Genomic DNA, 57,671 nt, shown 5'->3' with positions numbered 1-57,671 from the left:
GACCTCGTGCCGGGTGCGCAGCCGCGCCAGGGCGCGCTCGTCGTCGGCGCCGGGCCGCGCCTCGTCCGTCACGACGACGACGAGCGAGCGGCGTGCCGTGCGGCGCAGCACCCGGTCGAGCAGGCGCGCGAGGTCACCCTCGGGGGCATCGGCGTCGAACGTGCGCTGCAGGCGGCGCAGCAGCACCTCGAGGTGCGTCGTGCCCGCGCCGGGCGGCAGCTCGACGACGCGGCCCGCGTCGCCCGCGACCAGCGACACGCGGTCACCCCGCTGGTGCGCGAGGTGCGCGATCACGTCGGCCACGAGCTGCGCCACCTCGTGCTTCGGCTCCCCGCCCGCGGACGTCGCGCACATGTGCCGCCCGGTGTCGACGACCAGCACCAGCGCGACGTTCGACGTCGCCTCGTAGCGCTTGACGACCGGCTGCGCCGAGCGTGCCGACGCCCGCCAGTCGATGTCGCCGACGTCGTCACCGGGCGTGTAGACGTGCAGGTCGTCGACCTCGTCGCCGTGCCCCTTCCACACCGCGCGGTGCCGTCCGTCGAGCAGGCCCGTGGCGCGCCGCAGCGTGGGCAGCTGCAGGCGCGCGCGCACCAGCGCGAGACGGGACCGGGCGGGCACGGGTCAGGGCACCGGGACCGCGTCGAAGACGGACGTGATGATCGACTCCGTCGAGACGTCGTCGGCGATCGCGTCGAACGACCGCACGATCCGGTGCCGCAGCACGGCGTTGCGCATGGCGTGCACGTCCTCCGGGACGACGTGCCCGCGTCCGGCCCGCAGCGCGACCGCCTGCGCGACGCGCATGAGGGAGATCGACCCGCGAGGGCTGGCACCCATCCGGACCAGCCGGTCCAGCCCCGGCACCTGGACGGGGCCGCGGCCGCGCGTGGTGGCGACCAGGTCGACCACGTACCGGCGGATGGCGCGGTCCACGTACACCTGGTCGACCGTGCGCTGCAGCCACGCGACCTCGTCGAGGCCCAGGCGGTCGCTGCGCAGCGCGCGCGTCATGCGACCGTCGGAGATGCGCTCGAGGATCTCGACCTCCTCGTCGGCGTCCGGGTAGTCGAGGACCTCCTTGAGCAGGAACCGGTCCATCTGGGCCTCGGGCAGCACGTGCGTGCCCTCCTCCTCGATGGGGTTCTGCGTCGCGAGGACCATGAACGGCGACGGCACCGGGTGGACCTCTCCGGCGATCGTCGTCTGCCGCTCCTGCATGGCCTCGAGCATCGCGGACTGGGTCTTGGCGGAGGACCGGTTGATCTCGTCGAGCAGCACGACGTTCGCGTGCACCGGGCCGAGCTGCGTCGTGAACTGCGACGTCCCGTAGTTGAAGACCTGGGTCCCGACGATGTCCGACGGCATGAGGTCCGGCGTGCACTGGATGCGGTGGAACGAGCCCGACACCGCCTGCGCGAGCGTCTGCGCGGCCGTCGTCTTCGCCAGCCCCGGGACGGACTCCAGCAGGACGTGGCCACCGCACATCAGCGCGACGACGAGCGACTGCCGCAGCTGTGCCTGCCCGACGACACGCTGCTCGAACACCGCGTCGATGCGTTCGCACAGCGCACCGGCCTTGGTGCGGTCGGACGGGGGGACGGTGTCGCGGCTCACGGCGGGCACGCTACCTGGGGCGCGCCGGTGATCCGCACCGCCCACAGGGTGATGTCCACGGAGCAGCGGTGACCGGCGCCCACCCCCGTGGTGGTGAGAGTGCGATCCAGTCACCTCACCGGGTGACTGGATTGCACTCTCGCGCCCTGGAACGCCACCCCCGTGGTGGTGAGGGTGCGATCCAGTCACCTCGCCGGGTGACTGGATTGCACTCTCGCGCCCTGGAACGCCACCCCCGTGGTGGTGAGGGTGCGATCCAGTCACCTCGCCGGGTGACTGGATTGCACTCTCGCGAACCTGGGGGTGGGCGGAGGATGGGGGGATGGTGGACGTGCGGGTGCTGCGGGCGGGGTCCGGGCCGGTCGACGTCGCGGGGGTGCTGCTGACCCCCGGGGCGGGTGCGACGCGGGACAACCGCACCCTCGTCGCGCTCGACACCGCGCTGACGGCCGCCGGGCTGGCGGTGCGGCGCGTCGACCTGCCGCGAGGGGCGAAGGTCGCACCGGCGCGCGTCCGCGAGGAGGCCGACGCCTTCGCCGCCGAGCTGGGCGTGGCGACCGACCGGCTCGTGGTCGGCGGACGGTCGTTCGGCGGGCGCATGAGCTCGATGGCCGTCGCGGACGGGCTCGCGGTCGCCGGACTGCTGCTGCTGTCCTACCCCCTGCACCCGCCTGGCAGGCCGCAGACGCTGCGCATCGAGCACCTGCCACGCGTCGACGTGCCCGTGCTCGCCGTCAGCGGCGCGGCCGACCCGTTCGGCACCCCCGACGAGCTGACCGCGCACCTCGCCGCGGTGACCGGCCCGGTGACGCTCGTCGTCGTCCCCGGCACGCACGGCCCGGCCGACGCACCCGTCGTCGCCGCGGTCCGCGACTGGCTCACCTGACCGCGCCCGCAGGTCGTCAGCCCAGCAGCCCGGCGGCGCGGAACATCCGGTCGTAGATCTCGCGCACGACCGGCTCCTTGACCTGGTTGTAGCGCATCTGGAACCCGACAGCGCCGTTGTCGTGACCCGTGGCCGTCGTCCGCGCGGCGGCGCTGCGCTTCGCCTCGGCGTACCTCTCGCGGTCCTCCTGGTGGGCCCGCAGCCAGTCGCGGAACATCCCGTGGCGGACCACCTCGGGGCAGTCCGGCCCGAAGACGTGCAGGTGCACCCGGGGCTCGTCCAGGTGCTTGAGCAGGCGGTGCTGGTGCCAGGCGGGCTCGGTGAACCAGTGCACGTAGCCCAGGGCCTCGAGGTCGGGGACGTAGGCCGCCTCGTCGGTGGGGTCGGCCACGGTGAGGTCGATGTCGACGACGGGCTTGGCCGGCAGTCCCGGCACGGACGTGGAGCCGACGTGCTGGAGGTGCAGGAGGCGCTCACCGAGGGCGGCCGCGATCGCCGCCGCCTGCTCGTCGTAGCGCTGCGTCCATGCGGGGTCCGGCTCCTCGATCCGCAGCGTCCAGCCCGTCGGGTGGGCGTCGACCCAGATCACCTCGGTCGCGTCGTGGTGACGGGTGATCTCGTCGGGCGTCGGCACGTTGACGTTCCTACCACGGTGGCCCCGGGCAGGACCCCGTCGTCCGGTTCAGCGGGACGCGACCAGGTCCGCGACCAGCGCGGGCAGCACCTCGTCGATCGGGTCGCGCAGGACCTCGTCGGCCAGGTGGTCGTACGGCGTCGGCTCGGCGTTGACGACGACGAGCCGCGCGCCCGACTCCACGGCCAGCGGCACGAGGCCGGCGACGGGGTGGACCGTGAGCGTCGTGCCGACCGCGACCAGCGTGTGCGCGTCCGTGGCCGCCGCGACAGCACGCTGCAGCGCGTCGTCGGGCAGGAGCTCACCGAAGTACACGACGTCCGGCTTGAGGACCCCGCCGCACACGACGCAGCGTGGGTCCGGCTCGGCAGGCAGGCGCGCGAGCACGTCCCGGGTCGGGGTCGTCTCCCCGCAGCGCAGGCACGACGTGGTCGTCAGCGTCCCGTGCAGCTCCACGACCCGCTCGGGCGAGCTGCCCGCGCGCTGGTGCAGGCCGTCGAAGTTCTGCGTCAGCACCGCGATCAGCGCACCGGCGCGCTCCAGGTCCACGAGCGCACGGTGCGCGGCCGTGGGCCGGGCGTCCCACACGGCGTGCTCCGCCCACGCGCGCCAGCCCCGCTCCCGCACGGTCACGTCCCGCACGTAGGGGCCGATGTCGAGCAGGTTCACCGACGCGGGGTCGCGCGTCCAGACGCCCTGCGGCCCCCGGAAGTCGGGGATGCCCGCCGCGGTCGAGATGCCGGCGCCCGTGAGGACGGTGACGGTCGGGGGGTCGGCGTGATGCGGCACGGTGCCATTCTCGTCTCCGGGAGCGACCCGCGCCCACGTAACGTGAGGGCATGGACGAGACGACCGGCCTCACCCTGACACCCCGGCCGCCCCACCACGGCCGCGGTCGCGTCGTCATGCAGGTGCGCTGGTCCGACGTCGACCTGTTCGGCCACGTTAACAACGCGGCGTTCCTGCGGTACCTCGACGACGCGCGGTTCGCGCTCTTCCCCCGCATGGGGGTCGACGAGGTCGGCGCGATGACGGCCTCGCTGCTGGTCGTCGTCAAGCATGAGATCGACTACCTCGCGCCCATCCGGTTCCGGCCCGCGCCCGTCGTGGTGGAGGTGTGGGTGCCGCGGCTGGGCCGCTCGTCCGTGGACTTCGCGTACGAGGTCCTCGACGGTGAGCAGCCCGGGGCCGCCGTCGCGCTGCGGGCGCGCTCGCGGATGGTGCAGCTCGACCGTGCGACGTACACGCCGCGGTCGTTCACGGACGAGGAGCGCGCGGTGTTCGCGGCGTTCCCCGGGGAGTCGCCCGAGCTGCGCGGCTGGTGAGGCGCCCACGTCGTGGGACGAGCGCGCCGCGAGACCGGGCTCGGGCGGCTCACGACGGGTGAGGCGCGACCGGAGCCCGGTCTCGCGGCCGGGGCGCCGAAGGACTCAGTGCGGGACCGCCGCCAGCGCGGCGGGTGAGGTGATCGCGAACCCGCCGAGCAGCCCGGGCACCGGCTTGGGCGGCGGGGGTGCGTACTCCGAGCGCGTCGACGTGCGCAGGCCCGCCCGGACGAGCCCGGCGACGAACGTCGTCGCCGCCGCGACCCCGTCGACGACGGGCACGCCGACCGCGTCGGACAGCCGTTGCGTGTACGCCGCCATGCCCGCGCAGCCGAGCACCACCGCGTCCACGTCGTCGGCCTCGACCGCGGCGCGGCACGCCGCCGTGACCCGGGCCAGCGCGCCGGGCGCCTCGATCGCCAGCACCGGGATCTCGCACGCGTGCACCCCGGCGCACGCGCCCGCGTACCCGTACCGGTCGAGCAGCTCGTACGCGCGGCCCACGGTCCGGCCCAGCGTCGTCACCACGCTGAACCGCCGCGCGACCATCGCCGCCGCGTGGAACGCCGCCTCCGCGATGCCGAGCACCGGGCCGCAGGCGACCTCGCGCGCCGCGTCGAGCCCCGGGTCCCCGAAGCACGCGACGACGTACGCGTCGACCCCCTCGGCTTCGCCGCGGCGCACCTGCTCGAGCACCCCGACGGCGGCCAGCGCCTCCTCGTAGTGGCTCTCGATCGACGCGGGCCCCGTGGTGGGCTGCACCGCGTCGACGTGCACGCCGGGCCCGGCCACCACCCGGGCGGACCGACCGACGAGGTCGGTCATCGCCCGGGTGGTGTTCGGGTTGACGACCCGGATCCGGATGTCGTCGGGCACGACGCGCCTCAGGAGCCCGTGGGCTCGGCGTGGTGGCTGACGACCACCGGCGCGTCCTGCGTGCCGTCGGACACGTGCGGGTCGGACGCGTCGAGCGTCGGGATCTGCGGGTTGCGCCGCTCGAGGAAGACGAACATCGCGAACCCGAGGCCGCAGCCGATGAACCACGAGTACGACGCGATCCACGTGACGTCGAACAGTCCGAGCGAGGCCGCGAGCTTGGGCAGGACCGCCGTGGCGACGGCGACCAGGCCCGACCCGATGACGGTCGCCAGCGCGTTGCGGTTGTACCCGCGGGTGTACCAGTACCGGCCGGTGGGGGCCATGGTGAACATGTCGTCGACGTGCACGCGCTGCTTGCCGATGACGTAGTACCCGGCGATGAGGATGCCGAACAACGGGCCGATGAGCGCGCCCAGCACCCCGAGCGTGTAGTGGATCGCCTCGTCGTTGGCGTACCAGTTCCACGGCGTGAGGAGCACGGAGCCGACGGCCGCGATCATGCCGCCCGTGCGCCACGAGATGCGCTGCGGGGAGACGTTGGAGAAGTCGAACGCGGGGGAGATGAAGTTGGCGACGATGTTGATGCCGACGGTCGCGGTGACGAAGGTCAGCCCGCCGAGCAGGATCGCGAACGGGGTGTCGATCGCCTCGACGGTCTTGATGGGGTCGGTCATCAGCTCGCCGAAGACGGGCACGGTCGCCGACGCGCAGACCACGGTGAGCAGCGAGAAGAACAGGAAGTTGATCGGCAGGCCGAGGAAGTTGCCCTTCTTGACTGCCGCGAACGACCGTCCGTACCGCGCGAAGTCGCCGAAGTTCAGCATCGGGCCGGAGAAGTACGACACGACCAGCGCGATGGCGGAGAACATCACGGGGATCGACGCGGCGAACGTCATCGGCGGGCCGGACGACAGGTTGAGCGAGATGTTCTGCCAGCCGGCCTCGGACACGAGGTAGGCCGCCAGCGCGATCATGACGACGTACACCGCGGGCCCGGCCCAGTCGATGAAGTGCCGGATCGTCTCCATGCCGTTCCAGAACAGCGCCGCCTGCGCGACCCAGAGGATCGCGTACGAGATCCACCCGAGCGCCGCGAGCCCGAGGAACGAGGGCTCGAGCAGCCCTTCGGCACCGGGGACGAACTTGAGGAAGATGATGTTGAGGGCCTCGGCCGCGAGGAACGTCTGCACGCCGTACCAGGCCACGGCGATGAGGCCGCGGATGACGGCGGGGATGTTGGCGCCGAGCACGCCGAACACGGCGCGGTTGATGACGGGGTACGGCACTCCCGTCTTCTGGCTGGGCTTGGCGACGAGGTTGCAGAACACCTGGACGATGACGATGCCGACGACGAGCGCGACGAGCACCTGCCAGGACGCGATGCCGAGCGCGAACAGCGACCCGGCGGTGACGTAGCCGCCGACGCTGTGCACGTCGGACATCCAGAACGCGAAGATGTTGTACGACGACCAGGTCTGCTTCCTCAGTGGCGCGAGGTCCTCGTTGGTCAGGCGCGGGTCGTACGTCGCCTTGATCTCGCCCGCGCCGACGGGCATGCCAGCGGCCTGGACGAGGTCGTGCGGCGTGGTGCCGGGCAGCGGGGCGACGGCGGCGGGCGGGTCCGGGGGAGCGGCGGTCGTGCCCGTGGGGACGGCCGGGAGGTCGTGCGGAGCGGTCATGGTGGTCCTCGCACTCGGGACGTCGGGGAGGGAGCGGCGAGCGGGCACCGGGGTGCCGAGGGTCGGCGTGGGCCGACCGGGGGTCCGCCCTGGCCGGGGGCGGACGGGATCACGTACCGTGAGCCGACCTGAAGCGCCTGCTTCTGGGCCGTCCCGAGATGTGAATCTATGACTTCACAACCCGGGGGAGGTTTCGGACGCGTGAACTTCCTGCTTCATGCGTGATCCGCCTGGGAGGTCGCCCGATGAGCACCGCGCCGGACACCGGCAGCCTGCTGGCGTCGTTCGACGCCGAGCAGCTGGGGGCGCGCCTGCGCGGGCTGCGCGAGGAGCGCGGGCTGACCCTGCGGGAGGTGGGGGCGCGGCTCGGCATCTCCGCCAGCGCCGTCTCCCAGATCGAGCGCGGCGTGCTCCGGCCGTCCGTGAACCGGCTCTTCGAGCTGGTCACCGCCATGGACGCCACGCTCGTCGACGTCTTCGGCGGCACGTCCGGCGCGCCTGACGTCGAGCTGTCCACACCCGTGCCCGACGGCTACGTCGTGCGCCGGGCGGTCGAGGTGGAGTCGGTGACGCTGGAGGGAGGTGTCGTGTACCGGCGCCTGTCACCCGGGGTCTCGCACGACGTCGACTTCTTCGAGTCGACCTACCCGCCCCACACCGTCGCGGGCCGCCAGCACGAGCTCGTCACGCACGTCGGGTACGAGATCGGGACGGTCGTGCGCGGCGAGCTCACCGTCGACTTCGCCGACGAGCGCGTCGTGCTGCGCGCGGGCGACACGATCTCCTACGCGTGCACCACACCGCACCGGCTCAGCAACCGGTCCGACGACGTCACGGTCGCGACGTGGCTGATCGTGCACCCGGGCGCGGGCACACCGGCGCGCTGAGCGCCCCCGGCCAGGTGGCGGCGGTCGCGTCGGTGCCGCGGCGCGTCAGCCCTGGGCGTCGAGGCGGGCGGCGACGTCGGCCGGGAAGCCACCCGTCGCGAGCGGGCCCCAGCGCTCCGGGGTGACGCGGATCAGGCTCTTGCCCTGCAGACGCATCGCGGCGCGGTACTCGTCCCAGTCGGGGTGCTCGCCGGCGATGCACCGGAAGTAGTCGACGAGCGCGTCCTCGGCCTGCGGCATGTGCAGGACCTCGGCAGTCCCGTCGACCTGCACCCACGGGCCGTCCCACTCGTCCGACAGCACGCACACGCTGACGCGGGGGTCGCGCTCGGCATTGCGGGTCTTGGCGCGGTCCGGGTAGGTCGAGATGACGATCCGGCCCGCGTCGTCGACGCCGCCGCTCACCGGTGACACCTGCGGGCGTCCGTCGGCGCGCGTGGTGACGAGGATCAGGTGGTGCCGCGGCCGTGCGAACTCCAGGAGCCCGGCCAGGTCGACGGTCGTCGTCGTCGCGATGCTGCGTGCCATGCGTCGACCCTACGGCGCGTCGGGCCGGACCGGTTGGCCGTCGCGGCCGTGGCGCGTCAGCCCGCCAGGGCGTCGAGAACCGCCTTCGCGGCCGCGGGCACCTCGCGCAGCCGCCACCCGACCGCCTGCACCGGCCGCACGCTCGTCGCCGACACCCCGACGCCGACGGCGTCGATCCCGGCGGAACGGCAGGAGAACAGGGCGCGGCGCAGGTGGTAGTCCTGCGTGACCACGACGGCGGCGTCGACGTCGAACACGTCGTGCGCGCGCACGCAGCTCGTGTGCGTGTCGACCCCCGCGTCGTCCCGCACGACCACGTCGTCGGGGACGCCGTGCGCGAGCAGGTACTCCCGCATGGCGCCCGGCTCGTCGTAGTGCGGCCCGGAGCGGTCGCCGCTGACGAGGACGCGCTCGACGACCCCGCGCTCGTACAGGTCGACCGCCGCGTCGAGCCGCCGCCGCAGGTACGGCGACGGCTCGCCCGACGGCCGCAGGCCCGCGCCGAGGACGAGGGCCACGGGGCGCTCGGGGACGTCGGCCGGGTCGGGCACGACGCCCATCTGCCCCACACCCTGCACGACGACGAACGGCCCGAGCCCCACGACGACCACCAGGAGCACCACCACGCGGGCGAGCCGTGCGCGCCGGCGGCGGACCGGCACCTCGCGACCGGACGGCGGCGTGTCGGTGCCGGTCCGGGCGCCGCTCCGGTCGGTTGCCCCCGACGACGTGCCGGTGCCGCTCGCGGGGGCGCGGCGACGCGCGAAGGACGGGCGGACTGGCACGGCGTCACCGTAGCGGCCCCGGATCGGGCATGTCCGGGACCCGAGCGGCAGCGAGCTGGGGGTCCGGGCGGAGCGCTGACGGGTCACGACGCCGTCGGACGTCAGCGGACCACCGCGGCGACGGCACTCACCTCGACGAGCGCACCCGGCACGGCCAGGCCCGCCACGCGGGCGGCGACGACCAGCCCGGGGTCGTCCGTCGCGATGAGCGGCGCGATCGCGCCGTACGCGGCGTTCACGTCGACGCCGTCGGCGAGCAGCACGGTCCACTGGACGACGTCGGCGAACGTCGCGCCCGCGGCCGCCAGCGCCGTGCGCACGTTCTCGACCGCGCGCACCGCCTGCGCGGCGGCGTCGCCCTCACCGACCAGGCGCCCCTCGGCGTCGACGGCGTCCTGCCCGCCGACGTAGATCGTCGTCGCGCCCGGCGGGACCACCGCGACGTGGCTGAAGGCGGGGCTCCGGACGAGCCCGTCGGGACGGAGGCGTTCGACGTGTGCCATCTGCGCATCGTGCCCCCGACCACCGACACGCGCACCGCCTCGGGCGCGGTGATCACCCGGGTGCAGCCCTGGCCCGCGGGTATCTCGCGGGACGTCCCGCCCGCCCTTGTCGTGTCAGGCGCCGCCGGCGTCGAGCAGGTCTGCGTATCGCAGTGGGGGTCATCGAGATGTCTGCACGTCATGTCATCGTCCATCGGACGGACGCAGGGAGGTCGGTCGTCGAGACCGACGGGGTCGCCGTCGTCGGCGTGCTCGACCACGGCTACGTGGTCGACGCCGACGAGCGTCAGGTCGCGCGGCTCGAGCGGGAGGGGTGGCGCGTCAAGGCGGTGCGCGACCCCCACACCATCCGGTTGTTCACGTACGAGATCGACACCGCGCGCGGCACGCTGCCGCCGCCACCGCCGGGCTTCACGTCCGTCGAGGACACCGGAACCGTCAACCACCTGGTCCAGCTCGTCGGGCCGGTGCAGGAGTCGTGGCTGGCGACGCTCGCCGAGCAGGGCCTGCAGGTGGTCGAGGCCGTCAGCCCGCACGCCTACTACGTGCGTGGCGACGCGACGGCAGTGGCCGCCGCGGCCGCGCTCCCGTTCGTCGAGTGGACCGGTCCGCTGGCCCCGGCCTGGAAGGTCAACCCGGACCTGCTCGGTGGGGACCCGGACGTGGGCAAGGACCGTGGCCTGGGCCCCGTGAAGTCCGTCGACATCGGGGTGCTCGCCGACGGCGACGTCGACGACGTCGCAGCCCTCGTGATCACCTCGGGCGGGACCGTGCTGGAGGTCGCGCCGCAGTCGCCCGACGCCTTCCGCAGCATCAGCGCGACGCTGCCCACGAAGGCGCTGCCCGCGCTCGCCGCGCACGACGACGTGCGGTGGATCGACGCCGTGCACACGCCGGTCCTGGAGGACGAGCGCAGCTCGCAGATCGTCATGGAGGACCTCGACGCCACGGCGCCGCCGTCGACGCTGCCCAACACGGGCTACGGCGCGAACCTCGCCGCACTCGGGGTCGACGGCTCCGGCGTCACGATCGCGGTGTGCGACACCGGCATCGACACCAACGACCCGGTCACCGTCCACCCGGATCTCGCGGGGCGGCTCGGGTTCGTGGTCGACTCCGCCGGGGCGGCCGTCGTCGGTGCGGACACCGACGGGCACGGGACGCACGTCGCCGGCATCGCCGCGGGTGACGGCGGCTCGGGCGCCGCAGACCCCCAGGGGTTCCTGCTGGGGCAGGGCGTGGCACCGGGTGCGACCGTCGGTCTCGTCGAGCTCGGCGGCACGGTCGCGGCGCGCGTGCAGCAGTCGGCGCTGCAGGGCGGCGACGTGATGAACAACTCGTGGGCGATGAACGGCGCCGCGTACTCCGCGGACGACCGCACGGTGGACCTCGGCGTCCGTGACGCCGACGCGACGGCGACCGACCAGACACCGCTCGTCGTCGTGTTCTCCGCGGGGAACAGCGGGTCCGGTCCGGGCACCGTCACCAAGAGCACGAAGAACGCGATCCTCGTGGGCAACTCGCTCAACGCCCGCCCGGCCGAGATGACGTCGCCCGACGACATCCGCGGGCTCGCGGCCACGTCGTCGCGCGGCCCCGCGGCCGACGGCCGGCTGCTGCCGACGGTCGTCGCACCGGGGACCGACATCATCTCCACCTACAGCCCCGTCGGGTTCCGCAGCGGTCCGTACACGGACACCGGCGGCACCCTGCACGCGGTGCACGCACCCATGTCCGGCACGTCCATGGCGGCACCCCACGTGGCGGGCAGCGCCGCGCTGCTCATCGACTGGTGGCGTCAGACGCGCAGCGGCAAGACCCCGAGCCCCGCGCTGGTCAAGGCGCTGATGGTCTCGAGCGCCGAGCCGGTCGCCGGGGGGACGGACGGCGCGGGCGGCACCACCGCGGCAGGGCCCAACAACGACGTGGGGTGGGGGCGCGTCTCGATCGAGAACGCGCTGCTGCAGTCACCCGCCTCCGACCGTGGACCGAAGATCTTCGTCGACCAGCGGCAGGCCTTCACTGCGACCGGCCAGGAGTACACGATCCGCGTGGCGCCCGCCGTCGTGGGGCTCCCGCTGCGGGTCACGCTGACGTGGTCGGACGCCGCGGGTGCCGTCGGCGCGAGCCCCGCTCTCGTCAACGACCTCGACCTCGAGATCCGGCACGTCGACTCCGGGCAGGTGTTCCGCGGCAACGTGTTCACGGGCGCCTTCTCGACGACGGGCGGCTCGGCGGACGACCTCAACACCACCGAGGGAGCGGTCATCCAGAACCCGACGGGCGTCTACGAGGTCACCGTCGTCGCGGCGAACCTCGCCGCGTCCGCCCGGACGGACGTCGCGGGGCCCTGGCAGGACTTCGCCCTGGTCATCGACAACGCCGAGGTCCCCGCTGCCGACCCGGTGAAGGTGGTGGCGGTGATCGACCGGTCGGGCTCCATGGAGAGCTTCGGCTACGTCGACATCACCCGCCAGACGTCCCGGCAGTTCATCGACCTGCTGGGTGTCGACGACTCCGTCGGGGTCGTCAGCTTCGGGGACTCGGGTGACGAGGAGTACCCGGGTACCGGGGCGCCCCAGCAGATCGTCGACCAGTCGACGCGCGACGCGGCCGCTGCGGCGGTCGACGCCATCGGGTTCGGCGGGTGCACGTTCATGGGCGCGGGCATCGAGACGGCGGGGAACATGCTCGCCGCCGGGACGCGACGGGCCATGGTGCTGCTGTCCGACGGCTACGACAACAAGGGGTGCGACGAGTCGAACCCGGCCAAGCCGTGGGCGGTCGACGCCGCGGTCGCGTTGCCGTCGGGCCTGCCGATCTACACGTGCGCGATGGGCCCTGCGTCGGACCAGACGCTGCTGGCACAGCTCGCGGACGACACCGACGGCCGGTACTACTACATGCCGACGATCGACGACCTCTTCGAGATCTACAACTACATCCGGGGCGAGGTGACCGGCGACGGCGTCATCGTCAACGAGTCGTCGACCGCGTCGGTGTCGCAGGTGACGGGCTGGGTCGACGGCTGTGCCGAGTCGGTGGTGTTCACGGTCGCGTGGCACGACACGTCGCTGCGGTTCGTGCCCCGCGAGCCGCGGGGTGACGGCCAGATCGCGGTGCGGCTGCGCTCGCCCGGCGGACGGTGGCTGCCCAGGTCGGCGACGGAGGTGCTGCGCAACGCGGGCGACGGCTACGTGAGCTTCACGATCCAGGACCCGGAGCCCGGCTTGTGGACCGTCGAGGTCGCCACGGACCGCCGCCGGCACACGCCGTACACCGTCGGCGGGTTCGTCCGCTCGCCGCTGGGCCTGCGCCTCGACGTCCCGACCCGGCTGGTCGCCGGCGACGCGATCGGCCTGATGACGACGGTCGCGGACCGCCTCGGCGGGCTGGACGGTGTCAAGGTCGCAGCGACCGTCGCGGCGCCCGTGGCGGCCACCCGTGACCTCGTCGACCGGTACCGCGACCGGCTCTCCCAGGTGCGCCTGCCCGAGAAGTTCCTCGCCGACGGCAAGCCGGACACGGCCCGCGCCCACCTCGCCCAGCTCGTGCTGCTGCGCGGTGAGCTGAAGGCCGCCGACGGTCAGGACATCCTCGCGCCGCGGGTCGACCGGTTCGCGCTCGGTGCGCGGAAGTTCCAGCCCGGCCGTCCGCTGCGGCCCGGCGGCACGAGCGTCGGCGTCGGCACGACCGTGGGTGGCCGGCGGGCGCTGGGCGTCGTGGCCCCCGGACTCGGCACCTTCGTCGACCCGCGGCTCGGGCAGCGCACGGCGGCACCCGGCGTCCTCACCGGCAGCTACGCCCGCACCGCGGTGCCCGGCAGCTACTCGGTGGCCGTGACCGCCTCGGGATACAGCCCGGCCTGCCGCACGCGGTTCGTCCGCAAGAGCCTGGCGAGCGTCGCCGTGCTCGACGGGTAGGAGGCCGCAGTCCGACGACGGCACCCATCGGCACGGTGGGTGCCGTCGTCGCGCGGGGGCATGGGAGGTGGACCACCGGCGACCGGCGACGCTTGCCGTGTCGGCCGGGGTGCGGGACCGTGGCCGCCGTGGACGCGCGCGGTGACCTCGAGCTGGTCGTGGACCGGCTGACGGCGGCGGTGCCGCGTGGGCGGCGCGCGCTCGTGGCCGTCGACGGGGTCGGCGCGAGCGGCAAGACGACGTTCACGGCCCGCCTGGCCGCAGCCGTCCGCGGCCGTCCCGTCGTGGTCCTGCACGCCGACGACTTCTTCCACCCGTCGGCCGTCCGGCACGCGCGCGGCCGGTGGTCACCGGAGGGCTTCTGGCAGGACGCGTACGACTACGGCTCGCTCGTCGCCCTGGCGCTGGCACCGCTGCACCCCGACGGTGACGGGTGGTACAGCCCGGCGTCGTTCGACCGCGTGGCGGACCGCGTCGCGCCGGCGGCGACGGTCCGGGCGCCCGACGACGCGCTCGTCCTGGTCGAGGGCACGTTCCTGCACCGCGACGAGCTGCGGGAGCACTGGGACTGGTCGGTGTACCTGCACGTGCCCTTCGAGGTGGCGGCGCGGCGGATGGTCGCGCGCGACGGCGTCGACCCGGACCCTGAGCACGGGCCGTTGGCCCGGTACGCGGGCGCGCAGCGGCGCTACTTCGCGGCGGCCGCGCCGTGGCGGCGTGCGTCGCTCGTCGTCGACACGACGGGGGTGCCGCGGGTCGTGGCCCCGTCCGAGGTGTCGACGTCCCTGGGTGACGCGCTGTCGGTCCCGGAGCGTGAGACGGGCCGTGAACGAGACCGGGCGGAGGCGCCGACAGACGTGCGGTGACCCGACTGAGCCCGGTCTCGCGGTGGGCTGCTCCCACGATGTGGGACGCGGTGCCGGGGACACCGCGCCGGGCCGCGCTCGACTACGTCGGGACGCCTGATGACACCGCCGGCCGCGGGCGCGCACGTCGCCGTCGGTGGGGGCGGGCCGGACCCGCCTGTGCCGGCGGGTGGGTGGGGCAGGGGTGAGGTCAGACCTCGCCCGGCAGCGCCTTGCGCACGACGAGCCGCGTCCACGAGCCGAGGTACAGCCGGTCGCCGTCCTGCAGCTCGTGTCGCTGGCCGGGGCGGATCGGGTCGTCCGGCAGGGGCTCGCCGACGCGTGCGACGAACGTGCCGTTCGACGACTGCAGGTCCTCGACCCACCAGCGGTGACCGTCGGTGTTGAGCTGGCAGTGCCGGCGGGACACGCCGCTGTCCGCGCCCGCGTCGACCTGCGGCCGGATGTTGCGTGACGCGGACGGCCGCCCGACGAGGATGCTGCGTTCCCGCAGCGGGATGAGCACCGGCAGCCCGACGGATGGCATCGGGTCCTCGGCCTGCTGCGCGGCGTACCAGTCGGGGTCGACCCACAGCTCCGCGACCCACGCGTCGCTCCCCGGCGGTGGGGGAGTGAGGGGGGAGGCGGGGTCCGCCGACGGCGTCGACGACGCGGGAGGCGCCACCACCGCGGGCGGCGGCTCGAGCGGGTCCGGCGCCGGGGCGCTCGTCGCGGACGTGCCCGGCGCGGCACCGGTGGGGGTCGCCGCACCGGCCGCGGGGTCGGTGACGGTCGGCACGGCATGCGTCGCGCCCAGGTCGAGCGACGACGGAGCGTGCGCGACCGGAGTCACGCCCGTCGTGAAGTCGTAGCCGCAGTTCTCGCAGAACAGCGCACCCGACGCCGCGGGCGACCCGCAGTGCGGGCACGTGCTCGGTGACGGCACCGCGGCCTTCCCGGCCGACCCGCCGACGGGTGCCGCACCGCCGCCGCCACCCGACGCACCGATCGGCGCGCCGCAGACGTCGCAGTAGTCGGTCGACTCGCTGGTGTGCCCGTCGGGGCAGGTGACGCTCATCGCCGCACCCGCGAGGTCTTCGTCGAGGCCGTGTCGAGGGCCATCTCGTCCAGGCGGGACGCGCCGCGCTTGAGCCGCACCGTGCCGTGCTCCTCGTCCTCGATCTCCACGACGCGACGCAGCTTCGACGTCGCCTCCTCGTTGCCGGTCTCGGCGGCCAGCTGCACCGCCCGGCCCAGCTTGACGGTCGCGGTCGCCTCGTCGCCCGCGGCCTTCGCCGCCAGGCCCTCCTGGATCGCGGACGCCAGCTCGGCCTGGCCCGTGTAGTGCGCGACCTCGGGGCTGATGCGCGCGGTGAGCGACGCGTCGTCGGACCACGCGGCCTTCACCAGGCCGGAGGCGACGACCTCGTCCGCCACGGCCACCTGCACCCGCGCGGCGAGCTGCTCGGCGCCCACGTTCTTCGAGGGCACGCGAACCGCGACGTGGTAGTCGCGCGACTCGTCGGCCCACGCACCCGTCGGGTACCCGCCGATCAGCGGCGTCACCTGGGTGCGTCGCGACGTGAGGTCCTCGACCGTCGGGGCGACCTGCCGGACGAACAGCACCTGCCCACCCTGCGGCGTCCACACCCGCAGCTGCGCGTCGGCCACGCCCCGGGACAGCGACGTGGCCAGCAGGGCCCGGAAGTCGGCCGCGATGTCCGCCGGGTCGGCGATCAGCTCGACCGTGCCGAGCAGCGCCGTCGCGATCTCCCGCAGCTCGTCGACCTGCCAGCGCTCACCGACGCCACGTGCGTCGCACTGGAACCGGCCCGTGACGGCCCGGATCGTCGACGTCAGCTGGGCGCGCGGCTCGGACTCGTTCTTGCCGTCGGTCAGCAGGATCGCGTGCCGCTGCGTCGCGGCGGGCTGGGTCGCGAAGATCTGGTCGGCCAGGCGCAGCCACGTGCTCATCGCGGTCCCGCCCTGCGCGCCCAGGCGCGAGATCGCGCGCTTGGCCTCCTCGCGCGCCGCCGGCTCCATCTGCACGATCGCCAGCGGGGCGTTCGGGTAGGGGAAGACGCGCTGCGCGACGTGGCTGCCGGACACGATCGCGAACCACGTCCCGTCGGGGATATGGTCCACCGCGACCTGCGCGGCGTGCTTCGCGGCCTGCAGCATGGCGCCGGTCATGGACCCCGACGTGTCGACCATGATGATCTCGGCGACACCGCCGCCGGTCGTCGACGCCCCGCCCACGCCCTCGGCGCTCACGGTGACGATCGCGTGGACGTCGGTCCCGCCGTCGGGCAGGAACTCGTTCTGGAAGACCTCGGCACGGAACGTGGCCACGCTTGCTCCTCGGCGGTGCGGTGCTGTGGGTGTCGGACGGGTGTCGGACGGGTGGGGGACGGGGCGTCGGGCGGGGCGGGCGGTCAGGGTGCCGGCGGGTCCGGCTCTTCCGGGAGGCTACCGGGCGAGCGTCGTCGCACGGTGGGGGCGGTGCCCGGGTCCTCGGCGTTCGTGTCGGGCGCGGGCTCGGTCGCGGCGGCCGCGGGCCACGTGACGCGGGCGAGCGCGACGGTCACGTTGTCGTGCCCACCGGCCGCCTTGGCCCACGCGACGAGGTCCCGCGACAGCGCCGCGGGGTCCGCGCCGACGCGTCCGACGGCGTCGCGCAGCAGGTCGGCGACGACCTCCGGGGCGGACGCGTAGTTCCACAGGCCGTCGGAGCAGGCGAGCACCCAGCCGGGGCCTCCGGGACGGGTCGCGACCGTGCGCGCGGTGGCGTCGTGCGCGTCGGCACCCAGCCAGCGCGTGATGGCGTGCGCGTCCGGGGAGCGTTCGGCGGCCGCGCGCGGCATGCCCCCGGCCATGAGCTCGGCCGCGACCGAGTCGTCCTCGGTGAGCTGCTCCGGGGTCCCGGTGTCGGGCAGCCAGTACACGCGCGAGTCGCCCAGCCAGGCGGCGGCCAGCAGCTCGCGCCCGACGACCGCCGCGACGAACGTGCACGACGGCGGGTCCTGCCGTGCGATCGCGTCGTCCACGGCGTCGCGTGCGGCGTCGTCGGCGCGGTGGCCGGCCTCCACCAGCAGGCGTGACCAGGCCCCCGCGTCACCGCGCGTGACGTCGGCGGCACCGGCGACGAGCACGTCGCGCGCGGCCGTGGCAGCGGCCTGGCTCGCGACGTCGGAGTCGGGTGCCGAGGACACGCCGTCGCACACGACGAGCACCGTGACGTCCCCGGCCACACCGAGCGCCATGGCGTCCTCGTTGCGACGGCGCCGCACGCCGACGTCGGTGACGCCCGCGACGTGCGGCGCGGGCTGCTCCTCGAGGTGGTCGCGCGCGACGGGCGCGCGGGCGCCGCACTGCTCGCAGTAGCCGTCGGGGGCGACCCCGCCGCCGCACGCGCACGCCGCGGGCGGTGGCGTCGGGTCGGCGTCGCCGTCCGGGCCGGGCGGGGTCAGGCTCGCCTCGGCGGACGACGGCTCCGGCGTGGTCGCCTCGGGCGTCGGGCCACCCAGCGCCGCCCCGCACGACTCGCAGAACCGTGCGCCTGCACCGGCGGTCTCACCGCACGACGGGCAGACCACGACCGTCTCGCTCACCACGCCGTCCACCGCCGCACCTCGTTGGCACGGTCGACGAGCGCGACCCGCGTGGGACGGTCCTCGGTGAGCGCGGCCTGCTCGCGGTACGCCGCCTCGAGCGCGTCCGTGAGGCCCACCCGTGTGGCCGGGACCCCGTCGAGCAGCACTCCCGGGGCGGTGGTGCCCGTGTCGACGGCGCTGAGCGCGCTGCCCAGGACGTCGACCCGCAGACCCGCGCGGTCCGCGGGGGCGAGCGTCACCGTCCGCACCGAGTCGAGCGCGGCGGCCAGCGACGTCAGGTCGTGGCGGGACCGTGCCAGCACCCGGGCGCGCATGAGCCGGGCCTCGGGGTAGGAGCTGCGCGTGGGCGTGACGAGGTCCAGCGCCGCCAGGGCGTCGTCGACGTGCAGCGACGCCAGCCGCAGGCGGGCGAGCCCGAACGCGGCGGGGGCCGTGTAGTTGGCGTCGGCGTACGCGCACGTCGCGTACAGCTGCTCGGCGATGCCCGGCTCGTCGGACAGCTCGCACGCGACCGCGAGCGCGAGCTTGGGTGCCAGCTCACCCGGGACCTGCCCGTAGACGGCGTTGAACGACGCGCGGGCGGCCACGACGTCACCGGTGGCGAGCTGCGCGAGCCCTTGCGTCCACACGGCACGCCACTCCCACGGGTCCTCCGCGAGGATCGCCTCGACAGCCGACGCGACGACCTCGGGCCGTCCCGCCTCGATCGCGGTCGTGGCCCGCAGCAGCCGGACCTCGACGGTCTCCTCCGGCGCGTCGGCCAGCGCGAGCAGGCGCTGCTCGGGGTCCGTGACGTTGATGCCGGACAGCCAGCCGGACGCCGCGTCGTCGGGGTCGACCTTGAGCGCCGGGAGCTCGTCCCACGCCAGGGGGCGCTCGACCTGGTCGGTCACGGGCGGCTCGAAGAGCACCGAGCTGGCGCTCGTCAGCGGCGCGTCGCCCGCGCCGCGGTCCGCCGCGACGACCTCGCGCAGCACCCCGAGGACCTGGGCGCGCATCTCGTCGACCGACCCGAACCGGTCCGACGCGTCGGGCGCACAGGCCTTGGCCAGCAGCCGGTAGAACGAGTCGTACCGCGCGAACACCGGTGTCTGGTCGACCGGGGGCAGTGCCGCCACGTACGTCGTGGTGTTGCCGCGGAAGTCCAGGACGAGCGTCGCCAGGGTCCGACCGATCGTGTAGACGTCGGACGCGACCGACGGGCCGTCGGTGGGCACCTCGGGCGCCTGGTAGCCGACGGTCCCGTAGATGGCCGAGTGGTCGTCGTCGATGCGCCGCACACCGCCCATGTCGATGAGCTTGAGGGCGTCACCGGCCTGGATGATGTTGTCGGGCTTGAAGTCGCAGTAGAGCAGGCCGAGGTCGTGCAGGTACGCGAACGCCGGCAGGACCTCGAGGACGAACGCGAGCGCCTGGTCGACGGGCAGCGGGTCGACGTGCCCGGCGGCCTCGCGGCGGTCGGTGAGCAGCTCCTTGAGGGAGCGCCCGCCGACGAACTCCATGACGGTGTACCCGTCGCCGTCATGCTGCACGAAGTTGTAGATCTCGACGATCAGCGGGTGCTCGACGCGCGCGAGGAACTGCCGCTCGGAGATCGCCGCGGCCACCGCGTCGGGGTCGCCGCTGTTCAGCAGGCCCTTGAGGACGACCCACCGGCCGGACACGTTGCGGTCGCGCGCCAGGTAGATCCATCCCATGCCGCCGTGCGCGAGGCAGCCGGCGACCTCGTACTGCCCGCCGACGAGCGTGCCGGGCGTCAGGCGCGGGTCGAAGTCGAACCGTGCGCCGCACGACGGGCAGAAGCCCTGCGTGCGGGCGGGGACCCCGTCGCGGCCGCGGCCGACCGGCTCGCCGCAGGCCGCGCAGAACCGCTTGCGCTCGGGGACCTGCGGGTCGGTCATGACGGCCTGCAGCGGGTCGTCCACCGGTGCGGGCGGGACCGTCGTCAGGCCGGCGCCCAGGCGCGCGCGGCGCAGCCGGGTGGACGACGTGCCGAGGCGACGCGTCGCGCGGGACCCGGTCGCCGCGGTGCGGGCCGAGCCGAGGGCGGCCGTCGGCAGGCGCGTCGAGCTGGTGCGGCCGGTCCGGGTGGACCCGGCGAACTCGGGCTCCGCGCCACCGCCGGGTGCGGGCACGCCGGGCGCGATGCCCGTGCCGAGCATGGCCGACGGCGTGCGCGCGGCCGAGCCGCCCGCCTGCCCCGTCGCGGTGGCCGCCGCGGGCGGGGTGGTGGTGCCGGTCGTCGTGGACGTCGCACCCGCGGGGGCGGGCGAGCCGCACACGTCGCACCAGCCGTCCTCGTAGGTGCCGGTGCAGCCGGGCTCGCGGCAGGCGGTCGCGCTGGTCATCGGGCTCCTCCAGGTCCGCCCGGCAGCGGCCGGGCGAGGTGCTCGTACTGCTCGACGAGGGCACGTGCGAGGCCCACGTCGCAGGGGGTGGTGTCGACGGCGGCACGGGCCTCGTCGTGGCCGGCGCGGACCGTGGGGGACGCGTCGCGACCGTTCGACGCCGCGGCGGTCGCGGCCCGCCCGAGGCGGTAGCGCAGCTCGGCACGCTCGCGCAGCGGGTTGCTGTACGCGTCCTGCGCGGCGTCGAGCGCTCGCCGGACGGCGTCGAGGCGCGCGACGAACGCGTCGAGCGCGTCGCGGTCCTCGGGGACGGCGCCGAGGCGGGAGACGTCGGGCACCGCGAACCGGGGCGGGTGCGCGATCTCGCGCCGGCAGCGCTCGGCGAGCTCGTGCAGCGCGGGTTCGCGCGCCTCGAGCGCGGCGGCCGTCGCGTGCGCGTCGGCGCGCGCGCGGGCCAGCGAGCGGCGCTGGGACACCGCCACCATGAGGTCGCGCTCGGCGTGGGCGGTCCGCGTCTCCAGCTCCGCGAGGGGGCCGGACACGTCACCACCCCGCGCGGCCTGCGTCGACAGGCGCTGCTCGCGCTCGCGCAGCGCGGCGACCCGCTCGCGCGCGGCGGTGTCGGTGCCCGCGAGGTCCTCGGCGCGCACGAGCGCGGCGCGCACGCCCCGCAGCCGCGCGACGACGTCGGCCGTGTCGGGGTCGAACGCCAGGCGCGTGCGCAGCGCCGAGACCATCGCGTCGCACAGCGTCAGCGCCTCGGGCAGCGACACGGGCGACGCACCGGCCCGCGTGTCGACGCGGCCCCAGACGAGCTGCGACATGCGCTCGCGCTCGACCTCGGTGACGCGCCCGTTGTCCCACACCGCCAGCAGCTCGTCCGCCCGGCGGCGGACCGACTGCCACACGGTGAGGGCCAGCACGACGTCGGGCGTGTAGCGCTCGGCCTCGGCGGTCGCCTGGGCCGCGGTGTCCAGGGCGTCCAGCTGCGTGCGGCGGTCGTCCAGCCACGTCAGCAGGCCGTCGAGGTAGACCATCAGCTCGCGCGCGGGGATCGCCTCGCCCAGACGCCCGGGGGCGACGGGCGCGACGACGTCGGCGGACGCGGCAGCCACGGTGGTCGCCGTCACGACCGTCCGTACACGGACGTCGGCGGCGCGGGAGCGGGACCCAGGGCCCCACCCAGCCAGCGGTCGTAGACCTGCGCCCACGTCCCGTCGGCCTTCATGCCGTCGAGCACCGCGTTGACGAAGCGCACCAGGTCGACCTGGTCCGCGGCGACGCCCACGCCGTACGGCTCCGCGCTGAACGCCTCGCCCACGACGCGCGCGTACGGGTCCTGCGCGACGAACCCGGCGAGCACGGTGTCGTCACCGGTGATGGCGTCGACACGGCCCTGCTGGAACAGCGCCAGGCACGCGGAGTGCGTGCGCGCGCCCACGGGCTCGACGTCGTACTCGTCGAGCCGCTCCAGCGTCGTCGTGCCCTCCGGCGCGCAGACTCGCTGCCCGGCGAGGTCCTCGATGCCCTGGGCGTCGGACTCGGTGCTCACCAGGACCTTCTGACCGGCGGTGAAGTACTCGGCGGAGAACGCGATGTCCTGCCACCGCTCGCAGTTGATGGTGAACGCGCGCACGACCAGGTCGACCTCGTGCTCCTGCAGCACCGGGATGCGGTCGCCCGCGGTGATGACGCGGAACCGGATCGCGTCGGGGTCACCGATGATCGCCTGCGCGACCTGGCGCGCGATGTCGATGTCGAAGCCCTCGATCTCGCCCGTGAACGGGTTGCGCGCCCCCATCTGCAGCGTGTCGGCGGAGACGCCGACGCGCAGGTGGCCGCGGTCGCGGATCGCGGCCATCGTGGAGCCGCCGGGAACCTCGGTGCCCGTGGTCGGGGCGTACGAGGTGGTGGCGTCGGCGCACTCGGCGGCCGCGGGTGCGACGGCCGGTGCGGCGTCGGGGGCCGCCGGGATCACGCCCGTGCCGCCGGGGGCAGCCTGCGTCGCGCAGCCGCCGAGCACGACGACGGCGAGGGCCGCCGCGGCCAGTGCGGTGCGCAGGTGCGTCGTGCGTGTGCTCATCGGTACTCCTCCCGTCGTGCGCGCAGACCGGTCCAGGCGAGGACGGCCCCGCCGACGCCCAGCGCGGCGAGCAGCCAGCCGACCCAGGCGCTGCTCGTCCGCAGGTCGTCCGCGACCTGCGTGCTGCCGTCGTCGACGGCAGCCGTCAGGCTCGCGGACAGGTCGTCGAAGAGGGCGGGCGACGCGGTCGGGTCGTCGCTCGTGACCAGGGCGACCGCGCCGTCCCAGTCGCCGCCGTCGTCGAGGTCGCGCACGGCCTCGTGCGCGTCGGCCCACGCGCCGAGCCTGTCGACGAGCGACGCGTCCAGCCTGCTGCCGTCGCCGGCCAGCGCCGCGCGGGCCTGGTCGACGTTGGCGACGAACGACTCCTCGTACGCCGCACCCGAGCCCCGTCGGATCAGGGTGAACGCCTCCATCGACCGCGCGTCGTTGACGAGCGCGAACGCCTGCGACGTCGCGACGGTCGCCGCGTACGGCCCGTCGTGCGCGCGGCTCGCGCGGGACGCCGCACCGCCCAGCGTCGAGCCGCCCACGACCGCGATGACCAGCACCGCGACCGTCGCGGCGACCAGACCGGCGTTGAAGGTCCGCCGCGTCCGGCGCGCGACCCACACCTGCACGGCGACCAGCACCGCGAGCGCCAGGACGACCACCGCCACGAGCAGCGGCGTCGCCGAGCGCACCGAGGACAGGTCGTCGTCCACACGCTGCTGCTCCGCGGCGACGAGCTCGTCGAGCGTCGGCACGATGTCCTCGCGCAGCACCGTCGACGCCTCCTCGAGGTACGCCGACCCGACGGGGAAGCCCTGCCGGTTGTTCGCGCGCGCCTGCGCGACCAGGCCCGTGTACGTCGTGAGGTCGGCCGACACCTCGGCCAGGCCGTCCGCGCCCTCCGGGCCGCTCGCCGCGAGCTGCGCCAGGGCGTGCGCCCCGGCGTCGACGGCCGCGTCGTAGCTCGCGCGCAGGTCGGTGGGCTCGAGCCCGCCGACGAGGAAGGCGGTGGTCGCGGCGGCGTCGGCCGCGACGAGCTGGTTGCGCGCGTCCTGCAGGCCGACGAGCTGCGCCGCCGAGTCGCGCACGCCGGTGACGGCCGCGCTCTGGCTCGTCGTGGCGCCCAGGGCGAGCAGGCCCGCCAGCGCGGTGACGACGGCCGCGACCGCACCCCACAGGCGCAGGCCGCCCGGCGTCGAGCGCCAGCCGCTCGTCGGCCGGGCGGGGACGGGCGGGGTTCCCGGCTGGTGCGGCGGAGCCGGGTGCGGCGGACTCGGTGGCGAGGACACGACGGTCGTGGTCACGCGGGCTCCTCGGGGCGCGGGGCGGGTCCGCCGCCGGCCGGGTCGGTGTCGGACGGGTTCACGGGGGCGGGCTCGTCGTGCGGCGGGTCGTCGGCGGGGCTGTCGGCCGGGCTGTCGTCGGCGCCCGCCGGTGCGACGACCGGCTCGTCGTCGGGGACGGGCAGGTCGGTCGCGACGTCCGCGACGTCCGTCGCGAGGTCCGCCGGCAGCAGCGTGCGCAGCTGCTCGACCGTCGGGGTCGGGACGTCCCGCAGACGCCACGCGTGCCGCAGCACCGCGCGGTCCAGCAGGTTGCGCGCGAGACGCCCGTTGCCGAAGCCCTCGTGCCGCGGCTGTGCGGCGACGACCTGCTCGACGAGGTCGAGCGTCTCGTCCGACGGCTCGAAGTCGGCCTTGCGGGCGGCGAGCGCGAAGATCTCCCGCAGCTGGGCGTCGGTGTAGTCGTCGAACGCGATGGTCGTGGCGAACCGGCTCTCGAGGCCCGGGTTGGTCGTGAGGAACCGTGCCATCGGCAGGGGGTAGCCCGCGACGATGACGACGAGCTCGTCGCGGTGGTCCTCCATGTCCTTGACCAGGGTGTTCACGGCCTCGGCGCCGTACTGGTCCTCCGCCAGCGAGTACGCCTCGTCGATGAACAGCACGCCGCCCAGCGCCTTGGTGACGACCTCGGTGGTCTTGGTCGCCGTCTGGCCGAGGTACCCGGCGACGAGCTCCGAGCGGTCGACCTCCACCAGGTGCCCGCTGCTCAGCAGGCCCAGCGCCCGGTACAGCCCAGCGACGAGCCGTGCGACGGTCGTCTTGCCCGTGCCGGGGTTGCCGACGAACACGAGGTGCCGCGTCAGGGACGGACGCGTGAGCCCGGCGTCGGCGCGCAGCCGCTCGACGCGCAGGACCTCGGCCTGCTGGCGGATCTCGCGCTTGACGCGGTCGAGCCCGACGAGTGCGTCGAGCTCGGCCAGCAGCTCGTCGAACGTCTTCTCGGGGGGTGCGTCGTCCACCGCCGGGGAGGCGCCCCCCACCCCCGGGGTCGTGAGAGTGCGATCCAGTCCCGGTACGGGGGAACTGGATTGCTCTCTCACGCCCGGGGGGGTGGGGGTGGGGGTGCTGGATTGCTCTCTCACGCCTGGGGGGGTGGGGGTGGGAGGGGGGGTGGTGTTGGCGGCGGCGCGCTGGACGGCGGCCGTGACCGACGCGGCAGCGACCACCTGCAGGTCCGGGGTGCCCAGGTCGCACGCGGCGGACGCGACGTGCGCGAGCGCGTCCGCGTACGGCCCCGCGTGCGGCGAGCGCGCGGCGACGAGCGACGTCAGCAGGTCGGTGGGGGCGTGCCGCCAGCGGCGCGCGGACGCGGCGGCGACGAAGAACGGCGTGAGGTCCCCGTCGGGGCGTCCGAGCGCGGCGAGCCACGCCGGGCCCGCGCCCGTGACGGACTCGGCGACCGCGGCGGCCAGCCGCTCGCCCTCGTCACGCACGGCGGCCCCGGGCAGGCCGGCGGTGGTGCCGGCGGCCACCAGGGCGTCGAGCACGCCGTCGAGCGCGGTCACGGTGCTCCCGTCCCGGGCACGTCCAGCGACGACTGCCCGAACTTCTCGGCGAGGAACTGCCCGTGCGCCACCAGCGCCTGCGCGTCGGCGCGGTACACGGCGTCGGAGATCTTCTCCAGCGTCACGGCGAGCAGGTCGAGCTGGTCGCACAGCAGCATGAGCGACGTCTTGCCGCGGGACACCACGCGGCGGTCCGCGAAGTCGCGCGGCAGCCGCAGGTACCCCTCGACGGCCTCCGGCAGGTAGCTCGTCGCGGTCGCGACCACGGTGTACGCCTGGCGGTCACCCACGCCGAACCGGTCGAGGCGCGGCACCATGTCCTCGACCGTCCCGGTGATGCGGTGCACGCGCGCGGTCACGGCCGCGGGGACGCGTCCCTCGATGCTCGCCTCGACGTCCCGCACGGCCGCCGCGATCTGCTCGGCCGTGGGGACCGGGTCCTCCTCGATCACGACGACGTGGCGGGGCGTGCGCCCGAGCAGGCGCGCGACGAGGTCGCCGAGTGCGCTCACCGGCCGTCCACCTCCTCGCTCGTCCGTGACACGCGGTGGGTCAGCGCAGGCCCAGGTCGAGCGACCCGCTCGCGGCCTGGGTGTGGTCCGAGCGCGAGACCCGGTCCAGGTACTGCTTGGCCTTCGCCGTCTCGGTCTCCAGCACGCCGACCGTCTGCGCCATCGAGTCCAGCGCCTGCACCTTGAACGTGTCGATCGAGTCCATGGCCGCGAAGATGTCGGAGAACGACTGCTGCAGCTGCGGCAGCCCGATCGTCGCGCTCGCGGCCTGCTGCTGGATGGCCACCGACTGCTCGCGCAGCAGCTTGGACGTCGAGGCGATCATGTTCGACGTCGTCGTGTTCAGCGCCGTGATCTGGTCGAGCACGAGCTTCTGGTTGTTGAGCGCCTGCGCGACGAGCACCGCGGTCCGCAGCGCCGAGACCGTCGTCGTCGTCGCCCGGTCGACGCCCTTGATGAGCTCGATGTTGTTCTTGATGATGATGTCGATCGCCAGGTACCCCTGGATCGACACCGCCAGCTGCGTCAGCAGGTCCTGGTGCTTCTGGCGGACGTAGAACAGCACGTCCTCGCGCAGGGCCCGCGCGCGCTCCGGCTCGGCGACCTCGAGCTGCGCGATCTTGGCGGACAGCTGGGTGTCCAGCGAGCTCGCGACGTAGATGTACTGGTTGAGCCGGCCCATCGTGTCCCAGAGGTTCTGCTTCTCCAGGTTCAGGGCGGCGTTGTCCTTGCGCAGCTCGTCCTGGCCCCGGTACAGCGCCCGGACGATCGCGTCGATCTGCTTCTGCGAGCTCTCGTAGCGGCGGAAGTAGTCGGTGAGCGTGTCGCCGAAGGGCAGGATGCCGAGCAGCTTGCGCCCGACCGTCTTCTCGGACGGGTCCAGGTCCTCGACCGTCCGGCGCAGGTCGAGCAGCGACTTGGAGACCTGCGACGTCCCCGAGACGCCGCCCTCGCGCAGCTCGCGCACCGGCACCTGCAGGAGGCGGTTCGACGTGTCCGCGGCCTGCCGGATGTCCGAGTCGCCCATGAGGCGCACGTCGTCGGCCTTGGCCGCGAACTCCGGCGAGCCGGCCTGGGCGGTGTCGAGACCCGCGAGGTACGCGCCGACCTTGGCGTCCAGACCCGGCAGGGCAGCGGGGTCGACGCGCGGTGCCATCGCCGGGGCGTCGTGCGTGGCCACGGCCGCGACGGGCGCGGGCGCTTCGAGCGCGAAGGCACCGCTGGGCGCGGGCGGCTGCAGGGGGCTGGGCTCGGTCATCGACGGTCCTCCCGGGAGCGCTGGTGGCGCGGGTGCCGTCCGACGATGACGGCCCTGGTCACGGTACCGGAACGCCCGGTCGTGCAGACCAGAACGCCCGGACCGTGAACGGAGTTCCATCCGGCGGCGACGCGGGGCGCCCGGGGCCTCAGCGCAGCACGTTCCCCAGCTCCTCGCGCGAGTGCACGCCGAGCTTGGCGAAGACGCGCGACAGGTGCGAGTCGACCGTCCGCGTCGACAGGACCAGGCGCTGCGCGATCGCGCGGCTCGTCATGCCGCCGGCGGCGAGCGAGGCGATCTCCTGCTCGCGCGACGTCAGCGCGACGGGCGCGCCCTGCGGCGGCAGCCACAGGCCGCGCCGGTTCAGCTCCCGCTCTGCGATGCGCGCGAGGTCCGCGTCCTGCGCGGCGACGGCCTCGACGTGCGCGACCAGCGCCGCGGAGCGCTCGCCGTCGCACACCGCGCCCAGGTCCCGCACGCGCGCGACGAGTGCCGGGTCGGGCTGCCCGCCGGTGCGTCGCGTCGCGTCGACCCAGCGGTGCAGCGCCTCGAGCTCGACGCGTGCGGCGCCTCGCTCCCGCGCCCACCGGGCCAGCGCACGCGCCTCGGAGACCACGTCGGGGCTGCGCAGCCACGCCAGCGCGTCCAGCCGGCGCACCGCCACGTCGCCCTCCATGGCCAGCGCCGAGCCGGGTGCCGTCCGCGACGCCTGGTCCAGCAGGTCGCGCGCCGCGGCGGTGTCGCCGCACGCCGCGGCCGCGACGGCCTCGGCGGTCAGCGAGTACCGCGCCAGGCCCGTGAGGTCGCTCTCGTCGAAGCGCGCGCGGGCCGTCGCCAGGTGCGTGCGCGCCTCGGTCCAGGACCCCTCGGCGATGGCGAGCAGGCCGAGCGCGGTGTGCACGGTCGACCACTCGACGGCCATCGGCGCGTCGTCGGCCGTCGGCGCCAGCGACGCCCGGACCGCCTCGACCTCGCCCGACCACAGCAGCGTGAAGAACATCGCGACGAGCACCTCGCCGCGCCCCCAGCGGTGCTGGTCCTCGTGGGCCGCGGCGATCTCCGAGAACCGCGCGCACAGCGCGAACGCCTCGTGCAGCCTGCCGCTCTCGCCCAGGCTCATCGCGGTCGGCGGTGCCAGCGACACGCGCCGTGCGGGGTGGGCCCCGCCCTCGAGCGCGGCCAGCGCGGCGTCGAGCGTCTCCAGCCGGCCCGCGTACCCCAGGCGCGTCAGCCGTGTCACCTCGACCTCGTCGTGCCACCGCAGGACCGGCAGCACCGGGTCGGCCTCGCGCAGCGGGCGCACGACCTCCTCCAGGCGGGCCAGCGCGCGGTCCACGTCGCCCAGGCGCCGGTGCGCGACGAGCGTGGCCATGTCCGCCACGTGCAGCAGCAGGGTGACCGTCGCGACGTCGAACGGCCCCTCCGCCAGCAGCTCGGCCGCGCGCGACAGGTCCCGCTCCGCGTCCGCGAGCTGCGTGAGCATGACCCGCGCGTCCCCGCGCAGCGCGTGCAGGTGCGCCGCCTCCGGGCCCTGCGGGGCGGACGCGAGCGCCCCCGTCGCGAGCATCACGACGGAGTCGTACTGGTGGATGGCGAACGCCGCACCGAGCGCCTCATGGACGCGTGCCGACGGCACGTCCATGCCGAGGTCGATCGCCAGCGAGACCGAGCGGATCAGCGAGCTCGCCGCGATGCCGCGCGCCACGGGCGCATCGAGCGCGCGCTGCAGCAGCTCGCGCTGCCGCGACGCCGGGATCCAGGCCCGTGCGACGTCGGCGTAGGCGGGCGTCGTCAGGTCGACGACCCGCACCGTGCCGCCGGTGACGGTCTCCGCCGTGGTGGTGGTGACCGCACCGGCCAGGACGAGCTCGTCCACCGCGGGTGCCGGCACCAGGTCCAGCAGCACGTCCAGCGCGACGGGGCACACCACCGCGCACACCTCGAGCGCCTCGCGACCCTGCGGGCTGACGCCGTGCAGGTCCAGCTCGGCGAGGTCCAGCATCCGCGAGCGGGGCTGCTGACCGCCGCGCCACACCCACGTGCCGTTGCGCTGCTCCAGCGCGTCCGACGCGACCGCGTCGTGCACCGCCTCCCGCAACCGCATCGCGCTGCCGCCGGCTGCACGCCACAGGCGGTGCGCGGTGTCGGCCGTGACCGGCCCGCCCAGCTCGGTGGCGAGCCACCGCTCGGTGGCCTCCCGCGTGAGCGGCCCGATGTCGAGCCGCTCGACGACGTCGTCCTTCCACAGCGCCGCCCACGGCGGGCGGGCGGCCCAGCTCAGCCGCAGCGTCGCGACGACCTGCACGGAGTCCTGCCGCACCAGCCAGTCGAGCGCGCGGGCCGACGCGTCGTCGAGGCGGTGGGCGTCCTCGACGCGCAGCAGGAGCCTGCCGTCGCCGCGGCGGTGCTCGAGGCTCGTGGCCAGGGAGCGCAGCGTCGCCGCCAGGTCCCCGAAGGCCGCGGCGGGGTCGTCCAGCAACGGCTCGAGGGCGCCCAGCGGCAGCGCGTCGTGCGTGCCCGTGCCGCTGATGTGCACGACCTGGAGGTCGTCGTGGGTCGCGCGCAGCCGCTCGACGGCCTGGGCGACCGCCTGGGTCTTGCCCGTCCCGGCCTCGCCGACGACCAGGGCGCTGCGCCCGGCGGCGAGCGACGCCGTCAGGCGGTCGACGACCGCGGGGTGCAGCACCGTGGCGGGCGCCGCGACCGCGGCTGCGGGGGCCCTGCGCGGGGTGGGGACGGAGGTCGAGCCGGTCCGTGCCCGTCCCGCGTGCGTTCGGGCATCGGACCTGGTCATAGCGCCTCCGGGGGGTTCGTGCTGGGTCCAAGGTCGCGTGAGCGCCTCGGACGGGTCAGTGGCGTCCCGGCCCGCGAGACGGGCAAGTACGACGAACGCGCCTTGAACGCTCGTCCAGGTCACGGATTTCACCCCCTCGGGGATCCCCCGGGCGGCCCTGTCGGGGCGTCTGCGCAACCTCGGTAGCGATTACCGATGTCCCGGCCCGACCCCGCTGCCTAGCCTCACGACGACCCGCCACGCACCTGCCGTACCCCGGTGCGAGCGGCCGCGACCTCACGACCGAGAGAAGGACCCACCAGTGCCCACCTACACCGCGCCCGGCGTGTACGTCGAGGAGATCCCCTCGTCCCAGAAGGTGCTGACGTCGGCCCCGACCGCCGTGACGGCCTTCGTGGGCTTCACCGCGTCGGCGCCGGCGGACGACCCGGCCGACCCCCAGGGGCTCATGCCTCGCCTCGTCACCAGCTGGACCCAGTACGAGGCGCTGTACGGCGGGTTCGTCGAGGGCGCGATGCTGCCGCTGTCGGTGTACGGCTACTTCCTCAACGGCGGCACGCAGGCGTACATCGTGCGCGTCCCCAACGCCGAGCCGTCCGGCAAGCCGGCGACGCTCGAGCTGCCCGCCGCGGACCGCGCGCTGGGTCTGCCCGTCGCCATCGAGTCCGTCGAGCCCGACGCGCAGCTGACGGTGGCCGTGCAGAGCGACGACGCGCCCGACGACCTCGAGGGCCCGACGACGTTCACGATCACGGTCCTCGAGGGCGGCGAGCCCGTCGAGTCCTACCCCGGCCTGAGCCTGGGTGGCCCGCGCGACGCCGCGACGGTCATCAACAAGACGTCCACGAAGGTCAAGGTCGAGATCCGCCTCGACGAGGAGACCGACCTGTCGAGCCAGCTCGAGCTGCTGCGCCCCGGCACGTACGCGCTGCAGCAGGCCGAGCCCGTCAAGGTGCCGGTCACGGGCCGCAAGTTCGCCGGGTCCGAGTCGGCGCGCACGGGCATCAACGGCCTGGCGATCGCCGAGGACGTCACGATCGTGGCCGTCCCCGACCTGGTCACCGCCGCGACGCGCGAGGACGGCACGCTCGACCTCGGCCTGTGGAAGGCCGTGCAGACGTCGCTCATCGCGCACTGCGAGCAGCACGCCAACCGCATGGCCCTGCTCGACGCGCCCCCCGGGATGACGCCCCAGCAGGTCAAGGAGTGGCGCTCCGAGGTCGCGCAGTACGACTCGGCGTTCGCGACGATGTACTACCCGTGGATCAAGGTCGAGAACCCCCTCGGCTCGGGCGCGTCCGCCGAGATCGTCGTCCCGCCGTCGGGGCACGTCGCCGGAGTGTGGGCCCGCACGGACGAGACGCGCGGCGTGTGGAAGGCCCCGGCCAACGACACGATCCGCGGCGTCCTGGACGTCGAGCGTGCCGTCACGCAGACCGAGCAGGGCTTCCTCAACCCGATCGGGGTCAACGCGATCCGCCCGTTCGGCACGCGCGGCATCCGCATCTGGGGCGCGCGCACGCTCGCGTCGGACACCGACTGGCAGTACATCAACGTGCGTCGCCTGTTCAACATGGTCGAGTCGACGATCCTCGAGGGCACCCAGTGGGCCGTCTTCGAGCCGAACGACGTGACCCTGTGGGAGGGCGTCAAGCGGACCCTCACCGGGTACCTGCACGGTCTGTGGCAGTCGGGCGCGCTGTTCGGCTCCACCGCCGACCAGGCGTTCTTCGTCCGCTGCGACGAGACCACCAACACCCCCGAGTCGATCGACGCCGGCCGCCTCGTGGTCGAGGTCGGTCTCGCGCCCGTCAAGCCCGCGGAGTTCGTGGTCTTCCGGATCAGCCAGAACAAGCAGAGCGCGGCCTGACGCCCAGCGTCCCCACCACACCTAGGAGTAACGCATGCCCAGCACCGGACTGTTCAGCGCCGACCCGATCGTCTCCCAGAACTTCTTCCTCGAGATCGACGGGCAGGTCGTCTCCGCCCTCATGTCGGTCTCGGGCCTCGACGTCGAGGTCGGCGTCGGCAAGGTCACCCAGATCGGGGCCGACGGCAAGAAGCAGCAGGTCAAGTTCCTCGGCCAGACCGTCGAGGTCCCCGACCTGCAGCTGACCCGCGTCGCGCCCGCCGACGTCACCAACGACCCGCTGTGGAAGTGGTTCAAGGCGGTCCGCGAGGGCGGCCTGTCCGGCGACCGCGCGCAGAACCGCAAGAACGGCTCCGTCGTCCTGTACGACGCGTCCGCCAAGGAGGTCGCGCGGTTCAACTTCTTCAACGGCTGGCCGAGCAAGATCTCGACCGACCAGCTCTCGGTCGACGGGTCGGACGCCATCAAGGAGACCGTCTCGGTGGTCATCGAGCGCCTCGAGAGGGTCAAGTGACCCTGCGCACCCGGTACGAGTTCACGCTCCCTCGCGGTTACGTCGACCGCGAGGGGGCGTTGCACCGCGAGGGCGTCATGCGCCTGGCGACGGCCCGCGACGAGCTGGAGCCGCTGCGTGACCCCACGATCAGCGGCCCGGACGACCCGCGGCTGACCGTCGTCGTGCTGGCGCGCGTCGTCGAGCGCCTCGGCGCGCTGGAGCTGGTGACGACGCACGAGATCGAGGGCCTGTTCGCCGCCGACCTGGCGTACCTGCAGGACTTCTACGGCGTCATCAACTTCGGCACCCCCGCCGAGGTCGAGGAGTTCCTCGCCGCGCAGGACGAGGTCGCCCCTGCGGCGGCCGCCGTGGCCGTCGAGGAGGCGGCCCCGGCCGCCGACGTGCCGGACGCGGGCTTCGTGCACGCGCGTCCCGCGCGCTCGGCGATCGAGGAGCTCCCGGCCGAGACCCGGTGACCGGACCGTGCTGCGCTACCCCGTCGACGCGGTCTGGCAGGAGATCGCCTACCTGGCGTACCACCTGCACTGGCCGATGGACGACCTGCTGGACCTCGAGCACCTCGACCGGGTCCGCATGGTCCGGGCGGTCGCGGCGATGAACGAGCAGGCATGGGAGGCGGTGCGCGACAGTGTCTGAGCAGACGCCCCTGGGCGGCGGGGTGCCGCCCACCTCCAGCAGGTTCCTGCTGGAGGTCGACGGCGTGGAGATCGGCACGTTCCGCGAGGTGCAGGGTCTGCGCCTCGACGTGGACGTGATCGAGCACGTCGAGGGCGGCCAGAACGGGTACGTGCACCAGCTGCCCGGCGTCATGCGCTGGCCGCACCTGGTGTTCACGCGCGGCATGGTCCAGTCCGACGCGCTCTTCGGCTGGGTGCAGCGGTCGTCCGGGCAGGGCTTCGCCGGCAACGGCGACACCCTGACGCGGGCGACGGGCGCCATCACCGTGATCGACGAGCGCGGCAACCGACTGCGGTCCTGGGAGCTCGACGGCGTCTTCGCCGTGAGCTGGACGGGTCCGTCGCTGTCGGCCGACTCCGACGTGCCGCTCACCGAGTCGCTCGAGGTCGCGCACCACGGGTTCCGTGCGGTGACGCGATGACGGGCCGGGCTGCGGACGGGGCGACGGGCCGGGCTGCCGAGGCGGCGACCGGCCGCGCGCCGGCGACCCCGCTGGGCGCTGCCGTCGCGCAGCGGTGGCGGCGTCCCGGACCGGTGAGCCGGCCGCGCCCGGCCACGATCGGGTCGCTCGCGTCGGCGGCGGCACGGTTCGCCGCCGGGTCCGGGCGCCCCGTCGCGGTGCGGCGCGCGCTCGCGGGCCCGGCCCCCGTCGTGGCGCAGGTGCGCGTGGCCGACGCGGTGCGCCCGCCGCGCTGGTGGTCCGGTGAGCTGGCGGCCGAGCGTCGCGCCCGTGCGGCGCAGGACGCGGTCGTCGTCGCCGCGCACCGCGAGCGCCCACGCGGTCTGCCGCGTTCCGCCGACCGCCTGCCCGACGAGCGCGGTCACCGGCCCGGCGCCGTCCAGGCCCGGCTCGCACCACGCGTCGTCCCGATGCGCCTGCCCGACGCCGTGCGCGCCGTCGGCACCATGACCACACCGTCCGACGTCGCCCCGCGCCGCCGGACCGCCCGGGGCCGCCCGGGGCCGACCACGGCGCCGCAGCAGCCGTCACCCGGCCGTCCCGCGCCGGGCGCTGCGGCGCCGACGAGGCCGACGGTGCCCGGCAGCGCGCCCGCGTCGTCCGCGCGTCCGGGGCCCGGCGGTGCCCTCGTGCGTCGTCGTCTGCAGGCCGGTGCCGCGCTGCGCCGACGCGCGGCGACCCCCGTCGCCGTCCCTGCCGACCCGCCCACCGTCCGGTCCTCCGACGCGGGGCGCGCGAGCGGTCCTGCCGGTCGGGAGCACGCGGTGCGCGTCGCCCCCGGACGTGCGTTCGCGGCGTCCGCCCCGCGAGCGACGACCGGACTGCCGACCGCCGTCACCGCGCTGCGCGGGCCGGTGCGCCGCGCGTCGCTCGCGCTGCGCGGCTCGCGGGACCTCGCCGTCCGGGCCGCGGTCCCCGTCGTCGGGGCGGCGGGCCGTGAGCCTGCCCTGGCCGTGCGCCGGTGGGCGCGGCCCGCGGCCTCCGTCACGTCGCCCGCGGTGCGCGCCACGTCGCCCGCGGTGCCCGCCACGTCACCTGGCGTGCCCCGCACGTCGTCTGCCGTGCCCCGCACGTCGTCTGCGGCGCCACGGACGTCCCCTGCGGTTGTCGCGACGTCCACGCACCGGTCGGACGCCCTCGCGCCGGGTGCGCTTGTGACCACAGCCTCGAACTCGCTCCGGGCCGCCGTCGACGGCCCGCCCGCGGCCGGGCCCGCGACGCTCATCGCGGGGGCCGTCGGCCCGCGAGCCGCCGCCGGTCCGAGCGGCCTGACCGGCAGCGACGTCGGCTCCGTCCCGAGCGCGCCGCGTGCCGCCGGCCATGGCGTCGCCGCGGCCCCTCCGGCGTGGCGTGGAGCCGGGGCACTGCCCGGCTCCGGCCACCGGCGGCCGTTCGTCCGGCGTGCCACGAGCCTGGGGACGGCAGGCCCCGCCCTGCCCGTCGGCCGCCACGGCGGCGTCGCGACCCACCTGGCCCGCGCCGCCGCAGACACGCGCGTGGCCGGTCGCACGGCCGGGCGTGCCGGCACCCCGGCGGTCGGTCCCGTCGCGCCGGGCACGGTCCCGGGCACGCAGGTGCGGACCGTCGCCGGTCCGCACGCCGACGTGCAGCCCAGCACCGTGCGCCGGTCCGTCGCGCCGGCCGCCGGAGCCGTCGCCGCCGCCCGCGGCGCCACGTCCTCGACCACGTCCGCGGCTCCGGCCGTCACGTCCGCAGCGGCAGCGGCGCGCGGCACGTCGGCGTCCTCACCGGTGCCCCCGGCCGCGTCCGCGACGAGGCACGCCGGGCCCGCGACGGCGCCGACGACGGGGGCGCCCGGCAGCTCCGCGCACGCCACCGCGCCCAGCACGTCCGCGCGCGGCACCAGCGCGCCGTCCACCTCTGCGCGCGCCTCCGTGCCGACCACGCCCACGACGACGGCACCCGTCCCGGGCACCGTCCTCGCCCCGCCGGCAACCGACCGCACCACCCGGTCCAGCACGTCGCCTGCCGCACCCGCGCCGTCGGCGGCCGCCCTCTCGTCCGCCGTGCCGGCCACGACCGCCGTGCGCCGGTCCCTCGCCACGGTGCCCGGCCCTGCGACCCGGACGCCCGCGGTCGCGGCGCTGCGCGGCGCCGGTGAGCTGGCGCGCGCCGTCCAGCCGGTCGGCGTCCGCGCCGCGGCGACGGGCGGGGCGCTGCGCGCCGCCGTCAGCGCGCCGACGCTGCCCGCCGTCGCCCGTGCCGGCCGGAGCGCGAGCCGCCCCGGGCCCGGCTCGCACGCTCCCGTCGCGCGGGCCGGGCACGCCTACGGCCGACCGGGCCGACCGGGCCGTCCCGGCGGACCGGCCGTCCCGGCGGTCGCCCGCCCGACGTCGTCCGGCACCGCGTGGTCCGGCACCGCGTCGTCCGGCACCGCGTGGTCCGGCACCGCGTCGTCCGGCACCGCGTGGTCCGGCACCGCGTCGTCCGGCACCGCGTGGTCCGGCACCGCGTGGTCCGGCACCGCGTGGTCGCCGGGCACCTCGCCCGCAGCCCTCCCCGCGCCCGCCGCCGCCCGCACTCCCGCCCCGGCCCCCGCGCTGGCCGCGGCCGCCACCGGGCCCGTGCGTCGGCTGACGGTGCTGCCGCCCCGCACGGTCGTGCGGCGCGTCCCCGTGTCGGCGCCGTCCGCGGCCCCTGCCGCCGCACCGACCACCACCACCGGCCGGCCCGCTCTCGGCGCCGCCGCCCCCGCCGTCCCCGCATCGGCCCAGGGAACGACCGTCGTCCGACGGTGGCTGCCGCCGGCCGGCCAGGAGAGGACCCCCGTGCACGACGAGGTACGCCCACCCCACGCGGACGTCGAGCGGCGGCTGCGCGCCGAGCTCACGTCCTGGTTGGAGCACGAGCTGGACGACAGGGTCGTGCGCATCGTCGAGGCGCGGCTGGCGGAGCAGGACGAACGGCGCACCTGGCGCCGCACGCGGGAGGTGTTCTCATGACGGCGACGACCGCTCCGGTCAAGGCGTTCCTCGAGATCGAGGGCGGGCAGAAGGTGCCGTGCCTGTTCAACCCGGCGCAGCTGCAGCTCACGCGCGAGAACCACTGGGTGGGCGACCCGCGGCCGGGCCGCGGCGTGCCGCGCCTGCGGTACGCGGGCTCGTCGTCGGGCGTGCTGAGCGTCGACCTGTTCTTCGACACCACGCACGACGGCAGCGACGTCACGCGGCACACCGGACGGCTGCTCGAGCTCATGGAGGTCGACCCGTCGCTGCCGGGCGCCGACGAGGCCACGGGCAACGTCCGGCCGCCGACGGTGACGTTCCACTGGGGTGACCTGCACTCGTTCACCGCCGTGGTCGCGGCGCTCGAGCTGACGTTCACGTACTTCTCCGCGTCCGGCACGCCGCTGCGCGCCCGCGCGGGGCTCGAGCTGCGGCAGTACGAGCCGTCGCGCGCGTTCGGCCCGCAGAACCCGACGTCGGGCACGCCGCAGCCGCACCGGGTGCACCGGGTCCAGGCGGGGGAGACGCTCGACCGCATCGCGGCGCAGCACTACGGCGACCCGACGCGCTGGCGTGCGCTGGCCGAGGCCAACGGCATCGACGACCCGCTGGACCTGCGCCCGGGCACCGTGCTGTCCGTCCCGCGGGGTGACGCGTGACGACGGACGTCGGGACCGCACGCCTCAACCCGCTCGCGCACACGTCGTTCGACGTGCGCCTGGGCGGGCGGCCGCTGGGCGTCACGGAGCTCGACGACCTCGTGGACGTGCGCGTGCAGCGCGGCGTGCGGACGGTGGGCCGGGCGTCGCTGACGTTCGTCGACCGCGGGTACCGGCTGGTCACCTCGCGCCTGGCGATCGGGCAGGACGTCGAGGTGCGCGTCGACGGCACGTCGCTGTTCACCGGCACGGTCACGGCGCTGGGCACGCGCGCGGACCACCGCGGCAGCACCACCACGGTGACGGCACACGACGGCGCGTACGCGCTGACCACCGACGCGGGCGTCGTCGCACGCGCCAACGTCGACGCCTCCCAGGTGGTCGCCGAGCTCGCACGCGCCGCCCGCCTGAGCGTGCAGGGCTGGCCGACGTCGCGCACCGAGCCGTGGCACCTGCAGGCGGACTCACCGCTGGGGCTCATCGACGAGCTCGCGGTGGCCTCCGGGCTGGACTGGGTGGTCGACGGCACGACGCTGCGCGTGTGGGAGCGCGCGAGCGGCACCGCCAAGGGCGCGCGGCGCACGCGCCTGACGGTCGGCCTGGACCTCGACGAGCTGTCCGCCCGCCAGGTCGGGCGGCCGGACGCGACGTACGTCGTGCAGGGCTGGGACGCCGCGACGACGACGGCCGTGCGGGCCACCGCGAACGCGCCGGCGCCGCGTGCGGGCTTCACGGCGCGCGTCGACGCGGACGGCGCGACCCCGCAGATCCAGGTCGGCGGGCTGCAGGTGCGCTCGGCCGAGGAGGCGCGCGTGCGTGCCGAGGCGCTCGCCGCGCGGCACGGCCGGGTCGAGGCGCAGGGCCGCGGCCCGCTGGCGCCGGACGTGGTGCCGGGCGGCGAGGTCGAGGTCGCCGAGGGCGGTCCCCTCGACGGCACGTACTACGTGCAGGAGGTCGAGCACCGGTTCGACGGCCGCGCGTCGCGCACGTCGTTCGTCGCGGGTGACCGCGAGCCCGTGCGGCTGGGCACGGCCGCGCCCGGCGAGCGGACCGCGTCGTCCGCCCACCACTCCGGGCTCGTGGTCGCGACGGTCAACAGCACCGACGACCCCGACCGGCTGGGCCGCGTGCGCGTCACGTACGTGACCGCGTCGGACCGCACGTCGTCGGACTGGGCGCGCGTGCTCGCGCCCGGCGGCGGCAGCGCGGGCGGCATGGTCCTGCAGCACGAGCCGGGGGACGAGGTGCTCGTCGCGTTCGAGGGCGGTGACGTCAGCCGGCCGGTCGTGCTCGGGGGCCTGCACTCGGCGTCCGCGCCGCCCCCGCAGACCATCCGGGCCGACGGTGGGCCGCGCGTGCGCTCCATGCACTCGCGCCACGGGCAGCGACTCGTGCTGGGCGACGGCGAGTCGGGCGACGACGCGTACGTCGAGCTCGCGCTCGGCGCCGCAGGCCACGGGCTGCGGATCTCGCAGCAGAAGGCCGTCCTGGAGGTCGGCCAGATCCCGCTGCGCATCGTCGCCGGGTCGTCGTCCATCGAGCTGGACGGCAAGGGACGGGTCACCGTGCGCGGCACCGACATCGCGGTGCAGGCGGACAACGAGCTGCGGCTGAAGGGCACCACCGTGAAGATCGAGGGCACCGCGAAGGTCGAGGTCACGGGCGCGCAGGTCGCACTCAAGGCCAACGGCACCGCCGAGGTCTCCGCGTCCGGTCCCACGAAGATCGTCGGCAACCCGGTGGCGATCAACTGATGAGCGAGCTCCAGCACCCGTCCGCGCGCATGACCGCCGCCGCGGACTTCGTGGGCCGCGGCTTCGCGTGGCCGTTCGCGGTCGACCACACCGGGTCGATCGCCATGACCGACGGCGTCGGCGACGTCGAGGACGCCATGCGCGTCGTCCTGCTCACGGCACCCGGCGAGCGCCTGATGCGTCCCGCGTTCGGCTGCCGCATCTGGGACCTGCTCTTCGAGCCGATCACGCCCAACCTCGTCGGCCTGGTGCGCCAGGCCGTGCGCGACGCGCTCGCCCAGTGGGAGCCGCGCGTCGAGGTCGAGGACGTGCGCCCCGTGCAGGACCCGGGCGAGTCCGGCCTGCTCCACATCCAGATCGACTACCGCGTCCGGTCCACCAACGACCGCCGCAACCTGGTCTTCCCCTTCTACGTGATCCCCCGCGAGGACTCCTGACATGCCGCCGCTCGACCCGCCGAACCTCGACGACCGCCGGTTCCAGGACATCGTCGACGAGACGAAGCGCCTCATCCCGCGCTTCACGCCCGAGTGGACCAACCACAACCTGTCGGACCCCGGCGTCGCGCTCGTCGAGCTGTTCGCGTGGGTCGGCGAGATGGTGCTCTACCGGGTCAACCAGGTGCCGGACCGGATGTACTCCCACTTCCTGGGGCTCGTGGGCGTCGAGCCGTTCCCGCCGTCGGTCGCGCACACGCGCCTGACGTTCCGGCTCGCCGCGCCCGCGACGGAGCCCGTGGTGGTCCCCGAGGGCACCGCGGTGTCGACCGTGACGGTCGGCGGCCAGGAGCCCGTGGTGTTCGCGACGTCCGCCGAGGCCGTCGCGGTGCCGCCGCGCCTGGTCGCGGCCCGGACCGCCGGGCCCGACGGCGCGGCGTCGACCGACGCGTGGGAGACCCTGCAGGTGCCGGGCGAGAGCGTGCGCTGCTTCCCGTCGTCGCCGATCCGCGACGGCGACGCGTTCTACCTGGGCTGCACCGACCCGCTCGCGGACCTCGTGCTGCGCCTCGACGTCACGGCCCACGCCGAGGGCATCGGCGTCGACCCGACGCGCCCGCCCCTGGCGTGGGAGGTGTGGAGCGGCGAGGCGTGGGTACCCACGGTCGTCGACGAGGACACCACCGGTGGCCTGAACCGCGACGGCGCCGTGACGCTGCTGGTCGGCGACCGGCACGCGCCCCTGACGATCGGCGGGACGACCGCGTACTGGCTGCGCGCGCGCCTGCTCGACCGCGCCGACGGGCGCCCCGCCTACCAGGCGTCCCCGCACGTGGGCTCCGTGCAGGTCCGCACGGTCGGCGTGAGCGTGCCGGCCGAGCACGCGCAGGCCATGCCCGCCGAGGTGCTGGGCCGCTCCGACGGGCGCCCGGGCCAGCGGTTCGCGGTCAGCGCGGCCCCCGTCGCCACGCGACGCGGCGACGAGCGCGTCGTCGTCGTCGACCACACGGGTGCCACCGAGTGGGACGAGGTCCCCGACTTCTCCGCGTCCGGGCCGGACGACCGGCACGTGGTGTGGGACTCCGCGAGCGGCGAGGTGCGGTTCGGTCCGGCCGTCCGCCAGCCCGACGGACGCACGCGCCAGCACGGCGCGGTGCCGCCCGACGGCGCCCAGGTGCGCGTCACGGGCTACCGCACCGGGGGCGGCTCGCGCGGCAACGTCGGGGCGCGCACCGTGACGTCGCTGCGCACCGCGCTGCCGTCGGTGCGCTCGGTCGCGAACCTCGTGCCGGCCACCGGCGGCGTGGACGCCGAGACGGTCGACGAGGCCAAGGTGCGCGGCCCGCTCGCACTGCGCACCGGGCAGCGCGCCGTCACCGCGTCGGACTTCGAGCAGGTCGCGCGGCAGGCGTCCGTCGAGGTCGCCCGCGCCCGCTGCCTGCCGGTGCCGCCCGACGGCCCGGCGCGTCCCGTGCACGTGCTGCTGGTGCCGCAGGTGCGCACCGACCCCCGCACCCACACCATCGACGACTTCGTGCTCTCGCCGCGGCTGCTCGACGTCGTCGCGGCCGAGCTGGACCTGCGCCGGACGGTCGGGGTGTCCGTCGGGCTGGGCGCGCCGTTCTACCACGGCGTGTCCGTCGCGGCCCTCGTGCGCGCGGTCCCCGGGCGTCCCGTGCAGGCCGTGCGCGAGCGCGTCGTCGAGGCGGTCACGCGGTTCGTCCACCCGCTGGTGGGCGGGCCCCAGGGCACGGGGTGGCCGTTCGGTCAGACGCTCACCGCGACCGCCGTCGCGCAGGTCGCCGAGGGCGTCGACGGCGTGCTGGGCGTCGACGAGGTCACGCTGTTCGGGTACGACCTGCGCAACGGCCGCCGCGTCGGGGAGGGCCGCGAGTCCCTCACGATCGACGCGGACACGCTGCTGCTGTCGGCCGAGCACCGCGTGGTCGTCCGATGACGTCCGTGGCGACGGGGGCCCGACGTGGGACGCGCTGAGGACTGGCTGCTCGCGCAGCTGCCCGCGGGCATGGTCGCGGAGGACTTCTTCTCGCGGTTCGTGCGGATCTTCCAGGCCGAGGCCGAGACGCTGCTGGCCCACCCGGACAACCTGCCGTACCTGGCGGACCCGCGGCTCGCACCGCCCGAGATGGTGCGCTACCTGGCGCGCTGGATCGGCCTGCCGGGCCTCGACGCCGACCTGCCGGAGGACCTGCAGCGCGACCTGCTCGTGGCCGGAGCCGCGGCGCTGCCGTGGCGCGGGACCGCGCACGGGCTGCGCGTGCTGCTCGAGGGGTACACCGGCGGGCCCGCGCACGTGGTCGACGGCGGCGGGGTGCACGCGCTGGGCGACGAGCCGACCGGCACGGCGTGGGTGCGGCTCGAGGCCGCGTCGACCGGGCGGCTGACACAGGACGAGCTGGTCGAGCTGGTGCGCGCCGAGGTGCCCGCGCACGTGCGCGTCGAGCTGGTGGTGGCGGGCCGCACGGTGTGGCCCCGACCGGAGGGGGAGTCCCGATGACCGAGGTGGTGCGTGAGCCCGTGCTGGGCGTGGGCCCGGGCGAGGGCCGGTTCGTCGACACCGTGGCGCCCACGGACACGGTGACGTGCCCCGAGTGCGGGACACGGTCGACGCTCGACCTGCTGCGCCGCGACGCGTCCGGGTTCTGCCCGCAGTGCGACTTCCCGCTGTTCTGGGCCGACCGCGGTACTGCCCGGGCGGCCGCGTCGGACGTCGACCAGGGCCCGGTGCGCCGGTCGCCGGGCGTCGAGGGCGAGGTGGCGGGCGTCGTCGTCGCGTGCCTCGTCTGCGGTGAGCACAACGCCCACGCGCGCGGGCCGTGCGTGCGCTGCGGCGCCGACCTGACCCCGCTGCCGGCACCGGTACCGCCGCCACCGCCCGCCCCCGAGCCCGAGCCGCAGGTGGTCGAGGTGCTCGTGCCGGTGCCGTGCACCCACCCGCGCACGTGGGTGGTCGCGCTGGTGTCCGCGCTGCTGGGCGCGGGTGTCGCGTTCGTCGTGGCGATGGTCGTCCTGGGCTGACCGTCCCGACCAGAGTGTGAAGCGTTGTTGCCGGAATCCGGCAACAACGCTTCACACTCTGCTGACGTGCGAGGGCAGGGGTCAGGGGGCCGTCGGGTCGGCCGGGTCGGTGGGGTCGGTGGGGTCGGCGGACACGGGCTGGACCTGCGCGTTCACCGTCGTGCTCGAGGGCGCCCACGTCGTCGCCGACGGTTCGTACCGCACCGCCAGGGTGGTGTTGCCCGGTGACCAGCCGGTCGTCGGCAGCGTGAGGGTCGCCGTGCCGCCGACGAGCGTCGCGCTCACGGCCGTCCCCCAGGCGGGCGGCGAGCCGACGGCCACGCGCACCAGCCCCGCGGGCGTGCCGGACGCGGTCGTCACGGTCACCGTGACGGTCAGGTCGGTGCCGACCACGACCGGCGCCGACGTCGTCGCCGACACCGTCGTGGCCGCCGGGGCCGGCGTCGTCGTCGCGGTCACGAGCAGCCGCGTCGCGTTCGCCGGCACCGTCGACTGCGACAGCGCCACCTGCCACCCGGCGGACGTCGTCGCCGTGAGCTGCGCGGCCGGCCCGGCCGTCGTGCCCGGCAGGTACAGCACCGAGTCGCTCGCACCGTCGATCAGCGGCACGTCCAGCGCGCTGCCGCCCGTCGGGGTCACCCGGACGACGACCGACGGCGCGCCGCCCGTCGCACGCAGGCGCAGCTCGACCTCCCGCAGCTGCAGCGGCACCGTCGTCGGCCCGGTGACCTGCACCGTGTCCTCGACCGTCGCCAGGTGCCCCGCGGGCCCCGTGGCACGCACGGCCCACGTGCCCGGCGGCACCTGCGCGAACGTCGTCACGTACCGGGAGCCGGACCGCGCGACCGGCTGCGGCCCCAGCACCGCGCCCGTGCCCGACGTCAGCGTCACCAGCCCGCCGGTCAGGTCCGCGCCGATGCTCGACGTGAGCTGCACCGTCACCGCGTGGCGCGCCAGCGGGAACGTCACGTCCAGCACGGTGCCCTGGCCGGGCACGACCTGCACGCCGCGGGTGATCGTCACGCCGGACGCGACGAACGTCAGCGCGTACGTGCCGCCGCCCAGACCGCTGAGCAGGTAGCGGCCGTCGGGGCCGGTGGTGACGGAGACGCCCTCGGTGGCGCCCTGCGGCGTGGCGGTCACGACGACGCCCGGCAGCTCGAGGCTCGCACCGTCGGCGGTCTCCTGCGTCACCTGGCCCTGCACCGCGCCCGTGGGCGTCGCGAGCGGCACCTCGACGCGGCCCGGCTGGCCGGGTCCGACGGTGACGCGGGTGCTCACGGTCGTGTACTCGGTGGTCGAGGGCACCACCCACAGCGTGTACGTCAGCGGCAGCAGCCCGGCGAACACGAACTCGTCGTCCTCGACGGTCGGCGGCGCGATCGTCACCGCGTGGTCGGAGTACGCCAGGCGGACGTTGAGGCCCGACGTGACCGGCGCGCCGGCGGCGTCGGTGACGCGCACCGTGAGCGTCGAGCCGAGCGGGTCGAGCTCGAGGTGCGAGGTCGTCGTGCCGGTCCTGACGGTCGCGAGCGCGGTCGCCGACGTGTGGGCGTCGGCCGACGCGGCCACGTCCCAGTCGCCGGCCCACAGGCCCTCGCGGTCCAGGTCGCCGACCAGCGTGAACGCGCCGGCGGTGTCGGACCGGGCGGTGAACGTGACGTCCGTCGCCCCGGTCGCGTCGGCGGGGCCCTCGCCGCGCACGTCCGCACCGGGCAGCGCGACGGTCCACCCCGCGCCCAGCCGCGTGGACACCGTGCCGTGGACGCGGCCGAGCCCGGCGAGCGGGACGGACGGCGTCGCGACGGTGCCCGCGACGACCTCGACGCCCACCGGCGCGGGCGTGCGGAACCCGGCGGCGACGACCTGCACCTCGTACGTGCCGACCGGCACGGCGCCGAGGTCCACCACGGCGGCGGCGCTCACGTCGCGCTGCGCGACGACGGCCCCGTCCGCGGACAGCGTGACGCGGGCCGCGGCCAGGGGCGCCGCGCCGTCGGGCGAGAGCGTGACGCGCACGCCGCCGTCGCGCAGCAGCACGGTCTCCGAGCGCGTCGTGGCCGGGGTGTCGGACGGGCGGTAGGGCACCTCGACGACGATCTCGGAGGCCGCGGTCTGCGTGCTCCAGCCCGGAGCGCGCACCGCGAAGCGGTAGGTGCCGGGCCGGATCCGGTTCTCGACGCCGATGACGGTGTCGACGAAGGTCAGGGCGACACGCGTCGCGGGGCGCGCGTCGGGCGCCTCGCCGACGGTCGTGTCGGTGCCGGTCACCGCAGGCGTCAGACGCACCGTGCCCGTGCCGGGCGGTGCGGACACCGCCTCGAACGTGACGCCGGGCAGTGCGGCGACGCGGGGGACGAGCACGACCGACGCGTCGAGCACCTGGTACGACGGCGTGAGGACGACGCGGTCGACCGCGCCGAGCTCGACGCCGTTGAGGCGCAGCGTGTCGAACCCGTCGGCCTGCACGACCAGGTCCACCTGCCCGGACACCAGGGCCAGCACCGGGCGGCCGCTGCACGCACCGGCCGGGGTCGTGCACACCAGCGCCTCGCCGGCCGCGTCGGTCGTGTACGTCTGGCTGCGGCGCACCTGCGTGGTGCCCGAGTACCCGACGACGCCCGTGACCGTGACGCGCGCACCCTCGCGCGCCTGGAAGGCGTCGTGCGCGGACTGCACGACGACCTGCACGACCTGGTCGCCGACCGGGGAGGCGAGCACCACGGTCGCGTCGAGCTGCTGGTTCAGGGAGATGTCGCGCTCGACCGTGACGCTCACCCTGGGGTCGTCGGGGGCCGACGTGACGATCGTGTAGGTGCCGGGCGTCAGGCCCCGGAGCTCGGCGACGCCGTGCTCGTCGCTGACGGCGGTGCGCACGGTCGTGCCGGCCACCTGCGTGGCGCGCACCGGTGCGCCGCGCGTGACCTCGATGGCGCCGGTCGCGTCGGCCCGCAGCGTCGTGACCCGGATGATGCCGAGCCGCTCGATGGTCGCGTCGTAGCGCTTGGTCTCACCGGGCATCAGCACGACCTCGACGGGGTCGGGCGTCACCCAGTCGTCGCCGGGCAACCCCGCGACGACGACCTCCCACCTCCCGGCGGGCAGGCGCCGCAGCTCGTACATGCCCTGCGTGACGGGCGCGCAGCGCGCGTCGGTGCCCGTGCAGGTCGCGGTCGCGGGGACGCACGTGGTGGTGGAGCCCGCGCGGCGCGCCACGACGCACACGTCCGGGGGGAGTGCACCCACGCGCGGCAGCACCGACCCGACGAGGGACGGCGACGGCGTCAGTGCCACGGTCGCGGCCTCGACGACCGCGCCCATCGGCACGGTGACGGCGACGGTGCCGCTCTCGTACCCCGGCACCGACACGCTCAGCGTGTACCGGCCGGGCAGCAGGCCGCCGTCGCCGTCGGCGGGCAGGACGTAGGCGTCGTCGGGGTCGGCGGTCGCGGTGACGGTGCGTGTCGTGCCGTCGAGAGCGGTCGCGGTCGTGGTCACGGTGACGAGGCACGGCTCGGTGGTCGCCAGGCACTGCACGCGGGCGCCGGTCGAGGCGTCGGTGACGCGGCCGGTGATGCCCGCGGTCGCGACGAGCCCGTCGCCCGGGACCGCCGTCAGCACCAGGTCGGACGTCACGGAGCCGCCGGCCGTGACCTCGACCTGCGCGTACCCGGTGACGTACCCGAACGCCTCCGCGGACAGCACGTACGTCCCGGCGGCGGCGCCGACGAACCGGTACGACCCGTTGCCGTCCGACGAGGACATCGACTTGTACGTCTCGGTGCCGTCGCTCAGGGTCAGCCCGGCGGCGGTCACGCCCACGCCGTCGTCGCCGCGGACCGTGCCGGACACGGCGCCGCCGACGGCCGTCATCGCGACCTCCCAGCCCTCGACGCCCGCCGGGGTGACGGCCAGCTCGCGCGTCACCGTCGCATAGCCCGGGCCGTCGACGGTCACGGTGTACGTGCCGGGTGCGGGCAGGTCCGCCAGGACGAAGCGGCCGGCGTCGTCGCCCGTGAGGGTCGTGGCGGTGCGCGTGACCGTGCCGTCGGTCGCGGTGACGGTCAGGCCGCCGATGCCGCCGACACCGCCGAGCACCGCGGTCCCGAGCGCGACCCCCGTGAGGGACGCGACGCCGGGTTCCACGGACAGGTTCACCGTGCGCTCGCCCGCGGCGCCGAGCGTGACGAGCTGCGACGTGCTGCCCCACCGGTCGGACGAGGCGGTCACGAGGTAGGTGCTGGGCGTGCTGAGCCCCTCGACGGACCAGGTGCCCACGCGTCCCTCGGTGACCGTGCGGGTCGTGACCGTCGTCGTGCCGTCGGTGAGCGTCAGCCCCACACCGCCGACCGGCCCGTCGGGGCCGGTGACGACGCCGCGCAGGACGCCGTCGCCGGCGCGCAGCTCGGTCTGCAGCGGGGTGGCCGAGAGCTCGGCGCCCGTCAGCACGTACCGCTGCGTGCGGTACCCGGGCTTGGCGACGGTCACGAGGTAGCGCGTCGTGGGGGACAGACCCGCGAACGCCCAGGTGCCGGACGCGTCCGTGGTGGTGCGCAGGCGCTGCGCGGTCGGTGCCGTGCCCTCGACCGTCAGGGCGGTGCCGAGGAGCTTGCCGGGTGCGGCCTCGGTCGGACGGGCGAGCGCCTGGAACACGGCGGTGGCCGCGGCGGCCGGGGCCGACGCGCGGCCGAGCCCGGCGGTCAGCGCGGCGCCGAGGGAGACGCGCCCGAGCGCCGCCGTCGTCGGCAGCGTGGCGGTCGCGGCCGGCTCCGCCGTCGAGCCCCACAGCTCCGACGTCGGCACGACCTGCACGCTCGCACCGGCGGGGTCGCTGCCGGAGACCTGCCCGGCGACGCGCAGCGTGGGCGTCGCGGGGGCGTCCGGCCCGTCCGCTCCGGGTGCGGCGGCGCCGTCCTGCGCGTCCCCCTGCCCGTCCCCCTGCCCGTCGCCTTGGGGGCCACCCGGCCCGCCGTCCGGACCGTCGCCCGGCGCATCGCCGGCCGGGCCCTCGGCCGCGACCGACTGCCCGTCCCCGAGCGCCGTGACGACGCGCGGGATGCCGACCAGCGCACCACCCGCCCACAGCGCGAGCACCGCGACGACCGCCGCGACCTTGAGCACGGTCGGGCCGAGCCACGCGCGCGCCGTGAACGTCCCCGGCACGTCCTGCGGTGCGCCGCGCCCGGTCGCGGTCACGCGGTAGGTGTGGCGCTGCTCGCGCCCCACCCAGCGCTGGCGGGACCGCAGCAGCGCGGGGACGCGCACCGTGCCCGCGGCGGGGACGTCCACCGCCGCGAGCCGGACCTGGACGTCGACGCCCGAGCCGGTCGCGGACAGGCGTGCCGACGTGGGGGTCGCCCCGGTGTTCGCGAGCACGACGTCGACGCGCCGCCGGCCGCGGCCGCGCGCGTCGGCGGGCTCGATGCTCACGACGAGCTCGCCGGCGACGTCGAGCGTCAGGACCGCGTCGGTGACCGTGCGGCCGGCCGCGGTCTCGACGACCACGAGGAACGGGTAGCCACCGGCGGCGGCGCCCGCGGGCGGCGTCACCCGCAGCGTCGCGCTCGCGGTGGCGTCCGGCGCCAGGGCAGGGACCGTCACGGCGGCCGGCGCCCACGCAGGCTCGAGGCCGACGGCGTGGACGTGCACGTCGAGCGGCACGTCGGCGACGTTGCGGACGCGGACGGCGACGTCGACGTCACGGCCGGGCGAGCCGTGCGCGGCGGTGTCGACCACGACGGTCGGGGCGGTGGCGGCGCTGCGCCGGGAGGCGTCGCTCACTGCGGTGCTCCGATCCCGCGTGCTGCTGCACGCGCGTTCACGAGGTCACGTCCACGGTCCGCTGCTCGCTGGCGGCCAGCGTGAACGGCGGTGAGACGCCGAGCACCGAGCCGCCCGCCACCACGCGGACCTCCACGAGGTAGTTCTGCGGTGCGTCGACGTCGTCGAACGCGTACGCGCCGGAGGCGTCGCTCGTCGTCGTCGCGACGGCCTGCGCGCCTGCCAGGCCGTAGTCGACGGCGCGGAACAGGCGCACGGTCGCGCCGCCCACGACGGTGCCGCCCGCGCGCGTGACCGTGCCGCGCACACCCGCGGGGCGCACGAGCACAGGGCTGAGGGTCGCGTCCTGGCCCGCCTGCACGACGACGATCTGCGCGACGGGGCGCGTCCCGGCCCGCGTGAACGTCACGGTGTACGTGCCCGGGGGCAGTGCCTCGACGGCGTACTGCCCGACGGTGCCGGCCGGGGTCGACGCGGTGGTCACGCTGCGCGTCACGGTGCCGGACGCCACCTGGACCACGACGTTGCCCGCGGGCACCGGGGCGCCGGCCGCGTCCTGCTGGCGCACGGTGCCCGACAGCGTGCCTGTCGCCTGCCGCATCGACACGTCGAGTCCCGCCGCCGACGCCGCACCGGACGTGACGCGCCCGAACCCGTCGACGCTCACCGACAGGACCTGCGACTGCAGGTCCGCGCGCGCGAACGTCACGGTGTACGTGCCGGGCACCGGCACCCCGGCCAGGCGCCACGTGCCGGACCCGGACCGCGCGGCCGTGCGCCACGTGCTCGCGCCGTCGGTCACGGTGACCTCGACGCCGCCCGGGTCGCCCTGCGGCACCGTCACCGCACCTGCGAGCGTCCCCTCGGCGTCCCCGAGCACCACGTCGACGCCCGTGAGCTGTTGTCCCTCGCCGAGCGTGAGCGTCAGGGTCGACGGGGCGCGGCCGTCGGCGCCGACCACCACCGTGTACGTGCCGGGCGTCGGCAGGCCGCGCAGGACGAACGAGCCGACGACGTCGGTCGTGAGCGAGACCGTCTCGACGCGGACCGTCGCGGACGACGCCACGACGCTCGCACCGCCGAGCGGGCCGCCGCCGCCGCTCACGGTGCCGCTGATGGTGCCGTCGCCGAGCAGCAGGGGCAGCTCCAGGCCGCTGCGGGACTCCCCGGCGGCGACGTCGACGCGCTGGACGTGCGTGGCGTACCCGGTCTTGGCGACGACGAGGTCGTACACGGCGGGCGACGGCACGTCGGCGATCTCGAACGTGCCGTCCTCGCCGACGGGCACGGTCCGCACGACCACGCCGTCACCCGCGGCCGGCGCCGCCCCCGACGGGTCGTCGCGCGCGACGTCCGTGCCCAGCAGGGGTGCGGTGTCGAGCGGCATCTGCACCTGGACGGTCGCGCCGCCCACGTCGTCACCCGTGACCGTCCCGGCGAGGGTCGCGGGCACACCGCCGACGACCACCACGAGGCCCTCGGCGGCGGCGCCGTCCTCGACCTCGATCGCGACGGCGTCGTCGGGGGACGACGCCGCGGGGTACCAGACCTCGGCGAACCCGGCGCCGCGCACGCGCAGCAGGTAGGACCCGCCGGTGAGGCGCCCGACCGCGAACGTGCCGTCGGACGCGGTCGCGACGGTCGCGACCGCCGCCGACGTGTCGTCGGCGGAGACGGCCTCGACGCTGACGTCGCTGAGCGTCGCACCGGTCGTGAGCTCCACGACCGTGCCGGCGAGCCGTGCCGTGCCGTTCGTCGCGGCGGCGTCACGGGCCTGCGCGACCTGCAGCGCGAGGTCGCGGTCGGCCGCCGAGCGCTGCACGACCGTGCCGAGCGCGAGCGCGATCACGGTCGCGAACACCGTGACCGCCGCGAGCAGGCCCACGAGCGCGAGCGCGCCGCGCGTGAACCGCGGCCGCTGGACGAAGACCCCGGTCGCCGCCGGTGGGGCGTCGGGCGCGGGTGCGTGCGGGCCGGTGGTGCGGACCTCGAAGGGCCGCAGCAGCGGGTCGCCCACCCACGGGCGGCGGGCGCGTGCCGTCAGGGTCACGGATGTCGACGCGCGCGGCGGCACGACGACCTCGGGCGGGTCGAACGCGAACACGGCCCGCGCCTCGGGGTCCACGGCCGCCAGCCCGCCGACGTGCTCGGTGTTGCCCTCGTTGTGGAGCACGGCCGTGAACACGGCCTGGCGTCCGGCGGTGACGGTCGGGGGGTCCAGCACGACGCGCGTGCGGCGCATCGGCGGGACCTCGAGCACGACCTCCTGCACGCTGACGGCCGCCGGGTCGGCCAGGTCGATGACCTCGACGCTCACCGTCCAGCGGCCCGCGGGCGCGTCGACGGGCAGGGTCAGGGCGACGCGCACGCTCGCGGTCGCGCCGGGGAACAGCCGCGGCTCGGGGTCGCTGACCTGCACCCAGGTGGGGTCGACGCCGAGCACGCGCACGCCGAACCCGGCGATGACGTCGCGCGTGTTCGTCAGCGTGACGACGGCCTCGCTGGTGGCGCCCGCTCCGGCGGGCAGGTGGCGGGGGGTGACGTCGACGTGCATCAGGCCCCCGGCACCGTCAGGTCGGTGCGCGCCGCCGCGCCGCCGCTCACGGCGACGAGCGTCGTGGCCAGCGCACGGCCGTCGGCGTCCAGGACCGACACGGTCCAGCGGCCCGCGTGCAGGCCCTCGAGCGCGTACGTGCCCGCGCCGTGGGCACCGCTCTGCGCGGACGTCGTGGTGCGGACCTCGGCGCCGTCGGTGGCCTGCACGGTCAGGCCGGCGGTGCCGGCACCCCCGCGCAGCACGCGACCCGTCACGCTGCCGACCGCGGGGCGCAGCGTCACGGTCCCCGCCGAGCCTGCGGCGGCGTCGACCGCGACGGTCGTCGTGGTGTAGCCCGGCTTCGTGAAGGCCAGCGTGAGCTCGCCCGCGCCGACGCCCGCGAGCGTGAACGCCCCGACGTCACCGGCCGTGAGCGTGGTCGTGGTCCCGCCCGCGCCGCCCGCGGCGACCTGCACGCCGCCGAGCCCCGCGCCCGCCGGGTCGACGACGCGACCCCGGACGGTCCCGGCGCCCGCGGGCAGCGCGACCCGCACGTCGTCGCGCTGCTCGCCCGCGGCCAGGTCGACGACGAGGGTCTGCGTGCCGTAGCCGGCGCGCGTGAACGTCAGCACGTACGTCGCGGGTGTGGGCAGCGCGGGCAGCACGAACCGGCCGACGTCACCGACCGTCGGGGTGCCGACCTGCACCTCCTCGCCGTCGACGGTCGTCGTGACGCTCACGCCGCCGAGGCGGTTGACGCCGTCGGTGACGACGCCCGTGACCTGGCCCGTGCCGGCGCCGAGCGTCACGGCCGTCGCGATGCGCTGCTGCCCGCCGAGGACGCGCTCGGTCGCGGTGGTCGGGGCGTAGCCCTCGGCCGTGAACGTCAGGGCGTAGGTGCCGGGCGCGGGCAGGCCCTCGAACACGTAGGTGCCGCCCTGCGTCGTGGTCGTCCACGTCAGCGCCGGGTCCGCGCCGTCCCACGCGGCCGTCGCGGTGACGTCGACGACGACCTCGCGCGTGGTCTGCCCCACCTCGACCGTCCCGGTCAGCGACGCCGGGTCGCCCTCGACGCGCAGGTCGACGCCCTCGGTGCTCTGCTGCGCGGGCGCCTGGACGGCGCGCGCGGACGTGTCGTCGGGGGCCGCCGGGTACCAGACGCTCGGGTAGCCCGCGGCCTGCACGCGCACCAGGTACGGGCCGGGGAACAGGCCCGACATCGTGTACGTGCCGTCCGCCTGCGTCGCGGCCGAGGACACGACGACGAGGCCGTCGCGCGTGCGGCGCAGCGCGTCGACCGTCAGCCGTCCCACGCCCTCGCCGTCGACGGCGGAGATGACCGTGCCCGCCAGGGTCGCGCCCACGGCGACAGGGACGGCGCCGTCCTTGGCGAGCGCACCGTCCGGGGTGGCGCCGGCGCCCACGGTCGCGGCGTAGAACGACCCCGCGGCGACCTTGCCGACGGGCTCGGCACCCAGCGCCATGCGCATCCCGAACCACATCGCCGCCGCCCACGCCGCGATGATCGCGAGCAGCACGAGCGCCGTGACGACGCCGCGGCCCACGAGCGGCCGGTGCCGCAGCGTCAGCAGGACGTCGCCGCGCGCCGCGTCGTCGCCCACACCCGCGGCCTCGACCCGCACCGCCCGGTCCTGGTCGGAACCGAGCAGCCGGCGCGGCGCGTGGACCACGACCGTGCTGGTCGCGACCCCCGCCACCGGCACGTGCAGGGTCGACGGCGTGAGGGTCGCGCTCAGCGCGCGGTCGGTGTCGACCGTCCGCAGCGCGAGGTCCAGGGGCACGTTGCCGGTGTTGGTGGCCCGCACGGTGTACGCGGCGCGCCGTCGCGCGCGCACGAGCGTGGGCGCGGCGCCGAGCCGGGCGGCCGGCCGCGCGGGCACGGTGAGCTCGACCGGCAGCGGCGCGGGCGCCGCACCACCGGCTCGGCCCGTCAGCACGACCGAGAGCACGTGGGTGCCCGCGGGGAACGTCTCGGGGAGCCGGAACGTCAGCTGCACGTGCGCGGTCGCGTCGGGGAACAGCACGACGCGGCTCGGGCTCGCGTCCACCGCGCCGGCGGGCACGCCGAGCACCTGGACGGTCAGCTCGTCGATCACGCCGGAGGTGTTCTGCACCTCCAGGGGGACCGTCCCGGTACCGCCGGGCGCGACCTCCAGGGCGCTGGGTGCGCTGACCGCTCTCATCGTCGCCCGTCGACGTGGGGCGAGAGTGCGGCCTCGACACCGGCGACGGCCGTCGGCGCGTCCTGCCACGGGTAGGCGTCCGCGGCCACGGTCGCCACCAGCGTGAACGACGCGCGCACCTGCCCGCCGAGCGACGACCACAGGTCGCGGGGGCGGTTGCGCTCGTCGGACGCGATCGCGAGCTGCACGGGGGAGGCCAGCGCGGCGGGCGCGAGCTCGGCCGGGACGGTCGGGTGCGCGATCAGCCGCGTCAGCACGTCGCCCAGCAGCTGGTGCTCGTCGCGCGTCGACCCGGCCCACGCGCTGACCAGGAAGCTGAGCTCGACCATGGGCAGCGGGAACCGGCGGCGCGCGACCGTGCCGTCGGCGTGCCGCACGGGCGCCTCCATGCGCGCGGGCAGGCTCGAGCGCGCCACGTCGTACAGGAAGAGGTTCACCGTCAGGCGGTTCACCGTGGCCGACCAGGTGGACGTCGGGGCGTCGAAGACGACGTCGCCCTGCTGCTCGCTCAGCGGCAGCGCGGTGCGCAGCAGTCGTTCCAGCCCGTCCTGCACGGCAGGAATGAGCACGGCACCTCCCGACGGGCTGCGGAACACGGACACGCCCGTCCGGTGCCGGCGCGCAGGAGAGTGCTGCGAGACCTGCCGTCGGGTGGCCCCACGCTACGGACGACCCCGCGCGGACGGCATCGGTAATCGCTACCGAACCTTCCGCCGCGGGCTCGACGGGCCGTCGTGCGGGGTGCCAGGGTGCCGAAGTGCGCGCGGACCGACCGCGTGCGGGCCGGGCACGACCTCGGCGGAGGTGGGGGAGTGCGGTGAGTGGCACGTCGTCGACGACGCGGGCGTTCGAGGCAGCGGTCGGACGACGCGGTGCGGCGTGGGCCGACGCGCCGGCGGCCCGGGCCGCGCTCGACGCGCTGACGAGCGACGCGCCGGGCCTCGACGCCCTCGGACCGGCCCTCGACGACCTCGCGGACGCGTGCGCCCTGGCCCCGTCGGACCGGCAGGTCGTCGCGGTCGCGCTGCTCGCCGAGACGCACCCCGTCGCGCACCTGCTGTGCGGGCTGCTCGCCGGTGACGGCGCCGCGGGCCTGCCGACGCTCGCGCTCGCGCTCGAGCTGGCCGGTGCGTCCGTCGTCGACCCGGTGGCGCACGCGCGCCTGGCGCCCGGCGGTCCCCTGCGGCGGGCCGGTCTGCTGCGGCTCGTGGCCGGTGCGACGTTCGCGACCACGCGCGTCGGTCTGCGTCCCCGGGTCGTCGCGCACCTGCTGGGGCGATCGGACGCCGCCGCCGAGGTCCGCCCGCTGCTGGCCGAGGCCGTGCCCGCCGACGTCGCCGGGTACGCGGACGTCGCGGCGGCGCTCGCGGCCGACGAGCCGCTGGTGTGGGTGCACGCACCCGTCGGCGCGGCGGGCACGGGCCTGGCGGTGGCCGCGTGCCGCGAGCTCGACGTCGCGTGCGTCGTCGTCGACCTGACGCGCCTGCCCTTCCCCGCCGGGGCCGAGGGGCCGGACACCGCGACGCTGCACGAGGCCGTGCGGGCGGCGCAGCTCGAGGCGGTGCTGGGCCGCAGCGTCCTGGTCCTCGCCGGGGCGCACCTCGCCGGGCCGGACCTCGTGCGGCTCGTCGCCGACGGCGCCGTGCCCGTGGTGGCCGTGGGCGCCACCGTGTGGGACCCCCGCTGGGCGCCGTCGCTGCCCCCGACCGTCACCGCCGGGCGCCTGACCCTCGCGCAGCGCGCCGAGCGGTGGGCCGTCATGACCGGCCCGGACGTCGCGACGCCGGACGTCGTGTCGCTGCGCATGACCCCCGAGGAGATCGTCAAGGTCGGCCGGCGGGCGCGCGCCGACGCCGCCCGCGAGGAGCGCGGCGTCGACGTCGACGACGTGCGCCGCACCGCCCGCCGCCTCGGCGGGGTCGCCGGCTCGCGCGTGCGGACGCAGGGCACGGCCGCGACCCTCGACGACCTCGTGCTGCCCGACCACACGCGCCTCGAGGTCGAGCGGCTCGTGGCGTGGGCGCGGCACCGCGACGACGTGCTCGCGCTGGGGGACCTGCACGGCAAGGGCGGCAAGGGCACCGGCATCAGCGCGCTGTTCTCCGGCAGCCCCGGCACCGGCAAGACCCTCGCCGCGCACGTCGTGGCCGACACGCTCGGCATGGACCTGTTCCAGGTGGACCTGTCGGCGGTCGTCGACAAGTACATCGGGGAGACGGAGAAGAACCTCGAGCGCGTGTTCGGGCAGGCCGAGTCGCTCAACGCCGTGCTGTTCTTCGACGAGGCGGACGCACTGTTCGGCTCACGGTCCGCGGTCACCGACGCCAAGGACCGGTACGCCAACCAGGAGGTCGCGTACCTGCTGCAGCGCATGGAGGCCGCCGAGGGCCTGACGATCCTGGCGACGAACCTGCGCGGCAACCTCGACCCGGCCTTCGCCCGGCGCCTGCACTTCATGGTGCACTTCCCCGACCCCGACGTGCCGACGCGCCGGGCCCTGTGGTCGCACCACCTCGCGCAGCTGCCCGGCACCGACCCGGACGACCCGGTCGACCTGGACCTCCTGGCCGAGAGCGTCGAGGTGTGCGGCGGCGACATCCGCAACGTCGTGCTCGCGGCGACCTACGACGCCGTCGCCGCACGCGCGCCCCTGGGCATGCGGCACGTGCGCGCCGCGACGCTGCGCGAGGTCGCCAAGCTGGGACGGCGGCTGACCGACCCGCGGTGGTGAGCTGCGCACGAACATGCGTAGTGCTTACCGATGTGCGCAGGTGCGCCCCCGGTGAGGCTGGGCGCGGGCACCCCCGTGCCCACCCCGTCCGCGCACCGTCACCGGAGGCCCCGATGAGCTCACACCACGCGCGCGTCCCCGTGCCGACAGCGGCCGCGCCGGCCGCAGCCGGCCCGCAGACCGCCGCACCGGCCGCGCCCGAGGTGCTGCGTCCTGCGGCCGCCACGCTGACGGTCGGTGCCGCCGACGACCACGCGGAGCACGCCGCCGACGCCCTGGCCGACGCCGCGCTGGCGCGCCTGGACGGTGCGGACCCGCACCGGCACACGCCCGGCTGCGGGCACCTGCGCCGCTCCTTCGACGGCGCCGCGGGCGTCGTGGGCGCCGACGGCGGGGCGCTGGACGCCGACGTGACCTCGAAGGTCGAGGCCGCGCGCTCCGGCGGCACCGGGCTGCCCGGGCCCGTGCGGCGCCGCATGGAGCAGGCGTTCGGCACGGACCTGGGTCACGTGCGGGTGCACACCGGACCCGAGGCCGGGCGGCTGTCGCGCGCGATGTCCGCCGAGGCGTTCACGACCGGCGACGACATCTTCTTCGGCAACGGCCGGTTCGCCCCGCACGATGCGGTGGGGGAGAAGGTGCTCGCCCACGAGATCGCGCACGTCGTGCAGGAGACCGGGTCGCGGGCCGTGCGCCGGTTCTCCAACCCGTTCAAGAAGCTGTTCGGCAGCGGGTCCGCGGCCCCGTCCGCGAAGGACGTCAAGGCCCAGAAGGTCAAGGACAGCAAGGTCGCCGAGAAGGCGGAGCTGGCCGCGCTCGCGCAGGACCGCGCCAAGGGCGAGCAGGGGCGCGCCGACCTGTCGAGCATGGTGCACGACGACGACGGCCTCACGTCGGTCACTGCCGGTGACCGCATGGACGTGATGTGGGCCAGGTTCGACAAGGCTCTCGCGTACGAGGTGCGCACGTACCGCAAGCTGCTCGCCGTCCCGGGGGCGACGCCCGAGCAGGCCGCGCAGGGCGCGTACGACGCGACGTGGCACGGCAAGTTCGTCTCCCTGGAGTCGGTGCGACCGGCGCGGGAGACCGCCGCCGAGCGGCTCATGCTGCAGGTCCGCGACGCGCGCCAGGTCGAGGGCGCGCACGCCGCGGCGATGGAGGCCGAGGAGGAGGAGCTCGCCGAGTCGCGCATCATGCCGCGGGAGATCGAGGACGTGTACGACCGCATGGTCACCGCCCTGCACCAGGTCCAGCAGGCCGAACCGGAGCTGCACCCCGAGCTCGCGCGCGACAAGGCCGCCCAGCAGGTCCGCGGGTCCCTGACGCCGAAGGTCGCGGGCAAGCTGCCCGTGCGCAACTCGGCCGTGGACCGTGAGGCGTGGGCGCTCGCCGAGCAGCGCGCGCCCGTCCTGGCGGCCCGTCGTGAGCGCCAGACGCAGGGCGTCGCGGCCAACCTGGCGACGCTGGACAGGATGGACGGGACCATGGGGTCCGTCGGGTCCGCGGGCGGGGCTGCACTGTCGGGCGTCGCTGCCGTCGGCGGCAAGATCGCCGACAAGTACACGCCGGACCTGAAGAAGGCGCCCGGCGGGTCGGGCCTCGACATCCCGGAGGCCCTCGACGGCGGCGCCGTCGACGCGATCTCCCGCGCCAAGTGGCGCAAGGCCAAGGGCGTGAAGTCCGACGACGCGTACGACAAGCTCGCCGACGACCCGCTGAAGACGGCCGGCGGGCAGGCCAAGGAGGGCATCTCGACGGTCACGGGCATGCTCGGCGGCCTGCTCACCGCGGTCCGGGAGGCCTTCGCGACGGCGCGCTCGGTGCGCGACGCGTGGAAGGAGAAGGACCCGTACGCGGCGATGAAGGCCACGAAGTCGGGTGCGTCGGCCGTCGACGGTCTGGTGTCCGCGGCGAAGTCGACCGCGAACCTCGCCAAGCTCATCGACTCCGGTGTCGCCGGTGGCGTCGCCAAGGTCGTCCCGGGCCTGGACATCGCCGCGTCGGCCCTCGCCATGGTCAAGGCCGTCACCGACGTGGCCGTCGCCGGCATGCGCCAGCACGAGACCGACACCGCGATGTTCGAGGCGCGCGCCAACCGCA

At 75.6% G+C, this 57,671-nt stretch carries 43 protein-coding genes (2 of these 43 only partly in view); 19 read left to right on the top strand and 24 right to left on the bottom strand.

The window, feature by feature from the left end:
• Positions 1 to 621, bottom strand: the 5' portion of a protein-coding gene (locus NP048_RS15975) for a DUF58 domain-containing protein (RefSeq protein WP_227576612.1). The gene continues 345 nt to the left of window position 1, outside the view; the window shows 621 of its 966 coding nt (coding positions 1-621); it begins with the start codon at positions 619 to 621; its stop codon lies off the left edge, out of view.
• Positions 622 to 624: 3 nt separating this feature from the next.
• Positions 625 to 1,617: an AAA family ATPase gene (locus NP048_RS15970; RefSeq protein ID WP_227576611.1), complete on the bottom strand. Its 993-nt coding sequence runs from the start codon at positions 1,615 to 1,617 to the stop codon at positions 625 to 627.
• A gap of 322 nt (positions 1,618 to 1,939) precedes the next feature.
• Here NP048_RS15970 and NP048_RS15965 point away from each other — a divergent pair, with 322 nt between their 5' ends.
• The gene (locus tag NP048_RS15965; protein WP_227576610.1) at positions 1,940 to 2,503 is read left to right on the top strand and encodes an alpha/beta hydrolase family protein; all 564 of its coding nucleotides are present in this window, start codon (positions 1,940 to 1,942) and stop codon (positions 2,501 to 2,503) included.
• Between the two features lie 16 nt (positions 2,504 to 2,519).
• Here NP048_RS15965 and NP048_RS15960 read toward each other — a convergent pair whose 3' ends face one another.
• Positions 2,520 to 3,137 (bottom strand): GrpB family protein, encoded by a 618-nt coding sequence (locus NP048_RS15960; RefSeq protein WP_227576609.1) that lies wholly within the window; start codon positions 3,135 to 3,137, stop codon positions 2,520 to 2,522.
• A 48-nt stretch (positions 3,138 to 3,185) separates the two neighbouring features.
• Positions 3,186 to 3,926, bottom strand: coding sequence for an SIR2 family NAD-dependent protein deacylase (locus NP048_RS15955; protein WP_227576608.1), 741 nt, complete (start codon positions 3,924 to 3,926; stop codon positions 3,186 to 3,188).
• Positions 3,927 to 3,976: 50 nt separating this feature from the next.
• On the opposite strand from NP048_RS15955, the gene NP048_RS15950 reads away from it, so the two are divergent.
• Positions 3,977 to 4,462 carry an acyl-CoA thioesterase gene (locus tag NP048_RS15950; RefSeq protein ID WP_227576607.1) on the top strand — a complete coding sequence of 162 codons (486 nt, stop codon included), beginning with the start codon at positions 3,977 to 3,979 and terminating at the stop codon, positions 4,460 to 4,462.
• A 105-nt stretch (positions 4,463 to 4,567) separates the two neighbouring features.
• On the opposite strand, the gene NP048_RS15945 is transcribed toward NP048_RS15950, so the two are convergent.
• Both NP048_RS15945 and NP048_RS15940 read right to left on the bottom strand, forming a co-directional pair.
• Positions 4,568 to 5,338: an aspartate/glutamate racemase family protein gene (locus tag NP048_RS15945; protein WP_227576606.1), complete on the bottom strand. Its 771-nt coding sequence runs from the start codon at positions 5,336 to 5,338 to the stop codon at positions 4,568 to 4,570.
• Between the two features lie 8 nt (positions 5,339 to 5,346).
• Positions 5,347 to 7,020 carry an NCS1 family nucleobase:cation symporter-1 gene (locus NP048_RS15940; protein WP_227576605.1) on the bottom strand — a complete coding sequence of 558 codons (1,674 nt, stop codon included), beginning with the start codon at positions 7,018 to 7,020 and terminating at the stop codon, positions 5,347 to 5,349.
• A 245-nt stretch (positions 7,021 to 7,265) separates the two neighbouring features.
• Here NP048_RS15940 and NP048_RS15935 point away from each other — a divergent pair, with 245 nt between their 5' ends.
• Positions 7,266 to 7,907: a helix-turn-helix domain-containing protein gene (locus NP048_RS15935; protein WP_227576604.1), complete on the top strand. Its 642-nt coding sequence runs from the start codon at positions 7,266 to 7,268 to the stop codon at positions 7,905 to 7,907.
• A 45-nt stretch (positions 7,908 to 7,952) separates the two neighbouring features.
• On the opposite strand, the gene NP048_RS15930 is transcribed toward NP048_RS15935, so the two are convergent.
• The 3 genes from NP048_RS15930 to NP048_RS15920 all read right to left on the bottom strand — a co-directional run bounded on the left by NP048_RS15930 (position 7,953) and on the right by NP048_RS15920 (position 9,723).
• Positions 7,953 to 8,435 (bottom strand): PPOX class F420-dependent oxidoreductase, encoded by a 483-nt coding sequence (locus NP048_RS15930; RefSeq protein WP_227576603.1) that lies wholly within the window; start codon positions 8,433 to 8,435, stop codon positions 7,953 to 7,955.
• 56 nt (positions 8,436 to 8,491) lie between these two features.
• The gene (locus NP048_RS15925) at positions 8,492 to 9,220 is read right to left on the bottom strand and encodes a SanA/YdcF family protein (protein ID WP_227576602.1); all 729 of its coding nucleotides are present in this window, start codon (positions 9,218 to 9,220) and stop codon (positions 8,492 to 8,494) included.
• 101 nt (positions 9,221 to 9,321) lie between these two features.
• A complete protein-coding gene (locus NP048_RS15920; RefSeq protein WP_227576601.1) occupies positions 9,322 to 9,723 on the bottom strand; it encodes a RidA family protein in 402 nt (133 codons plus the stop codon).
• 167 nt (positions 9,724 to 9,890) lie between these two features.
• Here NP048_RS15920 and NP048_RS15915 point away from each other — a divergent pair, with 167 nt between their 5' ends.
• Both NP048_RS15915 and NP048_RS15910 read left to right on the top strand, forming a co-directional pair.
• On the top strand, positions 9,891 to 13,646 hold the full coding sequence (locus NP048_RS15915) for a S8 family serine peptidase (RefSeq protein WP_227576600.1): 3,756 nt from the start codon (positions 9,891 to 9,893) through the stop codon (positions 13,644 to 13,646).
• Between the two features lie 128 nt (positions 13,647 to 13,774).
• Positions 13,775 to 14,512, top strand: a complete 738-nt coding sequence (locus NP048_RS15910; protein ID WP_227576599.1) for a nucleoside/nucleotide kinase family protein — start codon at positions 13,775 to 13,777, stop codon at positions 14,510 to 14,512.
• Between the two features lie 190 nt (positions 14,513 to 14,702).
• On the opposite strand, the gene NP048_RS15905 is transcribed toward NP048_RS15910, so the two are convergent.
• From NP048_RS15905 to NP048_RS15855, 11 genes are all read right to left on the bottom strand, one after another.
• Positions 14,703 to 15,569: an FHA domain-containing protein gene (locus tag NP048_RS15905; RefSeq protein WP_227576598.1), complete on the bottom strand. Its 867-nt coding sequence runs from the start codon at positions 15,567 to 15,569 to the stop codon at positions 14,703 to 14,705.
• A complete protein-coding gene (locus tag NP048_RS15900; RefSeq protein ID WP_227576597.1) occupies positions 15,566 to 16,843 on the bottom strand; it encodes a VWA domain-containing protein in 1,278 nt (425 codons plus the stop codon). Before NP048_RS15900 ends, NP048_RS15905 begins: the two co-directional genes overlap by 4 nt.
• A gap of 83 nt (positions 16,844 to 16,926) precedes the next feature.
• Positions 16,927 to 18,114, bottom strand: a complete 1,188-nt coding sequence (locus NP048_RS15895; protein ID WP_256769317.1) for a PP2C family protein-serine/threonine phosphatase — start codon at positions 18,112 to 18,114, stop codon at positions 16,927 to 16,929.
• On the bottom strand, positions 18,099 to 20,453 hold the full coding sequence (locus NP048_RS15890; protein WP_227576595.1) for a serine/threonine-protein kinase: 2,355 nt from the start codon (positions 20,451 to 20,453) through the stop codon (positions 18,099 to 18,101). The genes NP048_RS15895 and NP048_RS15890 overlap by 16 nt, the downstream gene beginning before the upstream one ends.
• The gene (locus tag NP048_RS15885; protein WP_227576594.1) at positions 20,450 to 21,583 is read right to left on the bottom strand and encodes a hypothetical protein; all 1,134 of its coding nucleotides are present in this window, start codon (positions 21,581 to 21,583) and stop codon (positions 20,450 to 20,452) included. Before NP048_RS15885 ends, NP048_RS15890 begins: the two co-directional genes overlap by 4 nt.
• Positions 21,580 to 22,536, bottom strand: coding sequence for a glutamate ABC transporter substrate-binding protein (locus NP048_RS15880; RefSeq protein ID WP_227576593.1), 957 nt, complete (start codon positions 22,534 to 22,536; stop codon positions 21,580 to 21,582). Before NP048_RS15880 ends, NP048_RS15885 begins: the two co-directional genes overlap by 4 nt.
• Positions 22,533 to 23,831, bottom strand: a complete 1,299-nt coding sequence (locus NP048_RS15875; protein ID WP_227576592.1) for a hypothetical protein — start codon at positions 23,829 to 23,831, stop codon at positions 22,533 to 22,535. Before NP048_RS15875 ends, NP048_RS15880 begins: the two co-directional genes overlap by 4 nt.
• A complete protein-coding gene (locus NP048_RS15870; RefSeq protein WP_227576591.1) occupies positions 23,828 to 25,375 on the bottom strand; it encodes an AAA family ATPase in 1,548 nt (515 codons plus the stop codon). The genes NP048_RS15875 and NP048_RS15870 overlap by 4 nt, the downstream gene beginning before the upstream one ends.
• The gene (locus tag NP048_RS15865) at positions 25,372 to 25,887 is read right to left on the bottom strand and encodes a hypothetical protein (protein WP_227576590.1); all 516 of its coding nucleotides are present in this window, start codon (positions 25,885 to 25,887) and stop codon (positions 25,372 to 25,374) included. The genes NP048_RS15870 and NP048_RS15865 overlap by 4 nt, the downstream gene beginning before the upstream one ends.
• A 40-nt stretch (positions 25,888 to 25,927) precedes the next feature.
• Complete coding sequence (locus NP048_RS15860; RefSeq protein ID WP_227576589.1) at positions 25,928 to 27,145, bottom strand: toxic anion resistance protein; 1,218 nt, start codon at positions 27,143 to 27,145, stop codon at positions 25,928 to 25,930.
• Between the two features lie 148 nt (positions 27,146 to 27,293).
• On the bottom strand, positions 27,294 to 29,939 hold the full coding sequence (locus tag NP048_RS15855; protein WP_227576588.1) for a LuxR C-terminal-related transcriptional regulator: 2,646 nt from the start codon (positions 29,937 to 29,939) through the stop codon (positions 27,294 to 27,296).
• Between the two features lie 301 nt (positions 29,940 to 30,240).
• Here NP048_RS15855 and NP048_RS15850 point away from each other — a divergent pair, with 301 nt between their 5' ends.
• Genes NP048_RS15850 through NP048_RS15795 form a run of 12 tightly spaced genes read left to right on the top strand, consistent with a single transcriptional unit; the run spans position 30,241 to position 42,319 of the window.
• Positions 30,241 to 31,809, top strand: coding sequence for a phage tail sheath family protein (locus NP048_RS15850; RefSeq protein ID WP_227576587.1), 1,569 nt, complete (start codon positions 30,241 to 30,243; stop codon positions 31,807 to 31,809).
• Between the two features lie 34 nt (positions 31,810 to 31,843).
• On the top strand, positions 31,844 to 32,323 hold the full coding sequence (locus NP048_RS15845) for a phage tail protein (protein ID WP_227576586.1): 480 nt from the start codon (positions 31,844 to 31,846) through the stop codon (positions 32,321 to 32,323).
• The gene (locus tag NP048_RS15840) at positions 32,320 to 32,781 is read left to right on the top strand and encodes a hypothetical protein (RefSeq protein ID WP_227576585.1); all 462 of its coding nucleotides are present in this window, start codon (positions 32,320 to 32,322) and stop codon (positions 32,779 to 32,781) included. Before NP048_RS15845 ends, NP048_RS15840 begins: the two co-directional genes overlap by 4 nt.
• A gap of 7 nt (positions 32,782 to 32,788) precedes the next feature.
• Positions 32,789 to 32,962 (top strand): DUF6760 family protein, encoded by a 174-nt coding sequence (locus NP048_RS15835; protein ID WP_227566422.1) that lies wholly within the window; start codon positions 32,789 to 32,791, stop codon positions 32,960 to 32,962.
• On the top strand, positions 32,955 to 33,425 hold the full coding sequence (locus NP048_RS15830) for a phage tail protein (RefSeq protein WP_227576584.1): 471 nt from the start codon (positions 32,955 to 32,957) through the stop codon (positions 33,423 to 33,425). Before NP048_RS15835 ends, NP048_RS15830 begins: the two co-directional genes overlap by 8 nt.
• Complete coding sequence (locus NP048_RS15825; protein WP_227576583.1) at positions 33,422 to 36,427, top strand: hypothetical protein; 3,006 nt, start codon at positions 33,422 to 33,424, stop codon at positions 36,425 to 36,427. Before NP048_RS15830 ends, NP048_RS15825 begins: the two co-directional genes overlap by 4 nt.
• The gene (locus tag NP048_RS15820; protein WP_227576582.1) at positions 36,424 to 37,089 is read left to right on the top strand and encodes a CIS tube protein; all 666 of its coding nucleotides are present in this window, start codon (positions 36,424 to 36,426) and stop codon (positions 37,087 to 37,089) included. The genes NP048_RS15825 and NP048_RS15820 overlap by 4 nt, the downstream gene beginning before the upstream one ends.
• Positions 37,086 to 38,843: a phage baseplate assembly protein V gene (locus NP048_RS15815; protein WP_227576581.1), complete on the top strand. Its 1,758-nt coding sequence runs from the start codon at positions 37,086 to 37,088 to the stop codon at positions 38,841 to 38,843. Before NP048_RS15820 ends, NP048_RS15815 begins: the two co-directional genes overlap by 4 nt.
• Complete coding sequence (locus tag NP048_RS15810; RefSeq protein WP_227576580.1) at positions 38,843 to 39,280, top strand: GPW/gp25 family protein; 438 nt, start codon at positions 38,843 to 38,845, stop codon at positions 39,278 to 39,280. Before NP048_RS15815 ends, NP048_RS15810 begins: the two co-directional genes overlap by 1 nt.
• Before the next feature lies 1 nt (position 39,281).
• Positions 39,282 to 41,237: a putative baseplate assembly protein gene (locus NP048_RS15805; RefSeq protein WP_227576579.1), complete on the top strand. Its 1,956-nt coding sequence runs from the start codon at positions 39,282 to 39,284 to the stop codon at positions 41,235 to 41,237.
• Between the two features lie 24 nt (positions 41,238 to 41,261).
• Entirely contained in the window at positions 41,262 to 41,798 is a 537-nt protein-coding gene (locus NP048_RS15800; protein ID WP_227576578.1) for a phage tail protein, read from the top strand.
• Positions 41,795 to 42,319 carry a hypothetical protein gene (locus tag NP048_RS15795; RefSeq protein WP_227576577.1) on the top strand — a complete coding sequence of 175 codons (525 nt, stop codon included), beginning with the start codon at positions 41,795 to 41,797 and terminating at the stop codon, positions 42,317 to 42,319. The genes NP048_RS15800 and NP048_RS15795 overlap by 4 nt, the downstream gene beginning before the upstream one ends.
• A gap of 81 nt (positions 42,320 to 42,400) precedes the next feature.
• Here NP048_RS15795 and NP048_RS15790 read toward each other — a convergent pair whose 3' ends face one another.
• The 4 genes from NP048_RS15790 to NP048_RS15775 are packed head-to-tail and all read right to left on the bottom strand — an operon-like array spanning position 42,401 to position 53,436.
• Complete coding sequence (locus tag NP048_RS15790) at positions 42,401 to 48,100, bottom strand: carboxypeptidase regulatory-like domain-containing protein (RefSeq protein ID WP_227576576.1); 5,700 nt, start codon at positions 48,098 to 48,100, stop codon at positions 42,401 to 42,403.
• A gap of 37 nt (positions 48,101 to 48,137) precedes the next feature.
• The gene (locus NP048_RS15785; protein ID WP_227576575.1) at positions 48,138 to 50,654 is read right to left on the bottom strand and encodes a carboxypeptidase-like regulatory domain-containing protein; all 2,517 of its coding nucleotides are present in this window, start codon (positions 50,652 to 50,654) and stop codon (positions 48,138 to 48,140) included.
• Positions 50,654 to 52,840, bottom strand: a complete 2,187-nt coding sequence (locus NP048_RS15780; protein WP_227576574.1) for a carboxypeptidase-like regulatory domain-containing protein — start codon at positions 52,838 to 52,840, stop codon at positions 50,654 to 50,656. Before NP048_RS15780 ends, NP048_RS15785 begins: the two co-directional genes overlap by 1 nt.
• Positions 52,837 to 53,436 carry a Pvc16 family protein gene (locus tag NP048_RS15775; RefSeq protein ID WP_256769316.1) on the bottom strand — a complete coding sequence of 200 codons (600 nt, stop codon included), beginning with the start codon at positions 53,434 to 53,436 and terminating at the stop codon, positions 52,837 to 52,839. The genes NP048_RS15780 and NP048_RS15775 overlap by 4 nt, the downstream gene beginning before the upstream one ends.
• Positions 53,437 to 53,657: 221 nt before the next feature.
• On the opposite strand from NP048_RS15775, the gene NP048_RS15770 reads away from it, so the two are divergent.
• Together NP048_RS15770 and NP048_RS15765 are read left to right on the top strand one after the other, a co-directional pair.
• On the top strand, positions 53,658 to 55,571 hold the full coding sequence (locus NP048_RS15770) for an ATP-binding protein (protein WP_227576572.1): 1,914 nt from the start codon (positions 53,658 to 53,660) through the stop codon (positions 55,569 to 55,571).
• Between the two features lie 113 nt (positions 55,572 to 55,684).
• On the top strand, positions 55,685 to 57,671 hold the 5' portion of the coding sequence (locus tag NP048_RS15765; RefSeq protein ID WP_227576571.1) for an eCIS core domain-containing protein. Its footprint extends 1,070 nt past the window's final position; only the first 1,987 of its 3,057 coding nucleotides appear in the window; its start codon is at positions 55,685 to 55,687; its stop codon lies beyond the right edge, outside the window.

Source organism: Cellulomonas xiejunii, from assembly GCF_024508315.1.
GTDB lineage: Bacteria > Actinomycetota > Actinomycetes > Actinomycetales > Cellulomonadaceae > Cellulomonas > Cellulomonas xiejunii.
The sequence above is the reverse complement of the archived record's forward strand: the minus strand, read 5'-3'. Positions and strand labels throughout refer to the sequence as shown.

Excerpts from the sequence above, each read along its gene's own strand:
- NP048_RS15965 (WP_227576610.1), top strand. The coding sequence starts at position 1,940 with ATGGTGGACGTGCGGGTGCTGCGGGCGGGGTCCGGGCCGGTCGACGTC.
- NP048_RS15950 (WP_227576607.1), top strand. The coding sequence starts at position 3,977 with ATGGACGAGACGACCGGCCTCACCCTGACACCCCGGCCGCCCCACCAC.
- NP048_RS15940 (WP_227576605.1), bottom strand. The coding sequence starts at position 7,020 with ATGACCGCTCCGCACGACCTCCCGGCCGTCCCCACGGGCACGACCGCC.
- NP048_RS15935 (WP_227576604.1), top strand. The coding sequence starts at position 7,266 with ATGAGCACCGCGCCGGACACCGGCAGCCTGCTGGCGTCGTTCGACGCC.
- NP048_RS15930 (WP_227576603.1), bottom strand. The coding sequence starts at position 8,435 with ATGGCACGCAGCATCGCGACGACGACGACCGTCGACCTGGCCGGGCTC.
- NP048_RS15920 (WP_227576601.1), bottom strand. The coding sequence starts at position 9,723 with ATGGCACACGTCGAACGCCTCCGTCCCGACGGGCTCGTCCGGAGCCCC.
- NP048_RS15915 (WP_227576600.1), top strand. The coding sequence starts at position 9,891 with ATGTCTGCACGTCATGTCATCGTCCATCGGACGGACGCAGGGAGGTCG.
- NP048_RS15905 (WP_227576598.1), bottom strand. The coding sequence starts at position 15,569 with ATGAGCGTCACCTGCCCCGACGGGCACACCAGCGAGTCGACCGACTAC.
- NP048_RS15890 (WP_227576595.1), bottom strand. The coding sequence starts at position 20,453 with ATGACCAGCGCGACCGCCTGCCGCGAGCCCGGCTGCACCGGCACCTAC.
- NP048_RS15880 (WP_227576593.1), bottom strand. The coding sequence starts at position 22,536 with ATGAGCACACGCACGACGCACCTGCGCACCGCACTGGCCGCGGCGGCC.
- NP048_RS15860 (WP_227576589.1), bottom strand. The coding sequence starts at position 27,145 with ATGACCGAGCCCAGCCCCCTGCAGCCGCCCGCGCCCAGCGGTGCCTTC.
- NP048_RS15855 (WP_227576588.1), bottom strand. The coding sequence starts at position 29,939 with ATGACCAGGTCCGATGCCCGAACGCACGCGGGACGGGCACGGACCGGC.
- NP048_RS15845 (WP_227576586.1), top strand. The coding sequence starts at position 31,844 with ATGCCCAGCACCGGACTGTTCAGCGCCGACCCGATCGTCTCCCAGAAC.
- NP048_RS15825 (WP_227576583.1), top strand. The coding sequence starts at position 33,422 with ATGACGGGCCGGGCTGCGGACGGGGCGACGGGCCGGGCTGCCGAGGCG.
- NP048_RS15820 (WP_227576582.1), top strand. The coding sequence starts at position 36,424 with ATGACGGCGACGACCGCTCCGGTCAAGGCGTTCCTCGAGATCGAGGGC.
- NP048_RS15810 (WP_227576580.1), top strand. The coding sequence starts at position 38,843 with ATGAGCGAGCTCCAGCACCCGTCCGCGCGCATGACCGCCGCCGCGGAC.
- NP048_RS15805 (WP_227576579.1), top strand. The coding sequence starts at position 39,282 with ATGCCGCCGCTCGACCCGCCGAACCTCGACGACCGCCGGTTCCAGGAC.
- NP048_RS15795 (WP_227576577.1), top strand. The coding sequence starts at position 41,795 with ATGACCGAGGTGGTGCGTGAGCCCGTGCTGGGCGTGGGCCCGGGCGAG.
- NP048_RS15785 (WP_227576575.1), bottom strand. The coding sequence starts at position 50,654 with ATGCACGTCGACGTCACCCCCCGCCACCTGCCCGCCGGAGCGGGCGCC.
- NP048_RS15780 (WP_227576574.1), bottom strand. The coding sequence starts at position 52,840 with ATGAGAGCGGTCAGCGCACCCAGCGCCCTGGAGGTCGCGCCCGGCGGT.